The sequence below is a fragment of the Providencia sp. 2024EL-00732 genome (genome assembly GCF_044006275.1).
GTDB classification, from domain to species: domain Bacteria; phylum Pseudomonadota; class Gammaproteobacteria; order Enterobacterales; family Enterobacteriaceae; genus Providencia; species Providencia huashanensis.
The window spans coordinates 288,357-341,419 of sequence record NZ_JBIPDG010000004.1 but is presented as its reverse complement, the minus strand read 5'-3'; the positions used below and the strand labels follow the sequence as shown (position 1 = coordinate 341,419).

Sequence of the window (53,063 nt, the reverse complement as noted above, 5' to 3'; positions counted from 1 at the left end):
CATTAATCTTTCTATGCTCTATTCCTTTTTACCTTTTATTAGCTTGGTGGTTAACACCTAAAATTGAAGCCGCCGCTCAACAGCAATTTACTAACATCGCAATTAATACCTCTTTTCTTACCGAAAGCATCAATGGTATTGAAACAGCCAAAAGCTTATCGGTAGAACCTAATTTTACTCGCCGATGGGATGGTCAAACATCCGATATGAGCCATACTAATTTTGTATCAGGGCAAATAAGCTCACGCTCTGAACACTTAGTCATGGCTATTGAAAAAATCACCAGTGCTATCGTTTTATGGGTTGGGGCATCTGAGGTATTAGCTTTACAAATGACTATTGGCCAATTTATCGCGTTTCATATGATGGTCAGCCATGCCAATCAACCTTTAGTCAAACTCGTAAAATTATGGGGGGACTATATTCGTACAGGTGTTGCTATTGAAAAGCTATCGCAAATTATTAATCTCCCCGTTGAACAATCCAGGCAAGAAAACAAGCAGTCAATTCAAGGGAATCTATTTATAAAAGATGTCTCATTCCGCTATCAACCCAATATGCCTTATATCCTTAAAAACTTTAACTTAAATATTAAAGCAGGGGAAACCATTGGCGTTGTCGGTACTTCAGGCTCAGGGAAAAGTACTCTAGCTCGGTTACTGTTACGGCTTTATACCCCTGAAAGCGGCGCCATTTATGTTGATAACATGCCTTTGTCGGCAATTAATCTACATTCACTAAGGCAACAAATAGGTATTGTATTACAAGAAAACTTTTTATTTAGCCAATCTGTTTTTCACAATATTGCCCAAACAGCCCCCAATGCTTCGATGGATGACGTCGTTCATGCAGCGAAGATGGCCGGTGCTCATGACTTTATTTTAAAATTACCTATGGGATATGACACCGTACTGGCTGAAGGGGGGACGTCTCTTTCCGGCGGTCAACGACAGCGTATTGCCATTGCACGTACCTTACTTGCTAACCCTAAAGTCATTATTTTTGATGAAGCCACCAGCGCTTTAGATGATGAATCCCAAGCTGTTATTCAAGAGAACATGCATGTTATTGCAAAAGGAAGGACAGTTATTACCATCGCCCATCGCTTATCAACCATTCGCCACCATCAGCGAATTATTGTCATGCAACGTGGAGAAATTATAGAACAAGGCAGCCACCAGCAGCTTATTGAACAAGGTAATTTCTATAAACATTTATGGACCCTGCAACAATCCTTAAAACCGGACATGGACGTAAAATGAAACATCGATTAAAACAAAACCGCTATAACAGTTTTTTGCCTTCCCATTTGGCAATTTTAAAAACCCCCCCTTCCTATTTGGCCTTGTGGGTGGCAATATCAATTAGTTTTGGTATTTTCATTGCCGTTGCTTGGTCATTTTTTGGTAAACTAGATATTCAGGCAACTACCCAAGGTAAATTGATTGTTTCTGGGCGTACACAATTAATTCAAGCGTTTGAATTAAGTCGCTTAGAACACATTCATGTGGCAGATGGGCAAACCGTCAAACAAGGTGATCCATTACTTACGGTTAATGTGCTAGGCGTCGACCAAGATATTCTTAGCTTAAATTATCAACATAATTTCCAAATTGCCGAAACTCTCATTCATCAAGCCCTGTTATTGCAACAACCGATTGATCAATTACCTCAATTTCATCAATTAACTGAAGCTGAGCAAAAAAGTGCCCTCTCTAGTTACCAAACTCAACAAATAGAGTTTGACTCTCTCATTAATGAAATTAGTAATGAAATTCAATTAAATATTGTCAATCAGCAAGCTAGGAAAAATGAGTTAAACACGATTAACGCGCTAATCAATAATATAAAGCAACGACTTGATGCTCATCATTCATTAACGCAGAAACAGTTAATCAGCCAGAAAGAATTTTTAGAACAAGAACGAGAGCTACTTATCGCTAAAAAAGAGAAAGTTACCAAGCTCTCTGAATTATCCATTCTTGTCAGTCAGCACCATGCCTTAACTGAAAAACAAAGTAGGATAAAGGCACAGAAAAACCAAGAATGGGATGAAAAATATAAGCAAGCGGCTTTTAAACAAGCCTCCTTAGAACAAGAACTATTAAAAAATCATGAAAGAAATCAATTAGAAATCATCCGAGCTCCTGTTGATGGTACTGTTCAACAATTAGCCACTCATACTTTAGGGGGAGTACTACAACCCGCTCAGCAATTAATGGTTATAGTGCCTAATAACCATGTTCAATTAGCTGAAATTAAAATTTTAAATAAAGATATTGGCTTCATTCATGAAGGTTTAAAAGCCGAAGTCAAAGTCGATGCCTTTCCTTACACCCGTTATGGCACCATTGACGGTGAGGTTCTCTCTATTTCACGGGATAGCACGCAAGATGAAAACCTTGGCTTAGTGTTCTTAGGTCAAATAGGCCTTAATAAAAAACAACTGTTAGTTGATGGTGAACAGATTGAGCTCACTCCTGGGTTATCTATCGTGGCCGAAATAAAAACCGATAAGCGCCGAATTATTGATTACCTACTTAGCCCTATCAATGAATATACCTCGAATGCAATGAGAGAAAAATAATCGATGGAACAGATAAACAACCATGGCTTGGATGCCTTAGTTTGGGTGGCTAATTATTACCAAAAGAATGTTTCGACAGACCAACTCAGGCATTCAATTGGTATGCAAACTCTTTCGCCTACAGAGTGGGAGATCAGAGAATGTGCCAATACACTAGGCTACGAAACAGAACTCATTGCTATACCATATACACAGTTAGCAACCATCCCCCTTCCCGCGTTAATCTATACGCAAGGGTCATGGCAAATCTTGCAACAAGAAAAAGACCTCGTACTCATCAACCCTGTAAACAACGAAATCAAGTTAATTCAGGCTGATGATTTTAATAATGAAGCTGAAATCGATATTTTATTGCTTAAAGAGCAACAAGAGCCAGAGCAAAAAAGAGCTTTTGGGTTTAGCTGGTTTGTTCCTTCTATTTTGCGTCAACATGTTAAATTACGAAATATCTTTATTCTATCAGCCATTATTCAGCTTTTCGCCTTAGTTAGCCCTCTACTATTTCAAAACCTTGTAGACAAAGTTTTAGTGGGGCGAAGTTTATCCAACTTACATGTTATTGCATTGGCAATCTTCGCTATTGCCGTTGCTGAGCCAATATACGGTTTTATTCGCAATAAAATTTTTAGTCATACCAGTAGCCAAATCAGCGCCGAATTATCAGGGAAAATCTATCGGCATTTAATGGCGCTCCCCTTAAATTATTTCAAATTAAGGCCAACAGGGAAAATCATCGCAAGGATACGTGAGCTAGCGCATATACGGCAATTTCTGACTGGCTCAACTTTGATGCTATTTATTGACTTCATTTTTGTGATCCTCTTTATTGCGGTTCTATTTTCCTATAGCAGCCTAATGTCATGGATTTTACTCGGTTCGATGGGGGTTTTCTTCATTTTATGGATGATACTTGGGCCAATTATTCGTCAGCAAACTGAAAAGTCTTATCAAGCAGATGAAAATGGGCTCACGTTTCTTACCGAAACCATTACAGGAATTGAAACGGTAAAAACTACAGCAACTGAAAAATATTTTAATCAACGATGGAAAAAAATATTCAGTAAACAACTGAGACAAAGCTTTAAAGTCTCAATGCGCAGTGAAGTAGCCTCTCAGTTAATGACATTAGTGAGTAAAATTACAACTGCAATTATCTTGTGGGTTGGGGTCAAAGAAGTTTTAAACGGTGGAATATCGCCTGGGGAACTCGTCGCCTTTAATATGCTAAGTGCCCATGTTACTCAGCCCGTGCTAAGGTTTGCACAAGTTTGGCAAGATTTTCAACACACTATAATTTCACTTCGCCGTGTTGGGGATATACTCGATAAACCAGTTGAAAATGAACGCAAAGGCATTGCGAGCACTGCCAGCATTCAAGGGAAAATTGAGTTTCAAAATATTCGTTTTCGTTATCAACCTGATATGCCAGAGGTTCTCAATAACCTGTCGCTATCCGTTAAAGCAGGGGAATTTATTGGGATAACAGGCCCTTCCGGGTCAGGGAAAAGTACTCTGACAAAATTATTGCAGCGTCTTTATGTACCACAACATGGTCAAGTTATTGTCGATGGCATGGATTTAGCTGTAGCAGATACGGTTTCATTACGCCGCCGTATGAGTGTTGTTCTGCAAGAAAGTATGCTATTCGTCGGCTCTATTGCAGATAATATTCGCTTAAGTGCCCCGCAAGCTTCGGATGAAAAAGTTATTCATGCTGCAAAATTAGCAGGCGCTTATGATTTCATAATGGAGCTACCTGACACGTTTAATTCCCCCTTATCAGAAAAAGGCCTTAACCTATCAGGTGGGCAACGTCAAAGAATAGCTCTGGCACGTGCTTTACTAACAGAACCAGATATTTTGATATTAGATGAAGCAACTTCGGCATTGGATTACGAGTCACAGGATGTGCAAATATTGATTAACGATTTTTAGCTAACAAAGCCGCACTACAAGCCAGCCAGCATTTTTGCGATTTGCTTATTTTTGCCTATTTTTATCTATTCCTCTCATTTTTGTGTCACAATTTCGGCACAGCTCGTCACAGTCATTTTCCCTTCATGCTATACTCCCCTCACTCAATTCCCAACAGAAAACAATCATGCACAATCTCGCAGAACTACCAAAAGAAGATAAAGACAAAGTTAATGTCGATTTATCCGCTTCAGGTGTCGCATATAAAGAAAGACTCGGCAAGCCAGTTATCGATGTTGAAGTCGAGCGACAACAGCCCGAACACTTGCGCGAGTATTTTCGTGAGCGTTTAGTTTATTACAGAGAATTGAGTAAGCGATTTCCGCAGGGGTATGAATATAATCAAGATTAAAAGTAGTATCTCATTTGATGAATAGTGAACTTCTCCAAATTGATAACTTTATCAATAGCTGGGCCTGCATACATTTTTGTTGACGAGTCACCATATGGATTCACAAAAGTACGCTGTAGACCATTATTTTTAAGAGATGAACTCCACATTATCCCAGCTGTATAAAGCCCGTCAGCACCCTGCATTTCAAACTGATTTACTGGATATTTAATATCAACAACAGCGCCATCAACTAAACTATCTAACTTCACGAACTCGGGTACTTTAATTCTCCTAAAATATCCACTATTGACTGTAAACATCGGGCAATACGCTAAAGAGACTTCAAAGCCTTCTGTTGGCGCAAAGGACCCAGTAAACTCATGCGTACCATCTCCATTGAACTTATGCTCTGTGAAGCAATCTATTTTTTTTGTATCACTCCATTTTATTTGTGTTTCTTGAATAACGCGAAATGATTCGCATGAGAACATTTTCCCTGTAGTTAGCGATGCCTCTTTATTGTTGACAATAAACTTTTGTAATGATGGAGTCTCTCCACCATGGCTTTCACCTCCAAACAACCCAGAATCAAGCTCTTTAAACACATAGCACATTGCCCCTGTTTGGGTCGGTCTAACTAGATAGTTTTGATTGTATATAGCGAAATTTATTGTATCTATATCATCTGATATATCAGTGTCAAATATTGCATTTATTCCCGCTATATATGCCCACGCATTACCTGTTGTAGTAAATCTAACTTTAATATTTTCGCCAGGTCTTGGGTTTTTTATCTGATGAATGAACGTAGCTAAAACTGGTGAATCAGTTGTTGAGTCAATTGTTTCCGTTGATAAAACTTTATCCCCAATTCTAATCTCCGCTTTTATTGAACTATTTGTTGTTTTTGTTCCAGCTAGGAGTACATTGATATTGTTTAATCTTGTGTTCGTTTCAAATTCTATAAATAAAGAACCAGCGCCTCCACCTTGAACTTGATGAAATTTTACACTATTCTTATTGTTTCCATTAATGAACTGATTTGGTATCAGTGAGTAAGAATCTATCCAAGTTGAACTTTTATCTGATAATGCGCTCTTCATCGTGAGTAAATGAGGTGCTATGAATGATTGACCCAATCTCCAAACTGGACACCCGTTATCACCTAATCCTGAACCAGAATACCCTCCAGTAACAATACGCTCACGCAACCACCAACCTGATTTTGTTTTTCTATATGTATTTATTTGACCGTTGTTATTAGGGTCTGAATTGATAACTTCAACAGCTATCCTGCCATTTAAGAATGACTGCATAGACTTAGGGAACATGGAGTTTGCAGATAAAGCTATATGTTCATTAGTCTGTATTTTTTCTTTATACTCAGTTAAAACTTCCTGAAGATTTCCATCATGCGATCCTATAATTTCAGCACCTGAACTTGAGTCCAGCTCACCCCTTAAACTCGCATCACCAACACTCACCCAAGCGCCTTTACCGATACCGCCAGTTGATTGCGGAATTGAACCTGCTGGAACTTGTTTTGGTAAGTCACCGTCCCAACGGTAATATTCACCCGTGGTTTCATCACGAAGAATGTGATTACGTTGAGTTAATTCATTATTCGGTAAATCAGCACCCTGTTGAAAGCTGTCGATGGTAATATAGCCAGCCGCGACAATGGCGGTATTCATATCGACTTTGAATTTCTCGATTAACTCTTTGAATAACCACTCCATCCCTGCTGCTGTTAAATGGCAATTTCCAAAGCGGTCAATGTACTTTCGTTCTAGTGATGTAGCCCATATATCCAACAACCCTGAGTTAAAGAAAAGGTCTTTGATATCCGATGATGGAACTGGCTTTTGTGTTGGTTTAACTTCTCTCATGCTTATTTTTCCAATAAAAAAGCCAGCTCTGATGGCTGGCTTGTTGGTTAATGATTGCTGTTATGCGTTATAGTTTGGTTTTGCGTCGAAATATTCGGTAGCGGTTATTGTGTAGCGCTCTCCACCTAGCGGGCGTTTATCAGTAATTACCCATTTGATGTTGTCGGTTTCCACTGATGTGGCGATAACGTACCGTGAAGGTGACTGCACTCGATACCCATCGTAGAAATTGAGCTCAATATCTTCTGGCACGTTTGCGATAAAGCCAAACTCAGTATCTTGCCTTGGCTCTGCTTTAAACTTCTGAGTTGTGTAACCCATCGAATCAGTGAGATATACCCACATTTCCTCATCAAATTTGATTTTCTCGCTAGTTGTGAATACCTCTCCGTTTCTATCAGTGATGTAACCAGCTTGCTGATTTGAGTCGTAAGTATCAGCTATCAGCACCATGTCTGATGGGTACACATTTCCACCGTCTGCAAGAGTTGTCAGACTGATACTTGTTCGTTGGTGAATAAGTCTGTTGGCTTCTAGCAGCGCTCTGTCCATTCCTTGGTAGCGATTTCTGCAACCCTGTAAAACAATCTTATTCGGAGTGCGCGATAGCCCTTCTGTGATGCCGTTTTCATCAACTCGAAAGCGGATGTAGTCTTTCTTATTGCGAACTGGCTCGACATACTCCAACTCAATCCCGTCATATCCGCTAGGCATCGACATGTCATACGATATCTTCATATCGTTACCTGTGATGTTTGAACGATTGAACGTGGTCATTGGGAATTCACTGGACTGTTCGCGCGAGAATGTAAGGACTGCATTATCGAAATAAGCGGCTACTCTTGCGGCGTTACAGATAGTTTCAATGCGCTGACCGAGTGATATATCTTCATCGTCAAAGGTGAAATCAAAATATCCTAATCGTTCATCTGGCAAGCTATCGAAAATACGATACAGCCCGTCAATATCTATGTTTTTCTCACTTTCTCCAGCGGTAATCAGCCAAGTATGAAGAACTGCATCAGCAAAACTCCGTGATGGTCTAAGTGTATAATCAACTTGCTTTGATACTCGGTCATATGAAATAACCATGCGAGTGGCTAGCAGGTTATACTTTCGCTCTCTTGCTCCAGTAGGAGCTTCCGTTGCCCTGATAGAAACTGTCGCTATCGTGTCATTATCAAAAATAACATTCTCACGCACTCTGACAATGTGAGCGTTTTCGATTTTCATGATATTCCTATCACTGCTGTTGTTTAGCCTTGTTAGCTGAACAGCATACCTTCCATCGCCACTACTTGGAGTTAGTTTGTTTGTTTTGTAGTAATTTCTAGCGCCATTATTTGCATAAATCGATGTATTAAAGCTTCTACGAGTTCCAGATATTTCCTCATTTTCATGATTAATCATCCAGTAATCCACTCTTGATGTACACGTCTCCCCGTCATCTAGTTGAGCCTGAAGATGCACCCATAGTTGATTACCATTCACTGGAGAGAAAAACGGACCAACAGTTAAATACTGGTTGTCATACAAAATGAACTTTGTTGTATTAACCCTTGTATTTGATGGTAGCTTTGATAGGTCACTGCCAGATAATTCATCAAAAAAGAATGTGTAGTACTCGACAGGATCGATAATAGCTCCGTCGTCACTCTCCGTGAATGATGTAAGTCTTGCGTTAACTTTTATATCTTTTGTGATTGTTTCAGTATCAGTGTCCCACGGGTTGGTTTTTTCTTTTGGAACTTCATAACTAACACTTATTGTCATTGATATGTATCTTGGAAACACAACTTGAGTAAAGTAATCAAAGTCATCTTGTTTCACAATTTTTGAAAATGCATTCCCACCCATTAATACAATCTCAATAACTTCATCAGCAGATGCTGTATGCCTTGGGATATCTTTACTTTCATTTGGACCAGGCAACTCTTGCCCGTCGATATCAGGAAACTCAAAACCTTCGTTAATCAGCGGGATAACTTCTTTTGGTCTGTATATCTTGTAGCTAGCACCTGCCATCGCCGTGAAATCAGATTCGGCAAATCGGATGCTTTCCGTTTTATATTCGCCAATGCCGATGTTTAGCCACTCGGTTACTGTCTTGAGGTTGTTATTGTACTCAAACATTGACTGCTGAATGAGGTCAGGGAACGCCCTTACTTGACCGTGTATCTCTGGTCTTGCCTGATACGCTCTAGCAACGTTTGTTTGCCCTGTGAGTCGGTTGTTTGGGCTGTCTTTAACATTCGACTCTGCTGCCGAGAATGACGGTGTTTTCGGTGCAAGAAACGAGAATACTTTCGTGACCAAGTTAAACACTGGATTCAGGATATCGCCTATAACACCCTTTGGCTGGTCGAATACTTGAATAAAGTGAGTCGGTGTTATCTCGAAATCTAACTCATCATCTTCTTGCAGCTCACGCCCGTTAACGAGAATGACAACGTCACTATGCAACTGCTGATGCACTAGAAAATCGCTATAAAAAAAAGAGCCGACTTTTAAATCAACTCTTTCTTTAGGTGTTCCCGCTATTCGTTGAATCTCAACTATCGGCATATTTCATAAACTCCAATTTCGTGAATTTCTTCTCAAGCACAATGAGCCTATCCATACGCACAGCTCCATTCTCGCCACGACTATGAAATGCATTGCCATCGATAATTAATCCGATGTGAGCTGGCTGAGAGCCGCGATATCCAATGAATATCCCATCATCTACTGGATGCTCGGTGCGCTGCCAGAATTCGACCTCATTCTCATAGCAAGTAACGAAATCATGGTCAGACTCGTAACCAGTGTCATGATGGATTTCCGTACCTAGTACGTACCTAAAATACAACACGACAAGGCCCCAGCAGTCACACGAATCAAACGTACACGCACGATTCTTCCACGGCTTGCCTATCATCTTGTTTATGAATTCATTTCTCGTCATTAAACAGTCTCCAAGCCTGTGAATTCTTCCATCGTGTAAATGCGCCCAATGTTCTTATTCAGTGGGTTATTCATCGACAGCGTGACAGTGACCGACTCGGCATCAAGTGAGCAGTCTTTCACGTACAGCGACCACTCGCTTATCGGGTTATCTTTATCGGCTGAATCAAACAATCTAAACGTTGCGATAATTGGCTTCATTCGAGTGTTTGACCGCCATAACTTGAGCTGCTGCTTAAAGTCCTGCGCTACTCGACTAAACTTAACAGAGGCATCGATAATCGGCGTTTTGCTTTGCTGGCTTTCAGCAAGTTCAAAGTTACACGGCTGATACTCAACACCGCCCAATACCTTAGGCTCTATCTGTAAGCTGACTAAATGAATATTTCCGAATGATGGGTGATAGAACTGGATGGTTTCGTAGAATGCGCGCATTGGTCGTTGTGCTCTGTACTCTCTTAACTTCATTCTCCCCCCTTGCATCTAGGTAATCGCTCAGTGACGACGATATCGAGCAAGCCCCATTCTTCAGGTAATAACTCGACAATCAGGTCTCCGAACTCATCATCTGTATTGTTCAGCTTTCGGCAAATAATGCTTCCCGTCCATGTCACCACACCAGCAACTATCGACGTCTGCACTGGCATTTGAACGAAGTGAACTATTTGCTCTTGCAGTCCACTACCGCCCAAATCAATCTCCATGCGAAACCATCGTTTGCCGTTATCAAGATAGTTAGGGCTTCGTAGCCATTGAGCAAAGCGCCTTTCCTGCTCTCGCCTTAACACCCACCGCACACTCCAAACGGTTTTTAAATCATCCGTAAGAGGCTGGAAAATAGGAGCGCCAACCTGTGGCTGGTCAGTCCTAAATCCCGTGTCGATGGTCATGTTTTTGTCTGCCCTAATCGGCAATGGCATACCGCGAGGGTAATCAATAATTTCGTCCATCGTTACCTCATCCGAGTCTAGTTGTTGCTGTTGTATTTTGAATTATCGAACGATGCATAGGTCCCTTCTCATGCATGTCAGTTAGAAACGCTTGAACTGTCAATGTGTCGCCATTTTGTGTTGCTTCGGCTTCAAATCGGTGATTACCTGATGAATGGTCGTTAAATATAATATTCAAATTGATATTTTTGTTACCGCCCGCCTTATCCGCAGGAATAACCTTCCCTGACTTATTCGGAATGAAAGCCTGTTTCCCGTCGTAAGTCTGGAATATTTCAGATTCACCCGATTCATTAATACGGTATGGATTGCCTCCTGATACGTTACCGCCGTAGCGACGACCGCCGAGTAATGACATTGATTGACCAGCTAACATTGACGATTGGAAGGAAGCTAATCCGCTACCTGCTGCCGCCCCACCCGTTGCTATAGATGCCGCTATTGCTGCGGGTGTCCAAGCTGCCAACGCTGCCGCGCCTCCTGCTACTGCTGCCGCTGCGTTCGCTGTCTGTGCTGCAACTCCCATCGTTTTACTGATGATAAAGTTTTTCAGCATCTCAACACCGACCTGCACGATTGAGTTAACGACACTGTTTAGAATCGTGTTACCCAATGAGCGCATGGCATCAGCTGCCGACATAGTACCCGTCATTAACCCTGTCATTACATTGGAAGCATTACCAGCGAACGAATCAACCGCAGACGCCAGCATTTCGTAGCTTAATGATTGATTCCTCATTAGCTCCCATTGTGCGGCTGTTTGCTGTTGTTGGTACTGATTATCCATCGCTGTAATAAGCGCTCTGTATTGCATGTCAGTAGCTTGTTTTGCTGCTGTAAATTGCTCATGCGACATTTGCTGTTTAGCGTAGGAGTTTTCTAGTAACTGCTGCTCTTGATTGTAATACTCTCTCATCAAGGCGAGTTTGCGCGTGTTTTCGTTCTGTAATGCTTGTACAGGGTCGAACTTAGCACGGTTCTCTGCTACTGGCGTGATGATATTATTGGCTGTGGCCTCTGCGATTTTAGTGGCGTATTCAGACGCGATTTCTAACCTGCTGCGCTGTGATTCTTCAAACGAAATATCACCCATTTTCAGTTGTCTTTCTATCTGTGCCAATTCATCAGTTTTCAGCTTCTCAGCTTTGGCGATAACATTAGCTTCTAGCGCGGCTCGTTTATCTGCTAATCGTTGCTGGATATCGTACAACTCACCTGCTAAACGCTCCGCTTCTGCTATCTGCTCAGGACTTGCCTTATCGCCTAGTGCCTTGCCTGCATCATATTGCGCTAACTTCTTAGAGCCTTCTTCATAGCCTTTATTAAGGCGTTCGATTTCAGCTATTTGGCGTTGAATTGCCTTGCCCGCATCATCTGATGTTTTGGTTGATGCTTTAGATTGCTTTTCGTGCTCCCGTTCAGCCTCTACCAAGTCATAGTATGCTGTGGATTCTGCTATAATCTCATTCCTTTGAGTGGGGTTATTTGTTACCTTTTCAGCCTCCATTTCTGCCTTTCTGATTGCTCTCTGGCGCTTATCTTTAATCTTAAGAAGCTCATTTTGCTCCTTAAGATTTAGTATTGCTTTCTTACCTTCGTCTGTTTCTGGCTCTTCTCTTTTGGCATCATTCAGATCCCTTTGAGCATCTGCCGCAGCTTTTATTTTTTTCTGCAATGCACCTATCGCAGCACCCATTTTCCCAGCAACGCCAGACGCATTATTCATTGCATCATAAAGCTCTTTATTTCTTGTTGTCAGCTCACCTGTGGCGTCAGAAACATACTGTATAGTTCTAGCTAGTTTAGCTTGTGCCTCATCAATTTCCTTTGTCTTGATTGCAATTTCACGCTGCTGCTTTTCTAGTGACTCTGACTTTCTCTGCCAGTCGGCTGTGTTTTTTATCGTCCATTGATAGTTATCATTCAGGGTTTGTAATTCTCCCTGTAACTTTTCAATAGCCTCACGTTGCACATCAATAGAATTACTTGCCTCTGCCACGTTACCCATTAGGGCAACATCCGAAAGCTCCTTCATTCTGTTTGTCAGTGTTTCAATGGAGTCAGCAAAGTCCAATGACTTTTGTTTGGCTGTCTCTGCTTGCTGCCAGTAATACAAGAGTGCCCCACCTGCCAACATGGCCACGCCAGCGGGACCACCTACTAGTGCCATTGCAGACTTAAGAACTCCGACAGCTCTAGCACCTATAGCACTTGCTGCATTTATTCTGTCTTGAGATGCCGCAACGGCGTTATTTGCTTGTACAAGAGCTAATTTAGCCGCTCTCTCTCTTTGTTGAGCAGCAACTATTTCATTCGATAATAAAACGCTTTGTTGAGACCGCTTATTTTGGTCTATGTTATTTTGAAGTCTTGCTCTATCTAACTGAGCATTACGAACTTCTGCCGCCGCTCTTCTCTGTGCTTGTTGTGCAGCTTCTAGTTGAGCGTTTGCATTTTCTTTAAAAGCCTTACTTTGATTCAGCGTTTGAACAGCAGAGTTTTTCATGGCGTTAGCGAGCGTGCCAAAATACTTAGCAGCACCTATCGCCACCATTGCTGTTATTGCAGTTGATACTTTATCAAAGTTTTCTGTTAGTACTGCAAAGCCAGCGGAAACCGTTCTTGTAATACCTAAAGATTGGTTTAATTCGCCATAATAGGCTTTCGCGGAGTTTGTTAGTTTGGTGAACCCGTCAGCAACAGTGTTGTCCATTGAGTCTGCTAAGGCATTGTTGGCTTCCTTAGCTCCATTCATTGAATCAACAAATAGCTTCATAGAAATACCAGTTTCCAATGCCATTTTTTTAACATCATTCTCAGTGACTTTTATACCACCTCGCAATCTGGATAATTCTTTTGCTATATCGCCAACGACAGAAGGAGTCGCATTTAATACAGAGTGCCAATCATTACCCTTAAGTGTGCCTACCACCATTGCTCTATTGAGGGCATTCATTGCTGATTCTGTTTGCTGTGTTCCTGTGGCGTTAGCTGTAAATGCTGAAGAAAGTGATTCTATATAATCAATTGTTTGCTCTGTATTGTATCCAAGCTCTTTCATTGAAGTTGCAGAACCAGCGTACAGTGACTGTACCGTTTCAACGGCCTTACCATTTCTGTTGCTTATTTTTACAAATCTATCTTGTATTTCAGCGTATTTTTCAACGTCTCCCTCAACAGAATTAAGGGCCATCTTGATGCGTGCTGCCATCTGCCCCCAATCATCTACAGCCTTTATAATCGCCCCAGCAGATAATGCAGAGCTAACAGCTAATGCGGCTTTGGAAAATGAAAGCATCGATTTCTCTGACTTCTCTACTGACCTTGACGCCTTGTCAAAACTAGTTTCCAGATCACTTAAACTGTTATCTACCTGCTTATTTGAAACCAACAGCTGCTCGGTGTCAGCCTTAATAACAAATTCAATCGAACCTGCATTTACTGTCATGATAACCTCTTGAAAAAAGAAAGCCCCGTCAAGTGACAGGGCTGTTAGCTAAAATAAAAAACCCCGCCAATTGGCAGGGTCTGTTAATCAGTTGTGAACTATTACTATTTTATTTTGCAGTTCATTAGAAGTTGCCCTGATTTGTCGGGATAAACCACATTGAAAATTCCCACTTTATTTGTAAATGCAACATTCAAATCTTCACCATCAAGAAATAAATAGTCATCGCCATTGCTGTCTTTCTTTTCACTAAGCTTTGGAGTTGTGAATTCGCCATTTTTCAGTCCCTTAACTGTAATGACTCTATTTTCGACGATTATGTTAGCCTTTGTTGTATCTTTAGGAAATGCGTTAGGATTGCCATTTGATATAACTTGGCTATTGGATATTTGATCCACATCACAGATATATTCACCATCGTATTTAGGGTCGCTTTCACCACACCCAGCCAGCAAAGCAACCACCGCAGCCACTGCTAATATTCTTTTCATCTCACCATCCCATCAATTAGTTTCAGTAATGTTAGCTTAGCGGGAGTGCAAATTGAAGCAAAAGGGAAAGCGCAGATTTCAGGCAATAAAAAACCCACCGGAGTGGGTTAGTTTTCTTTAACTTTTTGATTGTCATTTATTTTACTAAATGCTTTTTCTGCTTTTCTTAATACCTTATACGCTTCTTGCTTCGTGAATTTTTTGTTAATAAAATAATCAGCCTTCACCCTGATGCTTCTTGAAGATATAAGGTAATCTGCTAGAGATTTTGATAACTCAGAATCTATAGCTAATAGTTTTTGTATAATAATTTCATGCGTACCAACAATCCCAGAGCAGTCAATGTCCACATGCTCACCATCTACTATTTCTTTTGATAGATGCAGCATGGAGTAATATGCCATCCTTGCGCAATTTCTATAAGCTAATTCAGGATTTCCATTTATACATGCAGCATCAGAATTTCCATCATGCAATATGGATGCAAGATTTAATATTTCAAAAGGAGTTATCATTACTGATCACCTTCATCTACGAATAAGCTATATGTGACTAGAGTTTTTATTCTTGACGGATAATTAAGGTTAGATATCTCCTCTATTAACTCATCCTCAAGACAAATAGCATCATCTACACTAATATTTTCTGACAAAAAGAAAACAAATGAAATGAACTCATGACCATCATCAATATAATTCTCAACATCAAATACAGATATCGGAAGCAAACCAAAATCTTCAATTAATCTTTTTGATGTTTTTCTTGAGATAATATCCAGCGAATCAATGATGTATGATGATATGTTGGTTAAATCATTTTTATTATTGCACAAGAACCTAAATGTTTTTTCCACATTATCTTCTATGATACTGTTTTTGCTGTACTCTTCTTTGATTCTTTCGTAGCCTTTTAAATCACCAGAAAATAAGTACGATTTAATACCTAACGAAATCATAATTTCGTTAAATAAAGGAATGTCATACTTCTCCAATAAGTTATGAATTTCTCCAAACCTAAGTGAGTTTCCTAAAGCAGTAATTATATTTCCTACCAAAGGCCAAGGTACGCTGTCTTGGTAGCTCATTAAATCTTTTATGGCTTTATTAGCATGATAAAGCAAGCCATCAATATCTGACATGATTGAGCAATAACATGTTAACACTATATCACTTCTATCATCATGAGATTTATTCATAGAATCAATCAATTGAATAGTCTGCGCCATCTCAAACTCAGAAAGCATCCGACCTTCTTCTATGGCCTTATTGATTATTTTGATCACTTTGCTGCTAGACTTCAACGGCACAGGATTAACCATACGAGCCTCATAAATGGAAAATATAGAATTAAATGAAAATATAGTTAGCCAAATAATAAGCCCTTTAGCTATAAATCACAATAATTAAGTCCTTGGCAAAAAACCATCATCGCACCATGCAATGAAATCACTATATCACTTCATTATTATTTATAATAACTTGCCTTGTTATACGAACGGAAAAAACCTCAATCAAGAGGCATAATGTGTGATCTGGATTACAAGCCCATCCTTGGGCTGGGTGGTTAGTCTAATAACTTAGTTTCTGGCTTTTCTTTAAGGCTTAATAAGTTGCAGTAAATAACTCCATTCAGTTCAGATAACTGCTTGGTTACCTCTGACTCTAAGGCTGGATTTAATTTTTTAATTGCTGGCGCTAGTATGTTTCGCCATTCATCTATAATTGACTTGATGATATTGTGAGCCACAGAAGTATTGCTTAACAAAACATCTGATAGCAGCCTTTCTTTTCGATTTAAACTACTAGTATTAACTTCGTAACGATGCTGTAGTGCTTTTAGCCAAAAATAGGCTGCATCTATATTTACACCCATACCTCTAAGCTTAGTCAGCATTTCAATTAGTGGGTTCGGGTATTCAGCCATATTCTTAAGCATCTTTTGAGGATACCTATAGAATTCAGATAGTGATTTTGCTTTATCAACACCCTCAAGATCAAACAACCAGTCATATTCATCAAAGAATGACATTGGCATCGCAAGGCTTTCAAGTCCAACCTGTGGTAGCTGCTGTTTGGGAATATATTCACCTTCCATTACTAGCTTGTGAACATACTCAACCGCCATTGGTATCTGGTCGGCTGTGAGCTCATCAATTCCGCTAACATTAAATTGCTGATGTACCAGTGAATATGCTTCGGGGTACATAATGCCCTTTTTGCTCACGAGTAGATTAACAGCGTTCTTTAATGGGTTGCGTTCCTGAAACGTTGATTTGTGTTGTGACTCTTGCTTTTTAGCAAAATAGAAATCCTCTAGCGCTTCGAATACATCCCATGCGTTATCTGTATCTAGCATCTTGGCATGCCGCGCTGCTCCGCGCTCTGTCCAGAGGGCCAAACTTCTAGCTCTCTTTCCTACGATTTGATCATGAAATTTAACTGGGTAACTTTTAGTTACTCTGTCCTTAAAACCCTTTAACTCAACGCCTTCCAACTTAAAATAATGCTTCCCCTCTATGAATCTATCGGCGTTACGAGAGAAGTTCATTTTTACATTCGCTTCATCGGTTCCGTATAGCTTAGCCATGATTCCAGTTGTAATAACTGGTGTGCCGCAATGTAAAATTGATGGCGTCGCCTTAACTGAGTTGCTCACATCATTAATATTTGCTACATTATTCATAGTTCGTTTCCTGAATCGTTTCGGACTAAAATTGAAACCCTAACTATTGCAAGTAGTTGGGGTTTCGCTCTTATAGACACTGCCTCATCACACTTTGAACTCTGTCGTCAAACGACATTTCCAGCCTCAATAACATTTCCTGATTTTCAGATCGCCTGTTTTTGTATGCAGCCTCTTTGATTTTACAAACCAAATCTTCTGACATACGAACAACTTTCTGTTTATTGTTTGCCTTTTTCATCTTAAATTACCTTTTGTGATTCTTTGTGATAACAAAAAGTATCATTGTGATGATATCAAGTCAAATTTTTTTTGATAATATTGTGATATCAGTTTGACAACATAGGTAATGGGTAATGTCGCGCATAAGAGATATAGCTCCGTATACAATTAGAATGCCCGAAGGAATGAAGGATAAACTATCAGTTAGAGCCCATAAAAATGGTAGGTCTCTTAATTCTGAGATGGTAATGATACTGCAAGAGGCTTTGGAAAAATCAGAGTCAAAGCCACAAAGCAACGCAGAGCACCAAGCAGCAATCCAAGCAGAAGAGTTTAAGAAGGTTGTTTATGACTCCCTAGTGAAGCTTTACGACAAGGATAACAAATGAAAAAGTTTGATAAGGATATAGAGCGCATTTACACATTGAGCTATTCCAAGATTATTGACCTACATTTTAGGATGCAAGAAGAGGTAAAGTACCAATACAACTTGCGCCGTAATCCGCACAACCTTAAAGATGCTATTAGCGTTTGTGAGCAGGCTATGTCCATATCCAATATAGTGCTTGAAGCCATGATTGAAAAGAAGCGCGGGGAATGCGCTGAATACTTTTCAGTTACAGGCCGACGGTCGCCAGATAATAAATTCTACTACCCTTCGCATTATGCAGCCGAAACCCTTTGCAAAATATACAAAGAACTAGGCGAGCAAGAGAAAATCACAAATATTCAAAACAAAATGAATGAAGAAGGTTGGGGCTCTGGTCGATATGAGTCTGTAAACTAACTATTTTTAATGATGTCTTTCAATGTTTCCTTGTCAATATGAACAGTCATTTCTCCATACACCAAGGAACGGAAAGCCATATTTAGGCAAGTGATAAATCCATACACCCTACGGCAGAAAGAAGAAAAGGAAATTTTTATGTCTACACCACCAGTTAAGCTATCCTTTCCTGAATCGGTTAGTGCTGATTTGTGTACATCTTTGCTAGATAATGGCATGAGATACTCCGTAATAAAAAGCAGCCTAACAAAACCACAGCAATCATCTGGTCCATCGTTACAGGTCAATTCATCAACCTTACCAGAAGTCATTATTGAGCTCATCAACTCTACTGCAATTTGGGGTTCACTGGCATACGTTATAATTTCTCTTATCAGAAAAAATAAGCATAAGAAAATAACAATTAAACGGGATGGCGTTGAAATTGTAGTGCAAGGTGATGATATGGAATCAATGATGAAAGCTATTGAATATGCAAAAAATATTGAGATCATTACTACAGACAAGAAATAATTGGCTATGCGCTATTTCCTGTATTCTTTCAGAATAGCGCCACTTTCACTTAACACTCTGTAAACATCGCCATCTTCCATCTGAAAAATGATTTCACTGTATAATGCTGGCTGATCAATAGCACTGACAATAAGGCATCTACCTAGAGTCTCCCCAGCTTTGCATCCGACACTTAGGTCTTCAACATATTTAACCTTAGAGATTTTGATAATTTCCTCTTTCGGCTTTCGTTTCGGATCGCCACCATGAATAACTTGTAAATACATCCCCTACCTCGCATTATCACGCATAATAATTTTATCCGCCCAATCCATAGCTTCTTCATACCGCTTATTGGATGGTATTTTATCTTTCTCGCTGCGGGGAAATTTAGCTTCCATTGCAGCTCGGAAACCTGTCATTGTCATTCCCCATGCTTCCTGTTCGCTAATGCCTAGATGAGCAACAGCAAGATAGACATAAACGCGCGGGTCGAACTCGTTTGTGAATTTACCTTGTGGCTCTTCGTCTTCATCGGGCTTTTGGTCGCCCATGATGCCGTGTCGCATGAGGTGACGAGCAAGAGTGATAATATCCTGTAACTTCAAGCGCCCTTCTCGATAGCTTAACCAGCCTTTACGGTTGACGCTAAGATTGCCAATTAACGCACTGACTTTTTCGTTACAGCACTTTTCAATCACTTCTTTGCATTCCATGACCATATTAGCAAAGCAAATAGCCTCTGCATTTTTTGCTAGCTTAGGGTTTTTCAGGTTAGGGAATCGACCTCCGTGTACAGTAACGAAAATATCAGTTAATCGTGTGGGTGAGTTTTGAGATAGCCTAGCCATTGCCGAAAATGATGGGATTAAATGATATGGCTTACCATCGACAATCACCGCTATTTGCCCTACATCCGTTAATACTTGCATGAGACCTCAATAGAGGGGCTTACGCCCCTTAGATTAAGAGATGGTGACTGTTGCTTGACTTGAAGTAACGCTACCCGCAGAAGTTGAAGTAATGACGCAAGTATATTCCCCTGCATCACCCGCAACCGTTGCTTGCTTGGTGAATGTCGCAGCAGTACCGCCAGACACATTACTGTTACCTTTCTTCCACTGGTAAGTTAGCGCTGAGCCATCGGTAGATTTAGCTTCTACAGATAAAGTTAGCGTTTGCCCTACAGTTAAAGTCTGGTCTACTGGCTGTTTGGTGATTACGATTTCTTCTGGAATATCACGGATATCGACACCACCTGCGCTATTGGCTTCAATAGACCAAGTCGCTACATCATCGTGCGGATATTCATCACTCCAGCTAGTCACTAAGAAACAGCCTTCTGTGATATCTGTAGGGCTAACAATCTTGAACCATACATAAGGTTGACCTGATGTAGTTTCAGGGTTGTTAACGTGGCGCTTAAGCTCTTTCTGACCGTATAAAGACTCTTTACGAGATACACCATCACCCGAGAAAGTGACGTTTTTATACGAAACTAAACTTTCCTGTGTATTTTGTGGCGACATATCGCCCGTTGCGTCTACCGTTTCCCATTCAGTAGCAGACGACTTTCCGCGCATCATGCCAAGGCGACCGTAGTCCATTGGTGATGGTTTGTTCTCAGGACACGCAATTGCATAAAATACAACGACGTCGCGCCCTGTGAATGCACCTGATTCACATGCCATGTTTATTTACTCCGTTATCGTGAGATTATTGTGTTGAAATTGATTTCGAAAAAGGTGCGGTTTTCACTCATAAAGCTTGAGCCACCGCCTATAGGTCGCATCATGGTGATGCAGCCTGATTTGTAATCATCAATCATTGTGTTTCGGATCATCGATGCTAAATCATCAATATCGTCAACATTGGTTTCGTTTCTTGCAGAGATTAGAACTATCCTGTAACTATCATCAACAAACGCTTCTTCTGACCTGCCATCGCTCATATTCTGAATAAGCATAAATCTAACAAGTTGGCTATTCTCCGTTTCGTTCCAGAACCGCTTTTGCAACTTGTACCCAGCATTGAAGCCATGTGATTCAAGCCAATCAGCAATAGCGTCGAATACATCGCTTGACTTCATATTTTGTAGCCCCGTTTAATGATTTCCTGTATTTCTGGCGCTGCGTTTTCAAAACCTTTGCGTAAGAAATCAGGCTCTGCGTTAGGGTCCCAATATCGCCCCTTACCAGTACCGCCACCAAATGAGACACCACTTCGAGTTTTGCCAAAATCTTCTCTTGGCTGACCTTTAAGCTTCCCTTTCATCTGGCTAACCGCTGCGGCATAGTTGGCTGAATAACCCACTCTCGCCTCATAACCGCTGGGTATATTCTGCAATTGGCGATACTGACTGTTGATGAGATTGGATGTGTCGATAGGGGTAATTGCCGCAGCGTAGGCCGCGCCAGTGATAGATATCTCCTGCATAACTCTGGCGGTTCGTTGGGTAGCAATAAGCTCTAATTCGCTATTGATATTCCCTCTGACTCGCTTGATACCTTTGACTTTCACACCCATATCACGTCCTTATCTCATAATCTGGCTCTTCACCGAAAAAGCTCATATCATCTTCTTTAACTGTGATGATAATGTCAGCTCCTGCGACTCTCGGGTCAGATTGAGAAGTGGTATCACCCTTAGCAATGTAGAAGCCGCGCTCTGGCCTTTGTACATCCACACCGTTACGCTTCAACTCAGTGTAAAAAACGTTATTGGTAATAAACTCTTTCCCCATATCGTCTTTCACTACTTCGTTGCTAGATTGCCATGTGCAGTCGATAAGATATGGAGTGCCATAGGTGACTGTGTCATCCCATTTACCACCGCCACGAATGACAGGGTAAACAGTAGCGACATTGGTATATGACCAATTAGCTGTAGCGCTCATCGACCACCTCCGCACATACAGCCACCTTTAGCAATCCATAATCCAGCATGTGCAGTTTGAGTTGGATCAGATGGGATTAGACCATTAGCGCATCCGTACTTATCTAAGCCACGCAGAAGCGATGTGGCTGCCTTCCATCTATCACCAAAGGATTGGTACCGAAATGACCGTGACGCACCGTTGGGGGCTGATTGTGAGCTGATATACTTATCACCCTGACCAAGTGCCATGAGCGCAAGCAAATACATCTGAATCAATAGTGCGGTTGCCGCTGGATAATGATTATCAAGGCACTCCTGAATACTACCGACCTGCTCAATCAATGCGTCGAGAATAAAATCAGGCAACTCTATTCCCTGCCCCGTCAGGTATTCTTTGGCTTGCTCTTTTGTGATCATGATTACCTCACAAAGCAAAGCCCCCTTTCGAGGGCATAAAAAAACCGCTTTCGCGGCTATTCTTCTTTGTCTTTCTTCGGCTTGGCTTTCGGTGTGGCTGGAACTAATTCAGCAGCCTCAATTGACAACTTCCGCACATTTGGTTTCAGTGCTGGGTGAAGGTTTTCAATATCAACAACTTCACCTTTTTCAACACCATACCAAGGGATAATAACTTCATACTTAGCCATTTTTATCTCCTTAGCTTAGCTTCGCACCGTAAACCACACCAGACTTACCTTCGCCATCACGAGTAATTTGTAGACCTGCTGCGCTCATTATTTGGAAGTTGTAGTTGTCCTGCGGCATAAAACGAGGCTTAGGAACAACACCTGTTGCCATGCCAACTAATGGAGTCACTACATCTTTGCGACGCTGATAAGCAATGAACTCAGAGCCTTTAAGTGCATAAGTTGGGCGAATTTCTTTCACGCCAGCATATGGCAGCAATGTATCGATAACACGACCATTTACCACACTATTGCCAGCGCCTGCGCCAACCGCAACTACTGTAGGCTTAATCAGGTTACCCCATGCTTCGTAGCTCACCCACATAACATCGTAAACATCTACTTTGTTATTGTAAGCAGTCTGACCGAACGCGCCATTGAAACCGAAGAACGCTAACAGTGCCGGTAAATCTGCTGTGGTTAAATCGATATCTGCACCTGAAGTGCCTAAGTCAATCTTCGCTGTGTTGCGGTGATTCTTCAGACCCTGACCTTTGTAGCCATCAACGCTGATTTTGTCATCACCATTCAGGAAGTAATTAACAATCTTCTTGTTGAATTGGCGCATCTTCGCGGTTTGAGAATCCAACACTAAGTCGATCCCCACTGTGCTTAAACCTGCAGCATGACGCCAGTTAACACCATAACCAGCAGTAAACACTGGAATTGGGTCACCGTCTGAACCGTATTCAGTATGGTCGTGTGAATATGGTGCTTGACCATCGATACTGATTGATACATCGTCAGCAATATCACCAACCACATTGTACAACTTGGCAGTTTTACCAATCGGCAATACGGTTTGTAGGCCCATTAAATCATTAACGATTTCCATGCCCGTTTCTTGGTCGCGGAGTTGGATAATGTTACGGTCAATCTCAGCCCAAAATTCACGAGTGAAGCCGCCAACTTGGTTTGCCGCTAACGTTTCACCGTCCATCACGTTCTGATATTGGTTAATCATCAGATTATGCTGCGTGTTGTAAATATTACGTGTCGCCCACAGCCCTTCCCACTGACGTTGCAGTCGGCTATTTGTTGCTAAAGTTTCAGCAGTATAAAACATAGTTTTTCCTTTTAATTATGCAGCGGCAACAGTGCCAACACGGAAGCGAACTCGAATGAAATCCGCGCTAGACAGAGTTACTTCATCTTGGCTGTAGCCAATAACCGAATCGGTATCAGCAGTTGCCAAAGCACCTTGACCATCCGCACCAAATTTAATCGGTGAGTCTTTTTTGTAAGCACCAGCAGGAACCAATAAAGCAAGCTCTCGCCCCTCTTCTACATACTCACCGACAGCAGAGTCACCAGCTGGAATAGCATCACGAATTGTCAGCCCTTGGTGATATGCAGGATTGGTGATGTATATGCGACCTGTTAATGCTGTAGCTTGCGCAAACTCATCATTTGCATCAATAACTACGAAAGTACCGGGCAACACATTCGCCTTTGCTGCGCGAGTTTCTGTGATTGATTTGCCGTCAAGATTTACACGGCGGTAACGACTAGTAGCCATTATTGAGCTCCTTTAAAGTATTCCGCTGGGTTTGGTGCGCCAACTTGCTCCTGCTGTGCGCCTGAGTTGCCAGCTAATGATGCTGCTTCACCGAGTTGCTTGTGCATATCGATTAACGCTTGGCCTTGCAGTGAATTTGCAACCACTTCGCCATATTTAGCCGCTACCTCTTTGCGCATTTCTGTTTCTTCAGCGCGTTGGTTAGCGGTTAGTGATTCTTCTAGCTTCTGATGGTTAACTTGAAGCGCATCAACCTTTTCATTGATTGGCTTTAATTGCTCAGCAAAATTTGCCGCTAATGCCTGTGTGATATCGCCTACTAAGTCTTTCTTTTCTTCTTGAGTTAAAGGCATGTCGCCCTCCGTGCTATTGTTGATTGCAGGGCTTGCCTGCGGTTTGCCAAATACCGATTTAATTTTTTCGTTCAACTTATTTGTTATCACTTTCACCCACGACTCTTGGCGCTCTACTTCTTCGCCTTGAATGTCAAATGTGATAACGCCATCTTCGTTAGTGTAGGAATGTAATTTAGCTGTGCCGTTGTCTACCATGATGACTGCGTGTGTATCAGTGAAATCAGACACCCATACATATTCGTCACCAGTAGCAAACTGCTTGCGAGCTACCATCGTTAACTTGTGCTCTTTCTCGCGATAAGTTTCGCCAGTAAGCGCGCCGTTGTTGATTTGCATTTCGGTTGCTTGGTCAGCGTTGACCATCATTCCAACGCCTTGAGTCGGTGTTGCTGCACCAGATTCATGAAGTAAGATTGCGTCATGGTCCATGCTGTGGATTTTCGCAATCCAGTTATAACCTTGTGCCTTCTGCTCTTCGTTGGCTTCAAGTTGCTCCAAGAAAACAGCCACACTAGTATGAATTGGCTCTGAGCTTTCGCCGCTTTCTAACGCTTCCACTCTTGCCAAAACTTCGCGGCCACCTTCAGATTCTTTTGCCTTGTTTACATCAATCCACTTTTCGACATAGATTCGATTGCCAACTTTCGCAACATTACGATTCCATGCGCCTATATGCCCTTGGTTGATACCCTCAGCCGACAAAGCTGATACAAACTCACCATTTACCGTTGGATGTCCAAGTGGCGCGAGAGTGCCTTCCAGCCCCCTGTAATGAGCATCGATTTCTGTGCTTGGATATAATCCGCCATTCATAATGACGTTTGCTGGCAGTGTGTAGCTTGGGATGATGATGTGCTCACGACCGTTATAGGTTTCACGCCTGATTGATGCGCTATTAACCTTAGTCGTGACATTTACTTGAATCGGCATCGTTATTCCTCCGCCCATTGGTAACCACGTTCTTTCATGGCTTCTTTTTCCTCTTTCAGTTTATTGAGTAACGTATCGTTATACGGCCTACCCTCTTTGTCGGTCAGAATGGTCACTGTCGAACACTTGCAGTTGATTGAGTTACCATCTACAGCCCACCAATCACGCTGCTCGTCAGTGGTAAATATTTTGCCGTGACGTGATGCATGATTAGGTCGTGTTGTTGGGCTCAGTGCGGATATGTGGACCTGTCGAGTTTCAAGATTGAGAACTTCACTGGCCTCATCAGCTTCATCCATTCTTGCCCTGCGTAATGCCGTTGTGATTTCCGTTCTGGCCACACGATTAGCTCGACGAATTTCGATACCTGACTGCTCATTCAGATTTCTGGCTACCTCACGAGGATTTAGCCCTCTCGCTATGCCATCGGTAAGAATACGCGCCATATCTGCTTTGATTTGCGCAGACAGCCCTTTCATTTCCTCAAACACACGAGCGCGAACTAACGCCATCCGAAGTTGATAGGGCTCACTAAGTAATATCGTTGCTACGCTTTGTTGCGTTGCGGCATATGCTGTCGACTGCTGCGCTAAGTTTGCATACTCCTGAGCTGCTCCTCGCTCATATGCTGTGCTGACGTACTCATTGAAAAAGAAGTTATTGAATTCACCACCCTGCAATAACACCTCATCAACCATGAGCTCACCGTCTCTCAAGATGATTGAAAGATAGTTAGGGTCTAGGTCGAATTGGTATTTTTTATTAACTACTGGTTCGGATGGGATTCTATTGAGTAGCTGTATGTAGCCTTGTGATACTTTTTTAATGCGCCTTGCGAATGTCTTCATTGCTCCGCGCTCTAATTTATCAACCGCTGTCGGGTCGGCTTTCGTTCCTGCCCTTATCGCTGTTCGTATCTTCTGGATTTTCATCGAATTCACCTAGCGGGTCATCGCTGTCGTTTTCATGCCCTGCCGCCATCCTGATTTCCTCAACAGTGAATACTGGCTCACCAGTAGCTAGTGAAGTCTGATTAATACGACTCATCTTCTCTGCGCTATCGAGCTTCTCAGTTGCTGATTGCTCGTTAAGGTCATCCCAAATAACCGTCTTCTCTGGTACAGGGTCTAGCACTTTGATTCGTGTTAAGTGGTCAATGAAATCCTCTATTTCGAATGAAAGCTCACTTTCCCTGCGTGATTGGCAGCGTGAATTGAAATACTTCTGGTCTTCAGTGCTCGCTCTCTCGCCTGTTTGCATTCCGACAAGTATTTTCGATGGGATATCTAAAGCAGCTGCCGCAGTCTGTAAGTTAACGTTATAGGTTGGGGTCGGGTCAGCAACTGGACTAACCAACGGTGTAGCCGTAGCGCCTTGCGTAACCAACGTTACATCGTTACCCCTGTTAACCTCTCTTGTAGCTTCATTGAATTTCTCTTGAAGCTCATTAACACTTACGCCATACATCGCGGCTAAGTTGTTAAAGTCGATACTTTCGGCAAAGTTAATATTTAACTGTCTAGCGGCATTCTTGAGGAATGACTCACCAGAACCGCCCTCGACTTTTTCAAGGCTTACAAATGCGTTGTAGGCTGGCTCAAGGAAACCAATAGCATCAATTGAGTAGTCACCTAGAATGAACACTCTGTCAGGGTGAATATTGATGTTTCTAGTGCCACCATTGGGTAGTGACTCGGTGTATTGCCACATCTTGGGTTGACCGTAGTCAGGCGAATTAATATCTTTGACCCACTCAGTAGGCTTGATAGCACTGGCCCATGCGGGAGTTACCTTTTTAAGTAACTTTGACGATTTAACTTGCTCGTGCCATTTTCCTCCATCATTAATGTGAAGTATCAGCCCTGCATATCTACCAACTAATCGACGTTGGTCTGCTTCTTTAAATTCTCGCCATATACGCTTAGTTACTTGCTTTTTAAATTTGCCTTCCCACGAGGTTTCTTCCTTAGATTTATCTGCTTTATCACCTTCGATGACTTGAGGTGACGTTTTCCAGCAAGTTCCAGTAAGTTTTGTTACCCCGCCGTAAGCGATGCCGCCGCGTCTAAACAGGTTATATAAATCACTGAATGTCAAAGTTTGTTTAAATCCGTACTCGCACCACGCTGATTCACGCTTGGCGTCAATCCCCATAGTCGGATTAACCAAGGCCATACGAGCACGAGATATCGCGTCATTCATCGCATGATTGACGGCTAATTGTAATTTGTCGGTCATGTATTACCTCAGTAACCGTTTGGGGATCATCATTCCGATTGATACTGGCTCACTCAGCTCAGTCAATGCATAAACTGTGGCGTCCATTCTGTCTGGTGACTTCTTGGCTGTTTGCGGTACGTATTCCATCATCTGGTTTTCCAGTGTGAATAAATTACCTTTGTGACCAACCCTGCCCTGTGCGTATAAGGCTGATATTGGCTCAGCTCTGGCGAACTTACCCTTGCTAGCATGGATGCGAATGATACGACCTTTGAAACCTGCATTCTTCAGTGTATCTTCAGCCATATCACCGCCTTGGTTAGTTTCAATAACTATCGCGTCAGCCTTATGATGTTCATAGGCCCATATCGCTTTCATCGCCCAACCATTCGGAGAGTATTTACCACTGTAATCACCATCGACCGTGAATTGACGTTTATCACCACCGCCATATGCGCTAGCCACTGCAATTCCGCTTTCGTCACTCTCATCTGAATTTGTCGCTTGTGGGTCAATGGCTACTACTGTTCTAGCCAATGGCTCTATGATATTCAGTTCACGAGCCGCATTAATCATTTGCTCATTCCACAGCGCGCCTTCCTCATTGAATCTGCGAGGTCGTTGCATATACTGTGCTTCAAATGTTCTGCGATGTGACTCTAAAGCCGTTCGGTGTGATTCATTATGTTTGAATTCCCATAGCCATCCATCATCAAGGCCATGCTCGATAGGTATGGCGTGAGTGTTTTCAGGGAATAACTCTTGATACGATTGTGAATTATCAATGACTACGGGCAAGTAAAGGTGATGCCATCTCTCACCAGAGCCACCGCGCAATAGATAGCCGCTTAAATCGTGGTAATGAATGCGCTGCATAATCACAATCATCGGAGTAGTTTCGATAGCTAATCGTGATTTGATTGTCTCGTTAAAGCGATTATTTACACCATCACGGACGGTCTCGCTATATGCATCATCTGGCTTAACTGGGTCATCAATAACCAATGCGCCCTGCCACCCTGATTCCATGTGACCAGCTCGAAAGCCTGTTACCTGCCCTGCGGCTGACGAAGCATACACGCCTCCGCCAAACTCATTCCACCACATAGCCTTACTATCTGCATCATCACGCAAAGTCATTGGCCACATAGATTGAAACGCCTGTGACTTAACCATGCTGCGAGTTGTTGATGAGTTAAGCAATGCCAAGTTATGGGAGTATGAAAGATGCATGAAACGAGCGCGGTTATTTATCGCCATCCCTCGCCCCATCATGTTAATTGTTGCGAGTTCTGTTTTTGTATAGCCTGGAGGAACATTAATTATTAACCGTGTAATTTCACCGCTAATAACCCTGTCAAGCGCATCCTGTATTGCATGATGATGAGGTGCGACAATCATCTTACCGCCAGTGCGTTGCTTGAAGAAGTATCGAGAGAAGTATAGTCCGTCAGTCTCACACATCTTTGCTCTAATCAGGTCATCAGCAATCGTCATTTTCCATCACCCTTTTAATATCGTCAGGTGACATTGAAACAACCTGAACAGCGCCGCCATTCTTGCCTGTTAGTTCAACTATCTGCTTATCTAAACCAGTGAGCTTAGCCTTACCCATTGTAGCAGCAACAGCTGCGGACGATTGTGGGGTTTCGGCTGACAAAGCGGCCTTTCTAGCCTCCTCTAGCTCTTCTAACAAACTAGCCACCGTTACATCATGCTTATCCCTGTGCTCTTGTTGAAGCTCAGAAATCCTTACCGTAACCTTACCGTCATTCAATAACTCAGATGCTTTTACATGAATAGTTTCAGCTTTCATCTTTCCAGTGGCATACGCAGTTCGGTATGCCTCCGAAGCATTACCTTTGTTCTCTATGTATGCCTGACAGAAAGCCTCTTGCTTTAGTGTCAGTACCATATTCATATCCTCATAACAAATTAAAAAGCCCACCATGATGAGCTTTGTGATTAGTTATTCTGCTACTTCATCGTTGAATAGCGTTTTCTTTGTTTCCTGCACTCGTTGATAGACGGAGTCAACTTTCGTTACCGTATCCCCATTATCCATTTGAGTTGACCAAAGTTGGCAGAATAATTCATATTCCAATTGGTCATCTTTAATTAGCTTAATAGCTCGTGCTGTTGCTGTAGTGTTGTTACTGGTTAGCTTAAGTAAACCTAAGCGGATTTTCTCTTTTGCTGTTAGTTCAGTAGTCATAAATTGCCTTTCTTTAGGTAATAAAAAACCCGCACTAGGCGGGTCATTGTGAATTCTTGTTGTCTATTTAATATCCAGCGGCTTATCGCGCATCGACTTAGGTATTTCCTTTTCACCATACTCTTCGGCTATTGCCATTATCTCTCTGTATGGTCTAGCGAATGGGCCAACTACAACAGTGATATTTTGACTATAAGCTTCCTCTGGTGTCAGTTTCATTGTTTCTACTGTCATTACCAGTGCAACTTTTAATGCAGCGCCAGTCCAAGGTAAGTGCTTAATTAAATCGTCTTGTTTATCCATCATTTGCACCTAATTGGTTAAATTAATTAACACTATTTCATCATAAAAAAGGCCGCAGAGCGACCTATTCAGGCGATGCAACTTTTAGTGCATCGGTCATCTATTGATTTACAAGCAAAGCGAATTTTTACGCAGCCAATCTGTGCATTTCTTCTAGCAGTGGTTGTTTATGGTTTTTATTGAACAAGCCTTTTAGCGATTCTTTTCGTTGCTCAAAATCCCATCCCATCGAAATAAACACCGTGTTAGCTCTTTGCAACTCAGTTATTGCATGGATTTGCTGATGAGAAAGGTAGTCGCGAATTGGGTCGGTTTTGCCAATGTCATTATCTTTCCTGAATTTTGCAGATGATACACCAAGCACTATGCGGTTAATTAAGTCAGCTTCGTTACTGAAGTGATAATGTACTGGCTCCTTACCTTCTTGAAGCTTACTTTCTTTCACAGCATCAGCCATTGGCTTATATTCCATTCGAGCAATATTGCGCTCTATTTGAACTTTAGCCTCTCTCGCTGCTTTTTCACGGAACTGAATAAAGCTATCAACGAGCTTAACTTGCCCATCCCTTGCTTTTTCTCCGCCAATAAATGGCATTGCGATAAGAAAGCCGCGCTCAGTTAGCTCATAACAAGGCTTTTTTCTATTGGATTTATCAGTGTAAGAGGTCTCCTTGAAATCAAGGGCACCTAAATGAGCACTCTCAATCAGTGAGCGAATACTTTGAAGAACGTTATCGTGCCTTCTTCCGAATTCTGTTGATATAGTATTGGTTGATACTACTGGTTGGTTGCCAGACTTTTTAATTAATTGTTTCATGGTTAGTTCCTTTTAGAGATAAACCTTGCGCTCAGGAGTAACCAGCCCAAAGAGGGTTAACCAAACCACTACTGGTTATCCTCAAGGCTTATCCTGAAAGGTTCTTTGGTGTGTATGTACCGAGCGTGGCACAGGGTGAAATGCGTACTACTGATTACAAAACTTGAATAAATGTAACTTTCTTTTAACTTTACTTTCGTAACGTAACATTAAGAGGGGTATGGTTATTACATCGCTAAGTTATTAGCTTCATATATATTCCTACACTTTTAAGCCTCAACACCAGGGGCTATTTTTTTGCCATTAAAAAGCCCCCTAATTGGAGGCTCGTTGTTCATTTAATCCTCTATCAGTTGAAAATATTTAGAAATAATTTTGCATACTCTGAAATACATACTATGTTTAAAGTGATATTCATTTGTATAAGTAACATTTTTTAGCCCAACCCTGTGTGGGCTTTTTTTTATTTCATCACCTGTCGTTGTTGTTCAATTTCCCGTATTGCTTTCTTGTCCAAGTTGCACGATTTAATGACTGATATCAGTTCAATGTTGTATTCAGCGATATCACCCCACGTCATTTTGTCGGGGATATCTGGTATCGGGCAATCAGCTAGTAGGCTTGCAGGAATGGGAATGTGAGGCGCTAATACATATTCAGTCTTTATACTGCCGCATCCTGTTAATGAGGCTATCAGGAGCAGTAACAGGAGCGCAGTCATTGCCAATAAGAATAGTTTTGACGTCTTTCTTGGCTCCCTGTGCGTCCAGTGTGTTTTGTTGTTTAGCATCAATGGTTGCTCCAGAGATACGGTCAAAGATAGATATTGAGGTGTAGGCGTTGTCTGATATGAGAGATTGCTGGACTAGTGATTTAGTTAGCGACTTATTAGCATCATTTAATCCGCTGATTTCCCATCGCTGCCAAATAACCACACCAAAGAGTATCAGCCATGCAATGAATAGTGCTTTTATGTAGCCTGCTCTCATGTCACGACTCTTTAACTGACATCGCAGCATCGCCAATTGGCGGAGGTCGATTATCTACTTCAACGCCATCAGGCCACCGATAAGCAACAACTCGGTCAGTTCCAAACGCTTTGATGTTTACTGCGTCTGATTGATTACCACCCAAGATAAGAAGTGAGCCATTTGCAGTTTTGCCAACACAGAAACCAACATGGCCACCGCCTGAGCGTGAGAAGCGAACAATGCAGCCATACTTAGGCTCTGTTAGCTTTTGCCCAAACGTATCATATGAACTTGAAGCATCTTTACGAGGGGATTTAATACCAGCACGCTCTAACATGGCATTGACGAAGCCAGCACACCAAGGAACTTTACGCGCAGTGCCAACTAGGCCGCGCAACTTGCTATCAATCCACATTTGGTCGACTGCTTTCGAGCCTTCAGCGGTATGCTCAGACACGCCAATTTCTTTTCTAGCTTCAGTTAGCCATTTAGGTTCACCCACGGATCGCCCCTCCAAATATTCTATTTACATTCCCATCTGACCTGATTATCTGAATGCAGATAACAACGTTAATTGCCACCTCAAATGGGTCAGCCTTGATATATTCATCTGTTAATATGCGAAGCGGTATAGAGCCAAACGCTACAATAAGCAACCAAGCCACACACGAAGATGTGAATCTATACTTGGCGCCGTTGCGTCGATAACTCGCCAATCTCACCACAGCAAGAAAGCAAGCAAAAAAGTTTATGTATATGAGTAATGCGGGGATAGTCATCTTCGCCCCCCTCTCCACTTATCGATAGCAGAGCCAATCACATCATTAACAAACTTAGTCACAGCTTCAGGCTTAGAAATGGCACTCAATATTCCAACCAATCCAGCCGAAGAAAACATAGCCCCTACCGAGTTATCAATATTTCTCTCAAAGTAAGAGCTTAATAATCCAGTTGCGTCTTTAGCAGCTAAAACACCAATAACAAAAGACACAATAAAAAAGCAGATGCGTGTTGGTATTCCGATATCTTTTGATGAAAGAACAAATATCACAGCCCCAGCAAATGAGCCGATGACAATTCCAGCATCCATGCCGCTGAATAGACCGACTATTGAAACGCCCGCAAACGAGGCGGCTGTTGTGCCTGTTAACGGCTCATTCATGTTTCAGTCCTGTTTTTAGTTAATAGATAGCCGCGCACAATCTCTATGCGTCAATTTTCGTTTGGTTGATTAGAATTCTGTGGCGGCGTATACGAAAAAGGCCGCACTAGGCGACCTCTTGAATTTGAACTTGTAAGGATTACTTACAGGTTGAAGTAGCGTTATGGGAATTCCCATAACGGAACAATATCAACAGCTTAAACTATGCTACCCTCATTGGTGAGGGAACCAAAATAGAAAGCCCCAAACGTATCGCAAACCAGATTTCTCCGTTCTGCGTAGAGGTTATGAGGGGCACTGTTATTTGAGAGTCTGGCATCTCAGCATAAAGACAGAATAATGTTTGGCGACAGAGCCTTTATACAGATAAACCAGAATTGCCTTGATTGCTCATATATAACAATGAAAACCCTACTCGCTTTAGTGCCGCTATGTGAAAGATAGAAGCTGGCAAGTAGAGTTTTCATTATAGAAAAACCCCACCTAAGTGAGGCTCTATAAGCTGCTGACGTTGTTGTCACTCTTATCACATTAACAGCTAAAACTCGTTACGAAAATAGTTTAGCTGTCAAATGATGTTTTCTTGCACCATTCATCCATTTCTAATGTGACATTAGCCATGATTAAGCAAGCATCAATGAAGGTCTCAGCTATCATTAGCTTTTGTCTAATTTTTCCCTCAGAGCACTTCATATCTCTTGCAATGGCTGATTTGGATATATCTTTTATGTAATGTTTGTCTATTAAATCAAATTCATCCTTTCTCCCTACAGAGATTAGTTTTCCAATAGCTGCGTCAATAGCAATCCCATCATCATCACAACAAGATAATCTAACTCTTTCGCTTTCAGGGAAGAGACCGCTAAATCCAGCAGCTGTTGATGAGTATCCTACCTTGCTTTTACCCTCAGCAGCCCACCCTCCCCATCGTTCCAACACAAGTTGAATATCGCGCATTGTTCACCTCGTGTTAATTTGCGAGCTTTTGCAGGTAGCTTCAGGTTTAATACATTTCACAATAGAAACGGCACTATCTAATTCTTTGGCGAGACTGGACGTGCCTTTCACTCTTGTTTTATATATCGTCATTAACCGACCATTAATAACTACATGTCCTTCAGCGTTAACATCTTTCGAGTATTTTTTTACTGTTGCTCGATAGCATCCTAGGTATCTGGAAACTTCAGCCATATTCCCATATGTTCTGATTAGCAATTCAGGAATGGTTGTGATTTCAGCCTGCATCTTTCAGCTCCTTCAATTTCTTTCTGAATACCTCTTTGATGGTTTTGCATTCATCAATAGTCCACTTGTGGCGCTCATGATCACACTCGATAGACTCAACGGCTTTCTGCCCTATTCGATTAATAAGCTCTACGCGATATGGAACTAGATTCCCCGACTTATGCTGATTACAAACAACACATTGCCGATGGATGTTGCGCTCATCGAATCTCAGTTGTGGAGCCGCAGCGGTAGTCCGATAATGACCAGCATCCCACTGAGCAGATTGAAACGTTCCGCATGATATGCATGGCAAATCACGGTCTCTTTCTCTGATATATGCGTTGACGGCTTGTTGCGCTTGTTTAATCCAATAACTGCGGGGTTTTACTGCTAACTTGCGGGCTTTGAGTTTATCGCGGGCTTTTACTTCTTTTTGCTTCTGTTCTTTCTTGAGTTTGGCTTCTAGTTTTTCTCTCTCCTTACTTCGTCGCTTGATTGCTAATTCTGCTCCATGTTCCGGACTGCACCACTCTATATTTTCGTACTTGGGATGAAACCACTCTCTACATATTTTGCAGCGCCGTCGCCTTGGGTTAGCCATATTTAACTGCCTCCACAAAAATACAAACAGCGGTAACTATTAGGCCAACAATGAGGCCAAAGAATAATTGTTTCTTCATGCCCTAGCCCTCGCTATCGATTCATTAAATTTCTGTACTAATGAGTAATTAAAGGGCTCTTGTTTGTTATTTCGCTGGTATTCCCTTGCAGCGACACCTTTTCTTCTCCTTGATAGCTCATCGTTAATAGCATCCTGAATATTTCTTATAACTTCGTAATAAGTAACGATGCCGATTTTTTCTTTCTTTTTGGCTGCTCCAATCTTTGCCAACTGCCTAACCGTTTGGCCTGATACGTTCACACTCTTGCCGACTTCTTTCGATACTCTTACTGATGAGATAATATCGCCTACTTTAAAAATCTTTCCGCACTCAATCATATGTTGAATATTCATCTCTCTTGCTGCTCCTTGAGTTTCTGTTTGTCACCGATGCGCTGTGCCCACTCCAGCTCTCTCTTTGCGTCATCAGTGAATTTCACGCCATTTTGTGAACCGAACCAGTGAGCACATTCGATAACATCAGCTATCTGCTTTACTCGCATTTTGCTAGTACGTTCACCAAAATAGACAATGCCCCCACCTAGTCCGACAGCCGACCGTTGAGCACTACCGTTGACCTGTCTATTCAGCACAGTAATTAAGTCCTTCCAATCCTCTTTGTCGTACCACTGACCTTGCCACATGACCTGTTCAGACAAATCAGTAAGAGTTGCCCACATGCGGTCATTTTGTGCTTTGGTTCGTTTGGGTTCGGAGAGTTTTACTTCGTATGGCTTGGTTGAATCTATTGGTAGGTTTTGTATTGCTTCGATGGCGTTCTGTCTGATGTTTTTACTACTGAGATAGTATGTCTTTAGTGACATTTAACCTCCTGACTACTTAAATACCCGATAAATAATATATCCGTACAAAACCAGCGTGCCGATTAAGTAAAATTCCATCATTCACCCTCTGGCATTGGTGGGAGTGGCATCCAGTGAGTTACATCTTCAAGTGGAATGCATGAGTAAAAATCACCATCGTCCCATAATCCAGTTATAGAAAATAAACATAGAATAGTTGGCATTCCATTCCAAATTGCCATCACTCTAACGTCTTTCTCTGGCATTTTATTTGAACACTTAACCCAATTAGTTCCCTGCATTAGATGCCTCCAATGGATATTTAGCTGCGTATTCATCACATTTTTTCTGTACATACTCTTCACTTTTCCGATACTTAATGAATGCACACTGGATTTTCATTAACTTGACCATAACCTTTCCTCTAGGCATTAGTTTTTTCTTTTGTCGCAGGTGAGCCCTGAAGAACGGCATTGAATCTTGACTATCGATAGGGTGTTGCCTATCTGCTAATGCCATTGCTTGCAAATCATATCGCCTATTCAGCTCTGTTAACGTTGTTCCTTTCATCACTCAACACCTCTACTCTTTGTGACCGTAAATTATTGACATAGCGACAATTGATAGTAAAAAGTTAGACCACCATGCGCCATATTCACTCGTTGCCGTCATAATCAAAATGTAAGTGACAGCGATTAGAAATAACCAATCTGACATCTAGAAGTCCTTATGATTTGGTGTGTTACTTAACTTGGCTGCGGTAACTTTCCCATCCGAAATTAATCGTTGTCGGGCTACCCATTCTTAAACGGTCAATAACTCGCTCGCCCAGCACCTTTGAAAGCTCTGCGAATGCTAAGTTTGTCAGGACTCCAACTGGCTTTTTGTTTGCTAATCGACGGTCTACAACTTGGAAAATAATCAAATCCTCGTTGAGGTTTCCACGCTGCACACCAACATCATCAAGCACCAGTAAATCAACTTCGCACAGGTCATCGATTAGTTTCGATTCTGAGGTCTTGGCGTCCTTCTGGTAGGTTTCGCGTACTCGCATCATTAGGTCTGGCAATGTAGCGATTAGAATGCGCTTACCGTGCTGTATGAGGTGATTTCCGATTGCTGCTGCTAAGTGATTCTTTCCGGTTCCTGCATTGCCGCTGAATATGAACCCGCCAAAGTTTTTGCCAAAATTCTCAGCGTAATTCTTGGCTTTGCGTAATGCGGCTTGCTGCTCAGGTGTAGTGACTTGGTAGTTATCGAATGTGCAATCTAGGTGAAGCGGGTTTATTCCAGAGCGACCCATAATTTTATTCAGTCGAGTAACGCGATTTGCATCGGTGATCCGCTTTGAATCAATTTCGCCCTGCTCTCGTTGCCATGCCATGAGTTCTTCAGGCGTTTCAAACTTTGGCTTGATGTGTTCCGGCATCAGTTTTCTAAACCGAGCCAGTGCTTGCATTCCTGTGCTCATCAGAAGTTCTCCGGTATGAATTCTTGGGTTCGACTAGGTTGGGTAATGCGGTTGGCTTGCTGGTATGGTGTCTTTGGCTTAAATAATCCCTGCCATCCATTGGTAATCGATTTATTGATTATTTCTTCAGGTGAAAAACCTAGTTCATAACACTCAGTGAGTAATTTTATTTGTCCGCTAAATGTCTGTTTGGTTTTAATCTGTTTTTTAATTTCCTTCCGGTACTCAACCCAATTTCTCCAAGTCTCAGAATTTAGCCATTCAGGTATTGCCTCAGCCAATGGATCGAAACCCTGTTTTTTAGGCTCTGATTTTTGCTTAGGGGATATAGGGGTATTAATAGTTTCTTTTTTCTTTAAAGTATTTCTTTTGTGTGTCTCCAATCTAGAGACTTCATTTGTCTCTAAGTTAGAGACATTTTTAGTCTTCAAGTTAGAGACACTGTCTCTAGATTGATTTTTCCACGCTGAAACCTCTTTATTGACTCCAATTTTATTACCCTCAAGAATGAGGTAATTCATTGAAATCAATTCTTTCTTTGCCTTGTTAACGTTCTGTCTTGATAGACCAGAGACGTCAGCTAATTGAGAATCGGATATACGGTCTACTTTTTTGCCAAACCCATAGGTTTTTCTGATAATCGCTAACATCACTCTTAGCTGCCTAACAGTTAAATTACAGCAGGAAAGTGATTCAAGTAATTCATTGGCAATTCTCGTATATCCATCATCAGTATCTGCCACTCTCTTTGTCTCCTGCTGTATCGCAGGGAACTGGAATACTTCCGCTGTATTCGTCATGCCGCCTCCAATTGCTCTCTAGCCAGTAAACCTGCTATCCATTGAATGCCTTTAGGGGTAAATTTTGTTTGCGTGTAAGCGTGACCATTGTGAGGATTCTCGCCTGTTTTAACTTCAAATCTGTTGCAATCTAAATGCTCAGAATAAGGGGCGAGTTTTCCAGATAATGGATACATAATTCTTTTAGCCAACAAGAAATTACGAAAGAAGTTTTCTTTGACTTTTAATAGTTTGCATACCTCACGAAAACCTAATGAGCCAGTAGCTTGAACGTAGCGATCAACAAACTCAGCTTTAGGTGTTGCGATTGCTAATTGCTGCTCAATGATTTGTTTCTGTTCTGCAAGGGCTGCCGCCAGACGTAAAGCTTCTGGCAGCGTTTGAGGAATGAGGTTTTTTTGAGATTCAAGTTCTTGCCAGCGGTCAACTAATCGAGCGGTAAACTCTGGTGAAAGTTGAGCGACAACGATAATGCTATCTCGCTTGCCTTTTTCGCCTGAGAAAATGTAAAAAGTGCTCGGCCTACCTGCTGTGGGCTTTTCCCCCAATGGGGGTAAAGTTATTACCCCTCGCTCTGACAACCTTTCGATTGATTGCTTAACCTTGTCATGCCTTGATTCAACTAGTTCAGATATTTCTAAGCTAGTCATGGTTAGCGCACCACTGTTTACTAAATTAGTTATTTGATTCATAATTACCTCAATCGTTTTTGATTTAAATAAGTTCCATCTGAGCCTCATCGGTTGCCGCCTTTGAGGTTTTTCTTTTTGGGTATCTGACATGCTCTAGCATCTGAATTAATGCTCTAGCCTCATCTCCCTGAATAATCACATCTTGAATTGGCGCATCGAACCCTATTGCGTCCAGCAGTCTTGCTGCCTTCTCAACAAAGCCGTTCTCAGCTTGCCATCTAGTGATTTGGGATTCGTGTACACCGACAGCCTTAGCAACTTGCTTAGGTGTGGTTAAGATTATCCCTTTGCGAATACGAGCCTCAATAGCTCGCACGTTGCGTGAAATTGCGTAGTCCATTTGTTAAATTCCTTTTGACGTAGTTAGTCCGTTGCTCACGATCCTGTGAGTTAATTGGTTGCTCCAAGAGTGCCTAGAGCGGTTTAAGTTGTTTAAAGAGCGGTTGATTCTTATTTTTTACTACTTGGGAATGGTTTAATTTCTATGGCCTTAATTCCATTCTCAGTTTCAGTTAATAAAATATTTCTACCCTCACGAAGGGCTTTACTAATTGCTGTTTGGTGAACCCCAATTAGTGATGCTGCCTTTTCCTGACTGTTCTCTTTTACAAATTCAGATAAAGGAATTCTTTCCATGGTAAATCTCCTTTTTATTCCACACACAAATAATACTGAAAGTATTAATAAAGGTCAATACATATGGTATTAACACTTTTAATAGCTTTGGTATTAGAATTAGCGCTATGAGCAATAAGAACAAATTGACGACAGAACAGCTTGAAGATGCAAATCGACTGAAAGCTTTGTATGAGTCCAAGAAAAGGTCATTGGGAATAACGCAACAGCAGATTGCTGACATGCTAGATATTAGCCAAGGCGGTGTAGGCCATTATCTGAATGGTAGAAACCCGCTTAATGTTCAGATTGCTTCAGTTTTTTCCAATGTGCTTCAAGTCCCTATTGGTGACTTTAGCCCAACTTTGGCTAAAGAAGCTGAGATGATCACTAATGCACTCTCGCCCAACGTGTCTAATCCTAGACCATATAGACCTGCACCTAAATATCCTGTAATTAGCTGGGTGCAAGCTGGGTCATGGAACGAAGCGTGTGAGCCTTACACGCTAGATCAGATTGATGAGTGGTATGAGTCAGAAGTACATGTACAAGGTGCTGCATTTTGGCTGAGAGTTGAAGGCGACTCAATGACAGCTTCATCAGGGCAAAGTGTGCCAGAGGGTTCACTGGTCTTAGTGGACACAGGCAGAGAGCCAATAAACAACAGCTTGGTAATAGCGAAACTGACTGATTCAAACGAAGCCACATTCAAAAAACTAGTTATTGATGGCGGTCAGAAATTCTTAAAGGGCTTAAACCCTGCGTGGCCTATAACGCCAATCAATGGAAACTGTAAGATCATCGGCGTAGCTGTTCAGATGATGATGAAATTAGTTTAGTGGTCTGACGACACGTTTTAGGGTGTGGTTGATAAAGGATTGAGTGATGATAACATTAGGAATTAGAGCAGAACCAAAACAAATCTCATTTGTTGTTTACTGTAGCGATGAAAATAAACTGCTTTGTGTTGATAAAGTTACAGTACCGCAAGCACTAGATACGCCTGAGCAACTTAAATATATACGTAATAACATATTGGATGTGTTGAGAGAGTACAAGGTGGAGAGAGCAGCCCTGCGGGTGGCAGAAGGTATAGCGAAGAATAAAAGCCTTCCTCGATACTATCTAGAAGCAGTTATTCAAGAGGCTTTCTCTAGTAGCAATCTATCCGCATTTTCTATAATGAGGTCAAGCACAATAATAAAAGACCTGAAAATTAACAAAAAACAATACGACCAAATTTTAGATTCATCACAAAAAATTAAAGACATAGATAATTCTAAATTTAAAAAAGCAACCAATGAAGCTTTAATGGTTGCTATAGCGGTGGCCAGTCATGATTGATGCACGTATATCGTTTAAAGAAATTAGAGAATTAGATGAGCAAGGTAAAAACTCACGAGTATTCCTTGCATATGATAAGAACCTTGATAGTAATTTAGTTATAAAGGAAATAAAGAAAGATAAATTTGATTGTGATGAGTACTTTAATGAAGCAAGAAAACTATACCAAAGCAGCCATCCTAACGTTGTTCAAATACAATATGCAGCACAAAACGATAATTTTATTTATCTAGGTCTTCCTTTCTATGAGAGAGGGTCAATTAAAGGCTTAATGAACAGAAATAACCTCACATGTCATGAGGTTATAAGATACTCAATCCAGTTTTTAAGTGGCTTGTATCATATACATACTAAAGGGTTAATTCACTTTGATATAAAACCAGATAATATTTTACTCTCAGAAAGAAACGAGGCTCTTTTGTCTGATTTTGGCTTAGCTGAAAAAATCGATAACGATGGCTTCGCTACACCAACAAAGATATACACAAAGTTTCAGGCACCTGAAGCATTTGGTACGTATGATTTAGATTTTACTTTCGATATATATCAAGCTGGCGTAACAATGTATGTAATGGCTGTTGGCTTGTCTCAATTCGAAAAAGAAGTACAACAAATCATTAGCACCGGCAATCCCATTGATGAAATAATTAATGGTAGATTTCCATTAAAAAACTATCCGCCACACATCCCACTGTCAATAAAAAAAATAATCAATAAGTGCCTAGAAAAAAACACAAAGGATAGATATCAATCAGTTCAATTAATTTTGAATGATTTGTCAAAAATAAATAATTCAGACTCTCTTCATTGGCGAATGTTTTCTGAAAAAGAAAAGACAATCTGGATTAATGATGCTAGTAATGCTAATCTTAAGTTAGAATTTGACATTGTTAATGGTAGTTGTTATGGAACAAAGCTACTATCTAATGGTAACAGACAAAGAATATCAAGTTATTGCATGGATGCAGTAAAAGAGAGCGACCTACGTTCTATTCTTACCAAATAAGGTTTTATTATGAAAATCCGCGAGGCTGACAAGTTCCCTCGTAGACACGATCTTGCTACGGCATTAAATTGCAAAAGGAAAGCCAAGGCACTTTCAAGTGAAGCGAGAGAAGAAAGAATAAAATCATCAACAAGCGCACTTATGAACATGGAAAGTTACGTGCAGTTCAAAAAATAACCCCAGCCCTCCCCGCGAGGGCTTTTTTGTGCCCTATCCAATCTTCCCCATACTTCTAACCACTTGAGCGGCATCCCGTAAAGCGCCTTTATGTAAGGTGTTTGTTACCTCTTTACGGTATCGCTCAAGTTCATCAATAATCATTTCTTTGGTGATGGTGTCGGTATTGTCCAGTAGTCTAAATACCGCACCGCCCACTTCCATTACCACTTTTACTACTTGCTCGTCATCTAAATTCATAAATCCTCCCGAGTTTTACGACAATTTAGCATAGGTTTCGCTATATCGTGTGATTTTCCTCGCAAGATAAATAATTTTTGAAAATAAATTCCGTTTAAATTCAATCAAATAATACTTTTGGTATTTATTTTAATATCATTAGTATTGACCATGATTAATACCTTTAGTATTATTAATCACATCAAAGGCAAGCGGGATTAATCAGCAAGCCATGCTCTTTAAAAAACAGAAAAACATGATTCAGGCATTCTTGAATCACCACTGAGTGGTTTTTGGTGAGAAAAACTCAACCAAAGATCACTTAGGAGGCAAATATGGCAACTATAAAAGTCATTGAAAGAAGCAATTACTCTCAACGTAGATATGAGCGCAGGGCTGCATTTCTAGCTCGTAAACGTGAAGAGGTAAACACGCCAAGCCGCTCAGTGGAAGAAATATGGGATTCGATTATCAGGCCAGTAGACGAAACCGATGTGCTAGCAAACTTACTTATCGGGATAAAAGACATACCCGATGTACAACGCAAGCAACCACGGCTACGCAAGCCAATTATGAGTGATGGAAGTGTTACGGCAAGATAAAGCCCACGGATGGGCTTAAGTAAACATCACCAGCCATTGTGAGTAATTTTAGGGACATCGATTTTTATAGGGGGTGTTTTATTCATCTTAAAATCATTACCGCAGTTGTAGCAGGTGTAAAGATAATAGCCGCCGCTAGCCATTTTGCTAGCATTCGGTTGAAGTATGGATATTACAGAATCTGTTACGCACTTTGCACATATATAGTGAGATGGCTTATCTGTATGAAGAACGGTGTTATAAGCATAAACAAAAGAACCAGATTCAAGCTTTTGTGGCTCGTACTTCTTAAACTCACGATTAAAATTTTTAGCGCTCTTGACTTTTTCTTGCAGCTCAGAAATAAGCTGTCTGTTAGATTGTCGGTCATCCTCAAGCGCAACAACACGGTCATATAGTTCTGATGATTTATCAATCATTGCCTGAACTTCTTTTCTGACTTCTTCATCAATTTTCTTATCAAAAATCCTTTTACCCAAAGAGCCTATATCTTTGAGCATTTGATACGACGTGCCGATTGGCATAATTCAATCCTTTAATTACGTTGGGGTGATTGAATTATACACAGATTTCTTGCGTTGGGGAATGTAAGGAACCACCTCGCCTGACGTGGTTAAAAGCAGGTAAAGTTAACTAATTACAGTCCATTCTGTGGGCTGTGGTGAGTTGATTAATAGATAGGAGATAGAGATGGATATTACGATTGAGTGCGACAGTTTTCAATGCGAAGCGCGTGGCAATGGAGATGTTGAATTAATAATTAGTGGAGCCAACCTTGATGGATTTGTCGGCGCGGATGAAATTGTCAGTGAATACTCAGCAGGCACACTGCTATATGAAATGGACAATGACGACATCATCAAGCACCTTGAAAGCCAAGGGTATACCGTAACTGAAGACTAGCATCGTGTTTAGTTAATAACGGAGGGAGTATGACGATAGATGATTTCCACAATGGAAAGCTACCCATGCCGAAATTATTTAGAGTTGTTAGTGTTGAGCTTGGTGTGCTGCGTAGCGGTCTTGGTAGTGGTTATGGTGTCATATTTGATTGCGACGAAACTGTAATAAGAAAAGTTCGCAGAGTTAAATCAAAAATAGGCTGGCACTGGCAGTTGGTCAGAGAACATAAAGACCAAGAGATATGGGATTACTACATGGAGTCAGACAGGGAAAGTCTTAACAATATCAATTATGAATACGGACTGATGAAATAGTTAGGAGGGGGTATGACAGATAAAACAGGTGGAGCGGCTTTTCCTGCAAGCGGACATCCAGATATGCAGTTTGTAGCGCAGGAGGGCATGAATTTACGTGATTATCTAGCTGCTAAGGCTATGCAGGGTGATTTAGCTTCTCAGAGTGTAAGTCTAGGTCACTTTGCAAATGACTCTTCAGAAGAGTCACTAGTAAATAGAGCTAATTTCTACTACCGCATGGCAGATGCAATGTTAAAGGCTAGGAGTAATAAATGATTTCTATATCTGACTTAATTAATGAAATCGGAAGTGAAAATATATCTTTCCAGCTTTTATCAAAGACTATAACTGCTATAAAAGAAAGCACTGATAACACGACAGTCTCTTTTGTTACTGATGCTGATTTAGATGAAGAAGCTTTGGTTTTGTGGGTAGATAAAGATGTTTTTAATGAAGCATATGCAATATTAAAGGCTAGGGGGTGATATGGAATTTAAAGGAACGCCAGGGCCGTGGGTGATTGATGAATGGAGTATGACCGGCATTAATTCTGAAAGTAAACATGTTGCCTTAGTTAATTATTCCCATCATGGGCTTCCAAATGATGTTTACGAGGATGAACATGAAGCCAACGCAAACCTAATCGCAGCAGCGCCAGAGTTATTAAGTGAGCTCATTCGACTACGAAACATAGTTGCAAGCTACAAACAGGACAGTGGCGACAATTTAGATATCACTGACGCTGTTATCGCAAAAGCCCTCGGTCAGCAGTAACCCACCGCAACACATTTCATATCGCTATTAATAGTGAGGAATACGCACATAAGGAGCATAGGAAATGGCAAATGAATTAGTCGTAATTGAGAAGTCGACGGCGCTTGAAGTATTTAAGTCATCGGATAGCGTCGAAGATATCATTCGTAAAGTAGAGCAAGAAGTTAACTCTTTTATTCCAGATGTTAGCACTGCCAAAGGTCGCAAGGAAATTGCTTCACTGGCTTACAAAGTCGCTCAATCGAAAACTTACCTTGATGGGCTCGGTAAAGACTTGGTGGCAGAGTTAAAAGAAATACCAAAGCTAATCGACGTCAATCGCCGAACTGTGCGAGAGCGTTTCGATACATTGCGCGATAAAGTTCGACAGCCATTAACTGAGTGGGAAGCCGAGCAAGAGCGAATCGAAGCAGAAAAGCAAATGTTAGCGTGGCACGAAGAAGCGCTAGAAATGAATGAGGCTTTCGGCAAGGCACTTGCTGAGCGTATCGAGTCAGACCATGAAATCGCCCTGCTCATGAATGAGAAATTCGACCGTGATTTAGCAGAAGCTAAAGCCGAAGCAGAACGCCAACGTATTGCACACGAAGAAGAGCTGAAGAAACAAGCTGCGGAACAGGCAAGATTAGCAGCCGAACAAAAAGCACAGCAAGAAATCGAAGCAGCAGCACAGCGTGAGCGTGAAGCTAAGGAAGCCGCCGAGCGCGCCGAGCGTGAAAAGCAGGAAGCTATTCAACGTGCAGAGCAGTCAGCTAAAGAAGCCAAGGAAAAGGCTGAACGTGATGCCAAAGAAGCTCAGGAGCGAGCCGAGCGCGAGAAACAATTAGCTATCGAAGCTGAACGCAAGAAATCTCATGAAGCTGAACAAGCGAGACTGGCAGAAGAAGAACGTAAGCGTCAGGAAGATGCTAAACGTCAGGAAGACAAAGAGCATCGCCGCAAGTATAACCAAGAAACATTACAAGCATTAGTCAGTAACGGATTTGATGAAAAATTAGCGACTGAATTTATTAAGTTAGTTGCAAGTAACCAAATCCCCCACATGACAATGAATTACTAATACCCACCGCACCAACACCAGAACCTAAATAACAATCGCTATCAATTGATAAGTGAGGGATTCCCATGCATGAAATAAACGAAATAATCGAATTAAAGCGACAGGAACTCAGCTATCGACTGAATAGCGAGAGCTTCAAGGATGAAGTTAAAAACAAAATTAAGTGGGACTGGGTGGCTGTTGTTGTCGCCCTACTTGCCTTCATAACACTGATACCGAGGTGGATATGACATTGCACATAAATACAAAAGGCTATTACCCGTCAATAACGTTTGATAAAGACTTCAGGTTGTCAATTGAAAATCATGAAGTGCAAAAAATAGAGGGAGACACGGATGCTCTCTTTACTGCAATGGATGCACCGATTGAGGAGATAGTTGATTTCCTTTTAAAGCATGAATGGACTGATGCGCTTATGGAAGAGTACATCACCAGAGGGAAAGGAAGCCTAATATTTTCGGCAGTGGCCAAGTTAAGTAAGGGCGCAGCATGAGAATTTCAGAGTATGAACTCAAGCAAAGGCAGGATGCCGAGAAGCGACGCAGGGAGCGCGAGGAAGTAGAACATTACCACTGGCTGGAAAGTCTAGGATTGACGCCAGCAAAAATACCAGACAGTCACTTTAAGGGTGATTTTTAAATTAATTTAACAAGAGAATAATTATGAATATTTATATTGATATCGAAACAATCCCATCACAAGACCCAGTCATTAAGCAGAAGTTTTTAGATGAAGTCACCGCTCCTGGTCAATACAAAAAGCAAGACTCTATTGATGCATGGCTAGCTGAAAATCGCGAAGCAGTAGGTGAAGAAAACTGGAAGAAAACTAGCTTTGACGGCGGGCTGGGTCATGTTTGCGTGATTGGTGTGGCGATCAATGACAGTGAAACCAAAACTTTCTATGCAGAAGATTACTTGGCCAATGAAAAGAAAATCATCACTGATTTATTCGAACTAATTGATGCTAACTACGACCCATCAAAAAACATTCCACCTGTTTTTATTGGGCATAACATCGCAGAGTTTGACCTTAAATTCTTGTTCCAGCGTGCTGTAGTTCTTGGTGTTAAGCCGCCAAAAGTAATTCCGTTCGGTGCTAGACCTTGGGATAAATCGTTATTCGACACAATGACAGTTTGGGCTGGGCATAATGGACGCGTGTCGCTAGATAAACTCTGCTCTGTGCTTGGTTTAAATGCCAAAGGCTCTGAAACTGGCGAGGATATCGACGGTAGTAAGGTTTGGGATTTTGTTAAGGATGGCAAGATTTCAGTAGTCGCAGAGTACTGTAAGGGTGATGTTGATCGAGTTCGAGATATTCATAAACGCATGACATTTCAATTGACCGCCTAGTTTGGCGGTTTTTTGTAGGAGGTAATCATGAGTGAGGTATACAAAGCAATAAGTAATGTAGCCAAGGAGCTGGCTGAAACGGGAATTAAGAAAGGAAGCAAAAATCAACAACAAGGATTTATGTTTAGAGGCATTGATGCTGTCTATAACGCTCTAGCACCTGCATTGGTTAAGCATGGATTGCTTATTTTGCCAAGAATCATTGATCGCACAGTCACAGAGAGAACAACCCAAAAAGGAGGAGTATTAATTTACGTAACCGTCAAAGCTGAGTTTGATTTTGTATCTGTCACGGATGGCAGTAAACACACAGTCATGACTTATGGTGAAGCTATGGATAGCGGAGACAAAGCCACAAACAAAGCGATGTCTATTGCATATAAATACGCAGCCTTTCAAGCGTTCTGTATACCAACTGAGGAAACAGCGGTTGATGCTGACGCAGAGGTGCACAACGTAGCACCGAAAACACCAGAGCAAATATTAAGTGATTACACAGGCTTTTTGCATGAAGCAACTAGCGAACTTGCGATCACGAATGAGTACAAAAAAGTATGGAATGAATTAAGCGGTACTCACCAAGAAGAGTGCAAGCGACTAACTGGAATAAGAATTAGCGAACTTAAAAAGGCGGCGTAAATGGCAAGTAAAGGTGTAAACAAGGTAATTCTCATTGGTCACTTAGGCCAAGACCCTGAAATTCGATACATGCCAGCAGGTGGCGCAGTAGCAAATCTCACCCTAGCCACATCGGAAACATGGCGTGATAAACAATCAGGTGAGATGCGCGAAAAAACCGAATGGCATCGAGTGTGCATCTTCGGCAAGTTAGCTGAGATAGCAGGTGAATACCTGAAAAAAGGCTCACAAGTCTATATCGAAGGTTCTTTGCAAACGCGTAAATGGCAAGACCAAAGCGGTCAAGACCGATACACAACAGAAGTGGTCGTAAATATCGGCGGCTCTATGCAAATGCTAGGCGGTAACGACAATCAGGCAGGAAGCCAGCAGCCAGCGCGACAACCTCAGCAACAACAAGCGCCGCAGAATGATCCACCGATGGATTGGGATGACAATATCCCCTTCGCTCCTATCGGACTCCCCTACCCACGCCACGCTATTTATGTGATTTAACCAAAGGATATATTTGCAAGGATGCAAACAGGAGATAGATATGACAGATAAACTCAAAAAAGAAATAAGCAGCATTATGGATAGAGCGGCAATGGGCAATGCGACCGTCTGTATATTAAATCGCTTCGCCAGCACCGTTCAGATAGCATCATTTTTAATTAGCAAAGGGAAAGTGAAAGAAGCCACCGATTGGCTATATGGTGCTTTGGAGTGGGATTCTGAGGTTGATATTTTTAGCGACCTAAAAGATAGCGACGGTAATTCAGAGGATATTCAAACTTGGTTTGATAAGCAAATGGAAGGCGAAATTAGCTTTGCGGAAGCAATTGAGTTAATCCGCAAACATTACACAGAACTAGAAAAGCTACGGACAGCTTAATTTAACTCGCAGGGATGCAATGAATAAAAAAATGCCGCCACGGCGCGGACGGCAAGGGGACGTGCAGGAATGAAGCTTATAATTTATCTGTGTATGCAGTTTAAGAATAGTTAAGGCATGGAATTTAGCAAGGAAGACAGATAAAAAAAAGCCGACACAGGGAGGTCGGCGAGGACTACAAAAATAATTAGAAAGTTCAAATTAACTATAGGTCATAAATTAAAAACAATGATGAATTATTTTAATCATATCGATTAAATAGATGCAATAATAGGAATGAATATGAAGGTTGAACAATCTCAAGTGACTAAACTGGTGATAGCAGGCATAGAGCGTCACGACCCCATTCATGTTTACCTTGAAGATTACGGTGATAACAAAAATGGCAGAGTTACTATTAGCGAAAGTGGCGATTCATGGTCTTGTTTTTGGGGCTCTATGGGCAGCTCACTAGTTGAGTTTATTCATAGGATTAATAACCACTACTGGATAGGTAAGCTAGATTCTAATTTAAACTCTGAGATAGATGATGATAACGATGCAAATGCTGAATATGCTAAAAAGCAAGTTATCGAACTGCGCAAAGATGATGAAATAGACCAATACGAAGCAAGGGAGTATTGGGATTTAATTGAATCATCCGATGATGTTAAGAGTGATTGTTGCAATTGCTATATAGGAAGTAAGTTGCTTAGTTTGTTTGGCGATGATGCTTGGTATAACGATTGGCCTTCTATTCCCAACCCTAAATATCTAAGAATGGAATCGCGCTTAAATGCAGTTCGTGAGGCATTAAAACAAATAAGTGTGAATTAAGGAGGCATTTTGACAGTGGATTAGTCACATGGATGTGAGTATGATTCCTGCTTTAAATAAGGAGGGGTTATGAAGAGAAGTTGGTTGTTATACATAGCTTTGGGAGTTGCTATTTTTTTTGCTATAACTTACGCAATTTTCTTTTATTGGAATATTGATAACAATAATAAATGGAGTACATTTTTTAGTTTCACATCTACTTTTGGTATAGTAGCTACCATTGTTGTTTATTGGCTAGGTAAAGCAGATTTAGACAAAAAAGAAAAACGCTCAAATAAAATAAACTTAAAATCGATTAGCACTAGATTAAATCATCAAATTAAAATAAACACACATATAACGGAGCAATTGAAATCTCTATGTGAAAACATTATCAATAACGGAGAATATTTAGATATTAAATTCCATATAACAAATAATTTTTTACTTGTCGTGACAAGAGACAAAAGGCTTGATCTTATATGGAAGAATCCTTATGAACCATTTTCCATAATTGAAATATCACCTAAAGAATTAGAAGCCATATATAAAGATTTAACTATACTACCAAATAACAAACTCTTAATCGATTTGTTTAGTGAGTTTATAATTGACGCATATGACATACTATACGACTCAACGCTTCTTATTGAAAAAATAACAAGTGAATATAAAGTAGATAGTTTGTATAGCACAGTAATTAATTTAAATAATGCTTGTGATTCATTTTTAGAAAGGCAAGAAGAAATAAAAGATAACTTATCAAAACTCCCCCTGCACTAGCAGGGTTTTTTATATCTAAAATTCAGGAGGCACATTGAAAAAATATGATCTTATTTTAGCTGACCCACCTTGGCAATACAGCAATAAAGTTTCCAACGGTGCCGCCAATAACCATTACCAAACCACCAGCCTATTTGATTTAAAACACCTCCCCGTTCATACCATCGCCGCCGAAAACTCAGCCCTTGCCATGTGGTACACAGGCAATTTTGTACAAGAAGCATTTGAGTTAGCCAAAGCGTGGGGTTTTAAAGTTAAAACTATGCTCGGTTTCGTTTGGGTTAAATTAAATAAGTTGGCAATGGAAAGAATAACAAAGCAAATTCAAAACGGTGAGTTATTCGATGCCTACGATTACATGGATATTTTAAATAACGAAACGAAAATCAATGGCGGTAATTACACTCGAGCAAATACGGAAATATTCCTAATAGCTGTTCGTGGTAATGGCCTACCCCGTCAATCTGCAAGTGTTCGGCAAGTAATTTACTCATGCCTTGGTGATCATAGTGAAAAGCCAAAGGAAGTACATCACAGACTAGAAGAGCTATACGGAAACGTGCCACGCATCGAATTATTCGCTCGTGAGAAATTTGGTGATTGGGATGTATTCGGGGATCAGGTGGAAAGCAATATTCAATTTAATAACATATTGAAAATAGCATAGGTGAATTATGGACATTATTGACTCAGCAAACGAACTAGAGCAATTACACATTCAAGCCGCATTATCAAATCTCCAGCCAGTAATTAAATCAATAAATGGAATGTGCATCTGGTGCGAAGAAATGCCAGCAGCACCAAATAGCGCATATTGCAGTAAAGATTGCGGAGATGATTATGAGCAATATAAGCGGAAAAATGGATGATGTGATGCTTGAAAACGGACGCCGAAAGATAGCAAGGGAATGCCGTGACAAATTAAAGCAACTCAAAAAACTCAGCGATAAACAAAGTACAGCAATACTCAAAGATTACCTTCCAAAGTTTCAATTAACACTCAGCGAAAAACACAAGAAATTCCCACCGATTATGTGGTTGACTTGGTACGTCAACTCTATCGATAAGGAGATTAATAGTGGATGACAAATATTACACGGTAGAAGAATACTCAAAGCTACTGAACTTATCAAAAGGCACTATCTATAGAAAGCCATCGAAATACTACATGTTTAAAGTTGGTGGCTCATGGCGTGCAAACAAGGAAAGCCTGAAAAAGTTTGAACAGGCGCAGTTTAACGACAATAATGTCTATCGGCTGGCTGTAGTCGGTAGCGGGAGAAAAACATGCCGATCTACAAAAGAGGTAAGAAATACTGGGTTGACGTTACAGCACCAAGCGGAGAAAGAATTAGAAAACCTGCTGGCACGGAGGATAAAGTCAAAGCCCAAGAGTATCATGACAAGTTAAAACATGACCTATGGCAGATGGAGAAGCTAGATAAAACGCCAGATAGGTCATTTGAAGAAATGATGTTACTCACCTTAAAAGACGCTGAAGGGCAATCAACATACCAAACGAAACTTGCCTATGCGGATTACTTTCAGCAAATATTTAGGGGTAGAAAAATATCGACTATAACGAGCGATGAAATAGCCAACTCATTACCACTGTATAACCCAAAGACAAAGAGGAAACTATCCAACGCAACACAAAATAGATACCGCTCGTTTATTATGCGTGCTTTCTCTTTGGCTCACAAGATGGGATGGATATTAAAGTCATCGTACATCCCAAGAATGAAAGAGCCAACAGTTAGGGTTCGATGGTTAGAGAAGTGGGAGGCTGAACTTCTGCTTTCCAATATCAAAGTTAAGTGGATGAGGGATTTTGTTTCTATTGCTATTTTAACAGGCATGAGAAAAAGCGAAATATTATCACTTAAATGGAAGAGCGTAGACCTAGTTAGAAGAGTTGCTCATGTAACGGCTGATAATGCAAAGTCAGGGAGAGCTAGACCGGTTCCTCTAAATGAGGTGGCCATTGAAATTCTAAATGGAATTGAAAATGATGGTGACTATGTGTTTTCTAACGAAGGAAAGCGAAGGAGTAACTATTATCGTGAATGCTATTACCAAGCATTAGCTGATTCTGGCATAACTGATTTCACTTTTCACGACCTCAGACATACATGGGCAAGTTGGCACGCCCAAAGTGGAACTCCATTGATGGTACTTAAAGAAATGGGAGGATGGGAGACATTAGAAATGGTTCAGAAATATGCACACTTTAGCGGTCAACATTTAACCAAATATAGTGAGCATGTCACAATCTCGACACAGTCGAAGAATGAAGCCAGTCAAAAGCCACATCTAACACTTTTAACTGGCTGATGTACAACGATTAATTTCACACATCCAAAATTCCAAATCACTTCAACTTTAGATTACGAGTCAGAAGCGGCAATTATGGCAAATATGCCGCTAATCACCCAAGGCAGAACCGTTATTAGTATTGCTCATCGACTTAACACTATTATGCATGCTGATAAAATTTGTGTTATTTGCCATGGGGAAGTGACAGAAATGGATACTCATGAGAATTTACTCAAATTAAAAGGCCTGTATGCCAACTTATGGCAGCAACAGACACAATGATTATGTCTAAAAAAGCACCACCCATACTGTAAGTGGTGCTTTTTTGTTAAATGTGTGTTTTTTTTAACCTATTGAATACACTAGCCTAGTATGCAGCTATAGCACTAGGGGATTAGCTAGGGTATCATTGCGCGCTGAATTACTGGCACACCCCTTTAGCAGTTATAGACATGGCAAAAGAACAAACTGATCGTACTACTCTGGATTTGTTCGCTGAGGAACGAAGGCCTGGGCGACCTAAGACAAGCCCGCTATCACGGGATGAACAATTAAGGATCAACAAACGTAACCAGCTAAAACGCGATAAAGTCAAAGGATTGCGTAGAGTTGAGTTAAAACTGAATGAAGAAGCTGTCGCTGTATTGAACCAATTAGCTGAAGATAAAAATATAAGCCGTAGTGAATTGATCGAAGAAATTTTGATGTCACAACTTGAACAGGTTAATGAAGCGATACGCAAATAGTGTCATCTTGATAAATCACACAAATTTGACAGACTTAGACGCATTTTTTC

The 53,063-nt window shown here is 41.2% G+C and carries 78 protein-coding genes and 2 pseudogenes (1 of these 80 only partly in view); 32 read left to right on the top strand and 48 right to left on the bottom strand.

Annotated elements, in window-relative coordinates; genetic code table 11:
• The 4 genes from ACHB7C_RS10035 to ACHB7C_RS10020 form a co-directional block, all read left to right on the top strand.
• A protein-coding gene (locus tag ACHB7C_RS10035; protein WP_131681061.1) for a peptidase domain-containing ABC transporter crosses the window boundary here: on the top strand, positions 1-1,262 show its 3' portion. The gene continues 844 nt to the left of window position 1, outside the view; 1,262 of the gene's 2,106 nt are visible here — the last part of the coding sequence; its start codon lies beyond the left edge, outside the window; its stop codon occupies positions 1,260-1,262.
• Positions 1,259-2,587, top strand: a complete 1,329-nt coding sequence (locus tag ACHB7C_RS10030) for an HlyD family type I secretion periplasmic adaptor subunit (RefSeq protein ID WP_048606591.1) — start codon at positions 1,259-1,261, stop codon at positions 2,585-2,587. The genes ACHB7C_RS10035 and ACHB7C_RS10030 overlap by 4 nt, the downstream gene beginning before the upstream one ends.
• Before the next feature lie 3 nt (positions 2,588-2,590).
• Complete coding sequence (locus ACHB7C_RS10025) at positions 2,591-4,522, top strand: type I secretion system permease/ATPase (RefSeq protein ID WP_369099267.1); 1,932 nt, start codon at positions 2,591-2,593, stop codon at positions 4,520-4,522.
• Between the two features lie 163 nt (positions 4,523-4,685).
• The gene (locus ACHB7C_RS10020) at positions 4,686-4,913 is read left to right on the top strand and encodes a DNA polymerase III subunit theta (protein ID WP_395347226.1); all 228 of its coding nucleotides are present in this window, start codon (positions 4,686-4,688) and stop codon (positions 4,911-4,913) included.
• On the opposite strand, the gene ACHB7C_RS10015 is transcribed toward ACHB7C_RS10020, so the two are convergent.
• The 11 genes from ACHB7C_RS10015 to ACHB7C_RS09965 form a co-directional block, all read right to left on the bottom strand.
• The gene (locus ACHB7C_RS10015) at positions 4,910-6,784 is read right to left on the bottom strand and encodes a hypothetical protein (protein WP_395347202.1); all 1,875 of its coding nucleotides are present in this window, start codon (positions 6,782-6,784) and stop codon (positions 4,910-4,912) included. The two genes, ACHB7C_RS10020 and ACHB7C_RS10015, sit on opposite strands and share 4 nt — an antisense overlap.
• Before the next feature lie 60 nt (positions 6,785-6,844).
• Complete coding sequence (locus tag ACHB7C_RS10010; RefSeq protein ID WP_395347200.1) at positions 6,845-9,349, bottom strand: host specificity factor TipJ family phage tail protein; 2,505 nt, start codon at positions 9,347-9,349, stop codon at positions 6,845-6,847.
• The gene (locus ACHB7C_RS10005) at positions 9,336-9,728 is read right to left on the bottom strand and encodes an NlpC/P60 family protein (protein ID WP_395347197.1); all 393 of its coding nucleotides are present in this window, start codon (positions 9,726-9,728) and stop codon (positions 9,336-9,338) included. The genes ACHB7C_RS10010 and ACHB7C_RS10005 overlap by 14 nt, the downstream gene beginning before the upstream one ends.
• Positions 9,728-10,195 carry a DUF1833 family protein gene (locus ACHB7C_RS10000; RefSeq protein ID WP_395347223.1) on the bottom strand — a complete coding sequence of 156 codons (468 nt, stop codon included), beginning with the start codon at positions 10,193-10,195 and terminating at the stop codon, positions 9,728-9,730. The genes ACHB7C_RS10005 and ACHB7C_RS10000 overlap by 1 nt, the downstream gene beginning before the upstream one ends.
• The gene (locus ACHB7C_RS09995; RefSeq protein ID WP_123382383.1) at positions 10,192-10,677 is read right to left on the bottom strand and encodes a hypothetical protein; all 486 of its coding nucleotides are present in this window, start codon (positions 10,675-10,677) and stop codon (positions 10,192-10,194) included. Before ACHB7C_RS09995 ends, ACHB7C_RS10000 begins: the two co-directional genes overlap by 4 nt.
• A gap of 7 nt (positions 10,678-10,684) precedes the next feature.
• The gene (locus tag ACHB7C_RS09990) at positions 10,685-14,125 is read right to left on the bottom strand and encodes a tape measure protein (RefSeq protein WP_395347194.1); all 3,441 of its coding nucleotides are present in this window, start codon (positions 14,123-14,125) and stop codon (positions 10,685-10,687) included.
• Positions 14,126-14,229: 104 nt separating this feature from the next.
• Complete coding sequence (locus tag ACHB7C_RS09985; protein WP_210786656.1) at positions 14,230-14,616, bottom strand: hypothetical protein; 387 nt, start codon at positions 14,614-14,616, stop codon at positions 14,230-14,232.
• A 107-nt stretch (positions 14,617-14,723) separates the two neighbouring features.
• A complete protein-coding gene (locus tag ACHB7C_RS09980; RefSeq protein WP_125892596.1) occupies positions 14,724-15,131 on the bottom strand; it encodes a hypothetical protein in 408 nt (135 codons plus the stop codon).
• Entirely contained in the window at positions 15,131-15,934 is an 804-nt protein-coding gene (locus ACHB7C_RS09975; RefSeq protein WP_395347190.1) for a hypothetical protein, read from the bottom strand. Before ACHB7C_RS09975 ends, ACHB7C_RS09980 begins: the two co-directional genes overlap by 1 nt.
• Before the next feature lie 245 nt (positions 15,935-16,179).
• Positions 16,180-17,298: an ORF6N domain-containing protein gene (locus ACHB7C_RS09970; RefSeq protein WP_395347187.1), complete on the bottom strand. Its 1,119-nt coding sequence runs from the start codon at positions 17,296-17,298 to the stop codon at positions 16,180-16,182.
• 70 nt (positions 17,299-17,368) lie between these two features.
• Positions 17,369-17,539: an Arc family DNA-binding protein gene (locus ACHB7C_RS09965; protein ID WP_210786661.1), complete on the bottom strand. Its 171-nt coding sequence runs from the start codon at positions 17,537-17,539 to the stop codon at positions 17,369-17,371.
• Between the two features lie 115 nt (positions 17,540-17,654).
• On the opposite strand from ACHB7C_RS09965, the pseudogene ACHB7C_RS09960 reads away from it, so the two are divergent.
• From ACHB7C_RS09960 to ACHB7C_RS09945, 4 genes and pseudogenes are all read left to right on the top strand, one after another.
• A pseudogene (locus tag ACHB7C_RS09960) lies at positions 17,655-17,747 on the top strand (Arc family DNA-binding protein); the annotation flags it as partial.
• A gap of 21 nt (positions 17,748-17,768) precedes the next feature.
• Positions 17,769-17,909 (top strand): hypothetical protein, encoded by a 141-nt coding sequence (locus ACHB7C_RS09955; RefSeq protein ID WP_395347220.1) that lies wholly within the window; start codon positions 17,769-17,771, stop codon positions 17,907-17,909.
• A complete protein-coding gene (locus ACHB7C_RS09950; RefSeq protein ID WP_369099258.1) occupies positions 17,906-18,307 on the top strand; it encodes a hypothetical protein in 402 nt (133 codons plus the stop codon). The genes ACHB7C_RS09955 and ACHB7C_RS09950 overlap by 4 nt, the downstream gene beginning before the upstream one ends.
• Before the next feature lie 138 nt (positions 18,308-18,445).
• The gene (locus tag ACHB7C_RS09945; protein WP_238563479.1) at positions 18,446-18,820 is read left to right on the top strand and encodes a hypothetical protein; all 375 of its coding nucleotides are present in this window, start codon (positions 18,446-18,448) and stop codon (positions 18,818-18,820) included.
• Between the two features lie 11 nt (positions 18,821-18,831).
• On the opposite strand, the gene ACHB7C_RS09940 is transcribed toward ACHB7C_RS09945, so the two are convergent.
• From ACHB7C_RS09940 to ACHB7C_RS09770, 35 genes are all read right to left on the bottom strand, one after another.
• Positions 18,832-19,086: a hypothetical protein gene (locus tag ACHB7C_RS09940; protein ID WP_369099257.1), complete on the bottom strand. Its 255-nt coding sequence runs from the start codon at positions 19,084-19,086 to the stop codon at positions 18,832-18,834.
• 3 nt (positions 19,087-19,089) lie between these two features.
• Complete coding sequence (locus ACHB7C_RS09935) at positions 19,090-19,731, bottom strand: DUF6246 family protein (RefSeq protein ID WP_395347183.1); 642 nt, start codon at positions 19,729-19,731, stop codon at positions 19,090-19,092.
• Positions 19,732-19,764: 33 nt separating this feature from the next.
• Positions 19,765-20,490 carry a phage tail tube protein gene (locus ACHB7C_RS09930; protein WP_140171656.1) on the bottom strand — a complete coding sequence of 242 codons (726 nt, stop codon included), beginning with the start codon at positions 20,488-20,490 and terminating at the stop codon, positions 19,765-19,767.
• A gap of 14 nt (positions 20,491-20,504) precedes the next feature.
• On the bottom strand, positions 20,505-20,888 hold the full coding sequence (locus tag ACHB7C_RS09925) for a hypothetical protein (protein WP_395347179.1): 384 nt from the start codon (positions 20,886-20,888) through the stop codon (positions 20,505-20,507).
• Positions 20,885-21,325: a hypothetical protein gene (locus ACHB7C_RS09920; RefSeq protein ID WP_395347177.1), complete on the bottom strand. Its 441-nt coding sequence runs from the start codon at positions 21,323-21,325 to the stop codon at positions 20,885-20,887. Before ACHB7C_RS09920 ends, ACHB7C_RS09925 begins: the two co-directional genes overlap by 4 nt.
• A gap of 1 nt (position 21,326) precedes the next feature.
• Positions 21,327-21,695, bottom strand: coding sequence for a hypothetical protein (locus ACHB7C_RS09915; RefSeq protein WP_395347174.1), 369 nt, complete (start codon positions 21,693-21,695; stop codon positions 21,327-21,329).
• Complete coding sequence (locus ACHB7C_RS09910; RefSeq protein ID WP_336432028.1) at positions 21,692-22,093, bottom strand: hypothetical protein; 402 nt, start codon at positions 22,091-22,093, stop codon at positions 21,692-21,694. The genes ACHB7C_RS09915 and ACHB7C_RS09910 overlap by 4 nt, the downstream gene beginning before the upstream one ends.
• Positions 22,094-22,149: 56 nt before the next feature.
• On the bottom strand, positions 22,150-22,323 hold the full coding sequence (locus ACHB7C_RS09905; RefSeq protein ID WP_395347171.1) for a glycoprotein: 174 nt from the start codon (positions 22,321-22,323) through the stop codon (positions 22,150-22,152).
• A 10-nt stretch (positions 22,324-22,333) separates the two neighbouring features.
• Positions 22,334-23,428, bottom strand: a complete 1,095-nt coding sequence (locus tag ACHB7C_RS09900; RefSeq protein WP_395347168.1) for a major capsid protein — start codon at positions 23,426-23,428, stop codon at positions 22,334-22,336.
• A gap of 15 nt (positions 23,429-23,443) precedes the next feature.
• On the bottom strand, positions 23,444-23,881 hold the full coding sequence (locus ACHB7C_RS09895; RefSeq protein ID WP_210781983.1) for a hypothetical protein: 438 nt from the start codon (positions 23,879-23,881) through the stop codon (positions 23,444-23,446).
• Positions 23,881-25,167 carry a hypothetical protein gene (locus ACHB7C_RS09890; protein ID WP_395347166.1) on the bottom strand — a complete coding sequence of 429 codons (1,287 nt, stop codon included), beginning with the start codon at positions 25,165-25,167 and terminating at the stop codon, positions 23,881-23,883. The genes ACHB7C_RS09895 and ACHB7C_RS09890 overlap by 1 nt, the downstream gene beginning before the upstream one ends.
• 2 nt (positions 25,168-25,169) lie before the next feature.
• Positions 25,170-26,099, bottom strand: coding sequence for a phage minor head protein (locus tag ACHB7C_RS09885; RefSeq protein ID WP_395347164.1), 930 nt, complete (start codon positions 26,097-26,099; stop codon positions 25,170-25,172).
• On the bottom strand, positions 26,035-27,405 hold the full coding sequence (locus ACHB7C_RS09880) for an anti-CBASS protein Acb1 family protein (RefSeq protein WP_395347162.1): 1,371 nt from the start codon (positions 27,403-27,405) through the stop codon (positions 26,035-26,037). Before ACHB7C_RS09880 ends, ACHB7C_RS09885 begins: the two co-directional genes overlap by 65 nt.
• A 3-nt stretch (positions 27,406-27,408) precedes the next feature.
• A complete protein-coding gene (locus ACHB7C_RS09875) occupies positions 27,409-28,884 on the bottom strand; it encodes a DNA-packaging protein (protein WP_395347160.1) in 1,476 nt (491 codons plus the stop codon).
• Positions 28,871-29,302 (bottom strand): terminase small subunit, encoded by a 432-nt coding sequence (locus ACHB7C_RS09870; protein ID WP_395347158.1) that lies wholly within the window; start codon positions 29,300-29,302, stop codon positions 28,871-28,873. The genes ACHB7C_RS09875 and ACHB7C_RS09870 overlap by 14 nt, the downstream gene beginning before the upstream one ends.
• A 54-nt stretch (positions 29,303-29,356) precedes the next feature.
• On the bottom strand, positions 29,357-29,602 hold the full coding sequence (locus tag ACHB7C_RS09865; RefSeq protein ID WP_126459730.1) for a DUF2560 family protein: 246 nt from the start codon (positions 29,600-29,602) through the stop codon (positions 29,357-29,359).
• A gap of 63 nt (positions 29,603-29,665) precedes the next feature.
• Complete coding sequence (locus ACHB7C_RS09860; RefSeq protein ID WP_395347155.1) at positions 29,666-29,905, bottom strand: hypothetical protein; 240 nt, start codon at positions 29,903-29,905, stop codon at positions 29,666-29,668.
• Positions 29,906-30,032: 127 nt separating this feature from the next.
• Positions 30,033-30,722, bottom strand: coding sequence for a Rha family transcriptional regulator (locus ACHB7C_RS09855; protein ID WP_349487077.1), 690 nt, complete (start codon positions 30,720-30,722; stop codon positions 30,033-30,035).
• Positions 30,723-31,378: 656 nt separating this feature from the next.
• The gene (locus ACHB7C_RS09850; RefSeq protein ID WP_395347154.1) at positions 31,379-31,711 is read right to left on the bottom strand and encodes a hypothetical protein; all 333 of its coding nucleotides are present in this window, start codon (positions 31,709-31,711) and stop codon (positions 31,379-31,381) included.
• 1 nt (position 31,712) lies between these two features.
• Positions 31,713-32,195, bottom strand: coding sequence for a TIGR02594 family protein (locus ACHB7C_RS09845; protein WP_395347152.1), 483 nt, complete (start codon positions 32,193-32,195; stop codon positions 31,713-31,715).
• The gene (locus ACHB7C_RS09840) at positions 32,188-32,472 is read right to left on the bottom strand and encodes a phage holin family protein (RefSeq protein ID WP_123382409.1); all 285 of its coding nucleotides are present in this window, start codon (positions 32,470-32,472) and stop codon (positions 32,188-32,190) included. Before ACHB7C_RS09840 ends, ACHB7C_RS09845 begins: the two co-directional genes overlap by 8 nt.
• Positions 32,469-32,855, bottom strand: coding sequence for a putative holin (locus ACHB7C_RS09835; RefSeq protein WP_123382410.1), 387 nt, complete (start codon positions 32,853-32,855; stop codon positions 32,469-32,471). Before ACHB7C_RS09835 ends, ACHB7C_RS09840 begins: the two co-directional genes overlap by 4 nt.
• A gap of 561 nt (positions 32,856-33,416) precedes the next feature.
• Positions 33,417-33,812, bottom strand: coding sequence for an antiterminator Q family protein (locus tag ACHB7C_RS09830; protein WP_226693946.1), 396 nt, complete (start codon positions 33,810-33,812; stop codon positions 33,417-33,419).
• 3 nt (positions 33,813-33,815) lie between these two features.
• Positions 33,816-34,046, bottom strand: a complete 231-nt coding sequence (locus ACHB7C_RS09825; protein ID WP_258922514.1) for a phage NinH family protein — start codon at positions 34,044-34,046, stop codon at positions 33,816-33,818.
• A 43-nt stretch (positions 34,047-34,089) separates the two neighbouring features.
• Entirely contained in the window at positions 34,090-34,683 is a 594-nt protein-coding gene (locus ACHB7C_RS09820; protein WP_240105876.1) for a recombination protein NinG, read from the bottom strand.
• 75 nt (positions 34,684-34,758) lie between these two features.
• Positions 34,759-35,097, bottom strand: coding sequence for a hypothetical protein (locus ACHB7C_RS09815; RefSeq protein WP_395347149.1), 339 nt, complete (start codon positions 35,095-35,097; stop codon positions 34,759-34,761).
• Positions 35,094-35,567, bottom strand: coding sequence for a recombination protein NinB (locus tag ACHB7C_RS09810; protein WP_395347147.1), 474 nt, complete (start codon positions 35,565-35,567; stop codon positions 35,094-35,096). The genes ACHB7C_RS09815 and ACHB7C_RS09810 overlap by 4 nt, the downstream gene beginning before the upstream one ends.
• 77 nt (positions 35,568-35,644) lie before the next feature.
• The gene (locus ACHB7C_RS09805) at positions 35,645-35,848 is read right to left on the bottom strand and encodes a DUF551 domain-containing protein (protein WP_272686308.1); all 204 of its coding nucleotides are present in this window, start codon (positions 35,846-35,848) and stop codon (positions 35,645-35,647) included.
• Positions 35,835-36,116, bottom strand: a complete 282-nt coding sequence (locus tag ACHB7C_RS09800; protein ID WP_272529236.1) for a hypothetical protein — start codon at positions 36,114-36,116, stop codon at positions 35,835-35,837. Before ACHB7C_RS09800 ends, ACHB7C_RS09805 begins: the two co-directional genes overlap by 14 nt.
• Positions 36,117-36,128: 12 nt before the next feature.
• Positions 36,129-36,263: a hypothetical protein gene (locus ACHB7C_RS09795; protein WP_265524607.1), complete on the bottom strand. Its 135-nt coding sequence runs from the start codon at positions 36,261-36,263 to the stop codon at positions 36,129-36,131.
• 25 nt (positions 36,264-36,288) lie between these two features.
• Entirely contained in the window at positions 36,289-37,017 is a 729-nt protein-coding gene (locus ACHB7C_RS09790; protein WP_395347145.1) for an ATP-binding protein, read from the bottom strand.
• Positions 37,017-37,817 carry a replication protein gene (locus ACHB7C_RS09785; protein WP_395347144.1) on the bottom strand — a complete coding sequence of 267 codons (801 nt, stop codon included), beginning with the start codon at positions 37,815-37,817 and terminating at the stop codon, positions 37,017-37,019. The genes ACHB7C_RS09790 and ACHB7C_RS09785 overlap by 1 nt, the downstream gene beginning before the upstream one ends.
• Complete coding sequence (locus ACHB7C_RS09780) at positions 37,814-38,509, bottom strand: phage antirepressor KilAC domain-containing protein (protein ID WP_395347142.1); 696 nt, start codon at positions 38,507-38,509, stop codon at positions 37,814-37,816. Before ACHB7C_RS09780 ends, ACHB7C_RS09785 begins: the two co-directional genes overlap by 4 nt.
• A gap of 22 nt (positions 38,510-38,531) precedes the next feature.
• Positions 38,532-38,849: a CII family transcriptional regulator gene (locus ACHB7C_RS09775; RefSeq protein WP_036978872.1), complete on the bottom strand. Its 318-nt coding sequence runs from the start codon at positions 38,847-38,849 to the stop codon at positions 38,532-38,534.
• A gap of 110 nt (positions 38,850-38,959) precedes the next feature.
• The gene (locus ACHB7C_RS09770; protein WP_042847907.1) at positions 38,960-39,145 is read right to left on the bottom strand and encodes a Cro/CI family transcriptional regulator; all 186 of its coding nucleotides are present in this window, start codon (positions 39,143-39,145) and stop codon (positions 38,960-38,962) included.
• Positions 39,146-39,252: 107 nt separating this feature from the next.
• Here ACHB7C_RS09770 and ACHB7C_RS09765 point away from each other — a divergent pair, with 107 nt between their 5' ends.
• The 3 genes from ACHB7C_RS09765 to ACHB7C_RS09755 are packed head-to-tail and all read left to right on the top strand — an operon-like array spanning position 39,253 to position 41,474.
• Positions 39,253-39,963, top strand: coding sequence for a S24 family peptidase (locus ACHB7C_RS09765; RefSeq protein ID WP_318837381.1), 711 nt, complete (start codon positions 39,253-39,255; stop codon positions 39,961-39,963).
• Between the two features lie 46 nt (positions 39,964-40,009).
• Positions 40,010-40,468: a hypothetical protein gene (locus ACHB7C_RS09760; protein WP_096864280.1), complete on the top strand. Its 459-nt coding sequence runs from the start codon at positions 40,010-40,012 to the stop codon at positions 40,466-40,468.
• Positions 40,461-41,474, top strand: coding sequence for a serine/threonine-protein kinase (locus ACHB7C_RS09755; protein WP_096864281.1), 1,014 nt, complete (start codon positions 40,461-40,463; stop codon positions 41,472-41,474). Before ACHB7C_RS09760 ends, ACHB7C_RS09755 begins: the two co-directional genes overlap by 8 nt.
• Before the next feature lie 210 nt (positions 41,475-41,684).
• Here ACHB7C_RS09755 and ACHB7C_RS09750 read toward each other — a convergent pair whose 3' ends face one another.
• Entirely contained in the window at positions 41,685-41,891 is a 207-nt protein-coding gene (locus tag ACHB7C_RS09750; RefSeq protein ID WP_349487184.1) for a hypothetical protein, read from the bottom strand.
• A 314-nt stretch (positions 41,892-42,205) separates the two neighbouring features.
• Between ACHB7C_RS09750 and ACHB7C_RS09745 the strand changes: the two genes are divergently transcribed.
• Complete coding sequence (locus tag ACHB7C_RS09745; RefSeq protein ID WP_349487185.1) at positions 42,206-42,472, top strand: hypothetical protein; 267 nt, start codon at positions 42,206-42,208, stop codon at positions 42,470-42,472.
• Positions 42,473-42,498: 26 nt separating this feature from the next.
• On the opposite strand, the gene ACHB7C_RS09740 is transcribed toward ACHB7C_RS09745, so the two are convergent.
• Entirely contained in the window at positions 42,499-42,996 is a 498-nt protein-coding gene (locus tag ACHB7C_RS09740) for a hypothetical protein (protein ID WP_395347139.1), read from the bottom strand.
• Positions 42,997-43,162: 166 nt separating this feature from the next.
• Here ACHB7C_RS09740 and ACHB7C_RS09735 point away from each other — a divergent pair, with 166 nt between their 5' ends.
• From ACHB7C_RS09735 to ybfE, 20 genes and pseudogenes are all read left to right on the top strand, one after another.
• Positions 43,163-43,375 (top strand): hypothetical protein, encoded by a 213-nt coding sequence (locus ACHB7C_RS09735; RefSeq protein ID WP_395347138.1) that lies wholly within the window; start codon positions 43,163-43,165, stop codon positions 43,373-43,375.
• 29 nt (positions 43,376-43,404) lie between these two features.
• The gene (locus tag ACHB7C_RS09730; protein ID WP_395347137.1) at positions 43,405-43,689 is read left to right on the top strand and encodes a hypothetical protein; all 285 of its coding nucleotides are present in this window, start codon (positions 43,405-43,407) and stop codon (positions 43,687-43,689) included.
• Positions 43,690-43,701: 12 nt separating this feature from the next.
• Positions 43,702-43,947 (top strand): hypothetical protein, encoded by a 246-nt coding sequence (locus tag ACHB7C_RS09725; RefSeq protein ID WP_368904116.1) that lies wholly within the window; start codon positions 43,702-43,704, stop codon positions 43,945-43,947.
• Positions 43,944-44,156, top strand: a complete 213-nt coding sequence (locus tag ACHB7C_RS09720; protein WP_129467332.1) for a hypothetical protein — start codon at positions 43,944-43,946, stop codon at positions 44,154-44,156. The genes ACHB7C_RS09725 and ACHB7C_RS09720 overlap by 4 nt, the downstream gene beginning before the upstream one ends.
• Position 44,157: 1 nt before the next feature.
• Complete coding sequence (locus ACHB7C_RS09715; protein WP_166185608.1) at positions 44,158-44,445, top strand: hypothetical protein; 288 nt, start codon at positions 44,158-44,160, stop codon at positions 44,443-44,445.
• Between the two features lie 64 nt (positions 44,446-44,509).
• Positions 44,510-45,505, top strand: a complete 996-nt coding sequence (locus ACHB7C_RS09710; protein WP_395347135.1) for a cell envelope biogenesis protein TolA — start codon at positions 44,510-44,512, stop codon at positions 45,503-45,505.
• A gap of 226 nt (positions 45,506-45,731) precedes the next feature.
• Entirely contained in the window at positions 45,732-45,998 is a 267-nt protein-coding gene (locus tag ACHB7C_RS09705) for a hypothetical protein (RefSeq protein WP_109911112.1), read from the top strand.
• Entirely contained in the window at positions 45,995-46,144 is a 150-nt protein-coding gene (locus ACHB7C_RS09700) for a hypothetical protein (protein WP_395347132.1), read from the top strand. Before ACHB7C_RS09705 ends, ACHB7C_RS09700 begins: the two co-directional genes overlap by 4 nt.
• A gap of 23 nt (positions 46,145-46,167) precedes the next feature.
• Positions 46,168-46,860 carry a hypothetical protein gene (locus ACHB7C_RS09695; protein WP_395347130.1) on the top strand — a complete coding sequence of 231 codons (693 nt, stop codon included), beginning with the start codon at positions 46,168-46,170 and terminating at the stop codon, positions 46,858-46,860.
• 27 nt (positions 46,861-46,887) lie between these two features.
• A complete protein-coding gene (locus tag ACHB7C_RS09690; protein WP_395347128.1) occupies positions 46,888-47,499 on the top strand; it encodes an ERF family protein in 612 nt (203 codons plus the stop codon).
• Positions 47,500-47,994 carry a single-stranded DNA-binding protein gene (gene ssb, locus ACHB7C_RS09685; protein ID WP_395347125.1) on the top strand — a complete coding sequence of 165 codons (495 nt, stop codon included), beginning with the start codon at positions 47,500-47,502 and terminating at the stop codon, positions 47,992-47,994.
• 40 nt (positions 47,995-48,034) lie between these two features.
• Positions 48,035-48,373, top strand: a complete 339-nt coding sequence (locus tag ACHB7C_RS09680; protein ID WP_081335995.1) for a hypothetical protein — start codon at positions 48,035-48,037, stop codon at positions 48,371-48,373.
• 282 nt (positions 48,374-48,655) lie between these two features.
• Positions 48,656-49,189 (top strand): hypothetical protein, encoded by a 534-nt coding sequence (locus tag ACHB7C_RS09675; RefSeq protein ID WP_136134463.1) that lies wholly within the window; start codon positions 48,656-48,658, stop codon positions 49,187-49,189.
• A gap of 69 nt (positions 49,190-49,258) precedes the next feature.
• Positions 49,259-49,951 (top strand): hypothetical protein, encoded by a 693-nt coding sequence (locus ACHB7C_RS09670; RefSeq protein ID WP_136134462.1) that lies wholly within the window; start codon positions 49,259-49,261, stop codon positions 49,949-49,951.
• A gap of 34 nt (positions 49,952-49,985) precedes the next feature.
• Entirely contained in the window at positions 49,986-50,618 is a 633-nt protein-coding gene (locus ACHB7C_RS09665) for an MT-A70 family methyltransferase (protein WP_136134461.1), read from the top strand.
• 7 nt (positions 50,619-50,625) lie between these two features.
• A complete protein-coding gene (locus tag ACHB7C_RS09660) occupies positions 50,626-50,820 on the top strand; it encodes a hypothetical protein (protein WP_136134460.1) in 195 nt (64 codons plus the stop codon).
• Positions 50,792-51,037 carry a hypothetical protein gene (locus tag ACHB7C_RS09655; RefSeq protein ID WP_136134459.1) on the top strand — a complete coding sequence of 82 codons (246 nt, stop codon included), beginning with the start codon at positions 50,792-50,794 and terminating at the stop codon, positions 51,035-51,037. Before ACHB7C_RS09660 ends, ACHB7C_RS09655 begins: the two co-directional genes overlap by 29 nt.
• Before the next feature lie 201 nt (positions 51,038-51,238).
• Complete coding sequence (locus ACHB7C_RS09650) at positions 51,239-52,285, top strand: site-specific integrase (protein ID WP_136134458.1); 1,047 nt, start codon at positions 51,239-51,241, stop codon at positions 52,283-52,285.
• Positions 52,286-52,318: 33 nt separating this feature from the next.
• Positions 52,319-52,549: pseudogene (locus ACHB7C_RS09645) on the top strand (type I secretion system permease/ATPase); the annotation flags it as partial.
• A 170-nt stretch (positions 52,550-52,719) separates the two neighbouring features.
• The gene (ybfE, locus tag ACHB7C_RS09640) at positions 52,720-53,013 is read left to right on the top strand and encodes a LexA regulated protein (RefSeq protein WP_042846485.1); all 294 of its coding nucleotides are present in this window, start codon (positions 52,720-52,722) and stop codon (positions 53,011-53,013) included.
• Positions 53,014-53,063 lie beyond the last annotated feature (50 nt).

Bases quoted from the DNA above. Each gene is read 5' to 3' on its own strand.
- ACHB7C_RS09890 (WP_395347166.1), bottom strand. From the start codon at position 25,167: ATGCCGATTCAAGTAAATGTCACGACTAAGGTTAATAGCGCATCAATC.
- ACHB7C_RS09725 (WP_368904116.1), top strand. From the start codon at position 43,702: ATGACAGATAAAACAGGTGGAGCGGCTTTTCCTGCAAGCGGACATCCA.
- ACHB7C_RS09950 (WP_369099258.1), top strand. From the start codon at position 17,906: ATGAAAAAGTTTGATAAGGATATAGAGCGCATTTACACATTGAGCTAT.
- ACHB7C_RS09750 (WP_349487184.1), bottom strand. From the start codon at position 41,891: ATGAATTTAGATGACGAGCAAGTAGTAAAAGTGGTAATGGAAGTGGGC.
- ACHB7C_RS09755 (WP_096864281.1), top strand. From the start codon at position 40,461: ATGATTGATGCACGTATATCGTTTAAAGAAATTAGAGAATTAGATGAG.
- ACHB7C_RS09730 (WP_395347137.1), top strand. From the start codon at position 43,405: ATGACGATAGATGATTTCCACAATGGAAAGCTACCCATGCCGAAATTA.
- ACHB7C_RS09790 (WP_395347145.1), bottom strand. From the start codon at position 37,017: ATGAGCACAGGAATGCAAGCACTGGCTCGGTTTAGAAAACTGATGCCG.
- ACHB7C_RS09700 (WP_395347132.1), top strand. From the start codon at position 45,995: ATGAGAATTTCAGAGTATGAACTCAAGCAAAGGCAGGATGCCGAGAAG.
- ACHB7C_RS09780 (WP_395347142.1), bottom strand. From the start codon at position 38,509: ATGAATCAAATAACTAATTTAGTAAACAGTGGTGCGCTAACCATGACT.
- ACHB7C_RS09715 (WP_166185608.1), top strand. From the start codon at position 44,158: ATGGAATTTAAAGGAACGCCAGGGCCGTGGGTGATTGATGAATGGAGT.
- ACHB7C_RS09855 (WP_349487077.1), bottom strand. From the start codon at position 30,722: ATGAAACAATTAATTAAAAAGTCTGGCAACCAACCAGTAGTATCAACC.
- ACHB7C_RS09905 (WP_395347171.1), bottom strand. From the start codon at position 22,323: ATGGCTAAGTATGAAGTTATTATCCCTTGGTATGGTGTTGAAAAAGGT.
- ybfE (WP_042846485.1), top strand. From the start codon at position 52,720: ATGGCAAAAGAACAAACTGATCGTACTACTCTGGATTTGTTCGCTGAG.
- ACHB7C_RS09825 (WP_258922514.1), bottom strand. From the start codon at position 34,046: ATGGCTGAAGTTTCCAGATACCTAGGATGCTATCGAGCAACAGTAAAA.
- ACHB7C_RS09675 (WP_136134463.1), top strand. From the start codon at position 48,656: ATGAAGGTTGAACAATCTCAAGTGACTAAACTGGTGATAGCAGGCATA.
- ACHB7C_RS09945 (WP_238563479.1), top strand. From the start codon at position 18,446: ATGTCTACACCACCAGTTAAGCTATCCTTTCCTGAATCGGTTAGTGCT.
- ACHB7C_RS09710 (WP_395347135.1), top strand. From the start codon at position 44,510: ATGGCAAATGAATTAGTCGTAATTGAGAAGTCGACGGCGCTTGAAGTA.
- ACHB7C_RS09865 (WP_126459730.1), bottom strand. From the start codon at position 29,602: ATGACTACTGAACTAACAGCAAAAGAGAAAATCCGCTTAGGTTTACTT.
- ACHB7C_RS09915 (WP_395347174.1), bottom strand. From the start codon at position 21,695: ATGAGCGCTACAGCTAATTGGTCATATACCAATGTCGCTACTGTTTAC.
- ACHB7C_RS09870 (WP_395347158.1), bottom strand. From the start codon at position 29,302: ATGGTACTGACACTAAAGCAAGAGGCTTTCTGTCAGGCATACATAGAG.
- ACHB7C_RS09690 (WP_395347128.1), top strand. From the start codon at position 46,888: ATGAGTGAGGTATACAAAGCAATAAGTAATGTAGCCAAGGAGCTGGCT.
- ACHB7C_RS10025 (WP_369099267.1), top strand. From the start codon at position 2,591: ATGGAACAGATAAACAACCATGGCTTGGATGCCTTAGTTTGGGTGGCT.
- ACHB7C_RS09970 (WP_395347187.1), bottom strand. From the start codon at position 17,298: ATGAATAATGTAGCAAATATTAATGATGTGAGCAACTCAGTTAAGGCG.
- ACHB7C_RS09660 (WP_136134460.1), top strand. From the start codon at position 50,626: ATGGACATTATTGACTCAGCAAACGAACTAGAGCAATTACACATTCAA.
- ACHB7C_RS09830 (WP_226693946.1), bottom strand. From the start codon at position 33,812: ATGCGCGATATTCAACTTGTGTTGGAACGATGGGGAGGGTGGGCTGCT.
- ACHB7C_RS09880 (WP_395347162.1), bottom strand. From the start codon at position 27,405: ATGACCGACAAATTACAATTAGCCGTCAATCATGCGATGAATGACGCG.
- ACHB7C_RS09765 (WP_318837381.1), top strand. From the start codon at position 39,253: ATGAGCAATAAGAACAAATTGACGACAGAACAGCTTGAAGATGCAAAT.
- ACHB7C_RS10005 (WP_395347197.1), bottom strand. From the start codon at position 9,728: ATGACGAGAAATGAATTCATAAACAAGATGATAGGCAAGCCGTGGAAG.
- ACHB7C_RS09670 (WP_136134462.1), top strand. From the start codon at position 49,259: ATGAAGAGAAGTTGGTTGTTATACATAGCTTTGGGAGTTGCTATTTTT.
- ACHB7C_RS09785 (WP_395347144.1), bottom strand. From the start codon at position 37,817: ATGACGAATACAGCGGAAGTATTCCAGTTCCCTGCGATACAGCAGGAG.
- ACHB7C_RS09815 (WP_395347149.1), bottom strand. From the start codon at position 35,097: ATGAATATTCAACATATGATTGAGTGCGGAAAGATTTTTAAAGTAGGC.
- ACHB7C_RS09760 (WP_096864280.1), top strand. From the start codon at position 40,010: ATGATAACATTAGGAATTAGAGCAGAACCAAAACAAATCTCATTTGTT.
- ACHB7C_RS09655 (WP_136134459.1), top strand. From the start codon at position 50,792: ATGAGCAATATAAGCGGAAAAATGGATGATGTGATGCTTGAAAACGGA.
- ACHB7C_RS09910 (WP_336432028.1), bottom strand. From the start codon at position 22,093: ATGATCACAAAAGAGCAAGCCAAAGAATACCTGACGGGGCAGGGAATA.
- ACHB7C_RS09805 (WP_272686308.1), bottom strand. From the start codon at position 35,848: ATGCAGGGAACTAATTGGGTTAAGTGTTCAAATAAAATGCCAGAGAAA.
- ACHB7C_RS09965 (WP_210786661.1), bottom strand. From the start codon at position 17,539: ATGAAAAAGGCAAACAATAAACAGAAAGTTGTTCGTATGTCAGAAGAT.
- ACHB7C_RS09705 (WP_109911112.1), top strand. From the start codon at position 45,732: ATGACATTGCACATAAATACAAAAGGCTATTACCCGTCAATAACGTTT.
- ACHB7C_RS09860 (WP_395347155.1), bottom strand. From the start codon at position 29,905: ATGGATAAACAAGACGATTTAATTAAGCACTTACCTTGGACTGGCGCT.
- ACHB7C_RS09995 (WP_123382383.1), bottom strand. From the start codon at position 10,677: ATGGACGAAATTATTGATTACCCTCGCGGTATGCCATTGCCGATTAGG.
- ACHB7C_RS09985 (WP_210786656.1), bottom strand. From the start codon at position 14,616: ATGAAAAGAATATTAGCAGTGGCTGCGGTGGTTGCTTTGCTGGCTGGG.
- ACHB7C_RS10010 (WP_395347200.1), bottom strand. From the start codon at position 9,349: ATGCCGATAGTTGAGATTCAACGAATAGCGGGAACACCTAAAGAAAGA.
- ACHB7C_RS09740 (WP_395347139.1), bottom strand. From the start codon at position 42,996: ATGCCAATCGGCACGTCGTATCAAATGCTCAAAGATATAGGCTCTTTG.
- ACHB7C_RS09975 (WP_395347190.1), bottom strand. From the start codon at position 15,934: ATGGTTAATCCTGTGCCGTTGAAGTCTAGCAGCAAAGTGATCAAAATA.
- ACHB7C_RS09935 (WP_395347183.1), bottom strand. From the start codon at position 19,731: ATGCAAGTATTAACGGATGTAGGGCAAATAGCGGTGATTGTCGATGGT.
- ACHB7C_RS09680 (WP_081335995.1), top strand. From the start codon at position 48,035: ATGACAGATAAACTCAAAAAAGAAATAAGCAGCATTATGGATAGAGCG.
- ACHB7C_RS09770 (WP_042847907.1), bottom strand. From the start codon at position 39,145: ATGGAAAGAATTCCTTTATCTGAATTTGTAAAAGAGAACAGTCAGGAA.
- ACHB7C_RS09810 (WP_395347147.1), bottom strand. From the start codon at position 35,567: ATGTCACTAAAGACATACTATCTCAGTAGTAAAAACATCAGACAGAAC.
- ACHB7C_RS10000 (WP_395347223.1), bottom strand. From the start codon at position 10,195: ATGAAGTTAAGAGAGTACAGAGCACAACGACCAATGCGCGCATTCTAC.
- ACHB7C_RS09775 (WP_036978872.1), bottom strand. From the start codon at position 38,849: ATGGACTACGCAATTTCACGCAACGTGCGAGCTATTGAGGCTCGTATT.
- ACHB7C_RS09650 (WP_136134458.1), top strand. From the start codon at position 51,239: ATGCCGATCTACAAAAGAGGTAAGAAATACTGGGTTGACGTTACAGCA.
- ACHB7C_RS09735 (WP_395347138.1), top strand. From the start codon at position 43,163: ATGGATATTACGATTGAGTGCGACAGTTTTCAATGCGAAGCGCGTGGC.
- ACHB7C_RS09850 (WP_395347154.1), bottom strand. From the start codon at position 31,711: ATGAGAGCAGGCTACATAAAAGCACTATTCATTGCATGGCTGATACTC.
- ACHB7C_RS09930 (WP_140171656.1), bottom strand. From the start codon at position 20,490: ATGGCATGTGAATCAGGTGCATTCACAGGGCGCGACGTCGTTGTATTT.
- ACHB7C_RS09925 (WP_395347179.1), bottom strand. From the start codon at position 20,888: ATGAAGTCAAGCGATGTATTCGACGCTATTGCTGATTGGCTTGAATCA.
- ACHB7C_RS09840 (WP_123382409.1), bottom strand. From the start codon at position 32,472: ATGACTATCCCCGCATTACTCATATACATAAACTTTTTTGCTTGCTTT.
- ACHB7C_RS09895 (WP_210781983.1), bottom strand. From the start codon at position 23,881: ATGGCTACTAGTCGTTACCGCCGTGTAAATCTTGACGGCAAATCAATC.
- ACHB7C_RS09940 (WP_369099257.1), bottom strand. From the start codon at position 19,086: ATGTATTTACAAGTTATTCATGGTGGCGATCCGAAACGAAAGCCGAAA.
- ACHB7C_RS09695 (WP_395347130.1), top strand. From the start codon at position 46,168: ATGAATATTTATATTGATATCGAAACAATCCCATCACAAGACCCAGTC.
- ACHB7C_RS09820 (WP_240105876.1), bottom strand. From the start codon at position 34,683: ATGGCTAACCCAAGGCGACGGCGCTGCAAAATATGTAGAGAGTGGTTT.
- ACHB7C_RS09980 (WP_125892596.1), bottom strand. From the start codon at position 15,131: ATGATAACTCCTTTTGAAATATTAAATCTTGCATCCATATTGCATGAT.
- ACHB7C_RS09835 (WP_123382410.1), bottom strand. From the start codon at position 32,855: ATGAATGAGCCGTTAACAGGCACAACAGCCGCCTCGTTTGCGGGCGTT.
- ACHB7C_RS10015 (WP_395347202.1), bottom strand. From the start codon at position 6,784: ATGAGAGAAGTTAAACCAACACAAAAGCCAGTTCCATCATCGGATATC.
- ssb (WP_395347125.1), top strand. From the start codon at position 47,500: ATGGCAAGTAAAGGTGTAAACAAGGTAATTCTCATTGGTCACTTAGGC.
- ACHB7C_RS09795 (WP_265524607.1), bottom strand. From the start codon at position 36,263: ATGTCAGATTGGTTATTTCTAATCGCTGTCACTTACATTTTGATTATG.
- ACHB7C_RS09900 (WP_395347168.1), bottom strand. From the start codon at position 23,428: ATGTTTTATACTGCTGAAACTTTAGCAACAAATAGCCGACTGCAACGT.
- ACHB7C_RS09800 (WP_272529236.1), bottom strand. From the start codon at position 36,116: ATGAAAGGAACAACGTTAACAGAGCTGAATAGGCGATATGATTTGCAA.
- ACHB7C_RS09920 (WP_395347177.1), bottom strand. From the start codon at position 21,325: ATGGGTGTGAAAGTCAAAGGTATCAAGCGAGTCAGAGGGAATATCAAT.
- ACHB7C_RS09955 (WP_395347220.1), top strand. From the start codon at position 17,769: ATGATACTGCAAGAGGCTTTGGAAAAATCAGAGTCAAAGCCACAAAGC.
- ACHB7C_RS09885 (WP_395347164.1), bottom strand. From the start codon at position 26,099: ATGAAAATCCAGAAGATACGAACAGCGATAAGGGCAGGAACGAAAGCC.
- ACHB7C_RS09875 (WP_395347160.1), bottom strand. From the start codon at position 28,884: ATGACGATTGCTGATGACCTGATTAGAGCAAAGATGTGTGAGACTGAC.
- ACHB7C_RS09745 (WP_349487185.1), top strand. From the start codon at position 42,206: ATGGCAACTATAAAAGTCATTGAAAGAAGCAATTACTCTCAACGTAGA.
- ACHB7C_RS09990 (WP_395347194.1), bottom strand. From the start codon at position 14,125: ATGACAGTAAATGCAGGTTCGATTGAATTTGTTATTAAGGCTGACACC.
- ACHB7C_RS09720 (WP_129467332.1), top strand. From the start codon at position 43,944: ATGATTTCTATATCTGACTTAATTAATGAAATCGGAAGTGAAAATATA.
- ACHB7C_RS10030 (WP_048606591.1), top strand. From the start codon at position 1,259: ATGAAACATCGATTAAAACAAAACCGCTATAACAGTTTTTTGCCTTCC.